The following is a 57671-nucleotide window of genomic DNA, read 5'->3' as shown; positions in this document are numbered from 1 at the left end:
AGGGAAATATACTTCCCAGCCATAGATGTGGTGAGCAGGACCACGTATATGTGAAAGGACTAAGGCCACTAGCCTTTAGCACTATTACAAGAAGTGTAAAAGCTTGTAAGGAAGCTTCATCTTTTACAGAAAATACTGTGGAAACGCCTTACTACATTGTGTCCTGGGATGATAAAGGAAGACTGGTAAGACTCTATGATAAGAGCGCAGACAGAGAAGTTATACCGGAGGGAAAGTTTGCCAATGTCATCCAGATATTTGAAGATAAGCCTCGCTGCTTCGATGCCTGGGAGCTTGAATCTACCATCGACCTTAAAAAAGAGGAGATTCATTGTGACGGCAATATCATAAAGACTAAGAATGAACTTGGTTACTTCATTCATTTTACCTATAATTACAATAACTCTAAGATTATGCAGACCCTCTGCCTCTACAACAACAAGAGGAGAATAGACTTTAAGACAATTGTAGATTGGAAAGAGAGCCAGAAGATTCTAAAAACTGCATTCTCTGTAGACATAAGAGGAGTATTTGCAAGATATGATGTGCAGGAAGGAAATATAGTAAGACCTATTACAAGAAACACTTCCTGGGAGGCTGCTAAGTTTGAAGTGGTAGCTCATAAGTGGGCTGACCTTTCTGAGACAGGCTATGGTGTGGCTCTTCTAAATGACTGCAAATACGGCTATGACATCAAGGAAGACACTATGAGACTCTCCCTCTTAAAGTCTGCAACAGACCCTGACTATAGTGCAGACTACGGCACACACGAGTTTACCTACAGCCTCTATACTCATAAGGAAGAGTGGTATAATGCTAGGCTTGAAGAGGAAGCTTTTGACCTCAACTCACCTGTGGTTGTACTTGAGGGTGCATCCGCACTTGGCAAGGAGAGCTTAATTAGCTTTGATGTAGAAAACGTTGTGCTTGATGCCTTTAAGAAGGCTGAAAATGAAGAGGCTTATGTGCTCCGTTTCCACGAATTCACAGGCAGAAGAGGCAGGCTGACTATATCAACAGGGCTTAAGTTTGATAGCTGGTGTGAGGCTGACCTTATGGAAAACCCTCTGGGAGAGTGGAAGCAGACAGCTATAGAAGTGGAAGTAAAGCCTTATGAAATTAAGACAATAATGCTAAAATAATATGATAAACACCGTAAAACATTCAAAAACAATATTTAGGCAGGTTCTTATATTTTCGCTCCTAATCAGTCTTGTACCGATTATTCTGGTCAGTATAATACTGTTTAGAAATCTTGAAAGTACAGCTGAGAAGGAGCTTACTGCCTCATATAAACAGATTGGACTGCAGTACATCAACAATATAAAAGACAGGCTTAACAGACTTGAAACAGGTGTACTTGTAGTATCAAAGAATACAACCATACAGGAGCAGCTCTTAAATCCTCTGGATTCCCCATATATAAAGGGGGAGTTAATTAGTGAGGAGATTTTTAAGAGTCTGCTCCTTGAAGGCAGAAATGAGATAAATAACTGTATGGTCTACACCAAGCTGCAAGGCAGGGAAATATTTGGACGAAGTGCCTCTACCTGGGAGGTTGCGAGGAAAGAGAGCTGGTATAATTACTATAATGGCAGAGAGGGAAAGTGGTTCACCTACCCTTATGCGAGTGGGAAAAATACTAAAACGAGCATAGCGTCTTTGGTGTATAATATCTATATACTGGATACCGGATCCCTTGCCCAAAAGGATATAGGAGCTGTTAAGCTGGATGTGAACTTAAACAGGATGTTCTCTTCTGTCTCAGGTGAGGGAGAAGATGGCAGCTTTGACATCATTCTTTCTGATAAAGAGGGGAAGGTACTTTTTGCTGAAACTGCTATGGGAGAAGAGGCAAGAAAAGAAATACTTGAGTACGCAGCCTCAAATGATGAGGAAGGAATTAAGACTCATGGCTATGTGGTGTATAGATTTAACTTTGACAACCTTGGATTACAAGCAGACCTTGCCTTTGACAACAAAGAGCTTGTAAGTAAAAGGAATAATATAATTAATCTGTTCTTCCCTGTACTTTTTGCCCTTATAGGAGTTATCGCCTTGGCAGCGGGCTTATTTGCAAAGCGTTTCTCAAAAAGGGTGAATCTGCTTGTGGACAAGTTTAAGACGGCGGAAACAGGAGATTTGAGTGTGAAAGAGCCTATCACAGGCGGTGATGAGATAACGAGCCTTGATGAGCATTTCAGCCAGATGCTTATTAAGCTTGACAGGCTGATAAGGACCAACTATGTACAGGAGCTTGATAGAAAAAAACTGGAACTAAAAAATCTCCAGCTGCAGATTAATCCTCATTTTCTATACAATACACTCGAGACTATAAGCAGCATCGCTGCGGTAAACAAGGTATTTATTATAGGCGACATAGCTGGAAAGCTTGGAGAAATCTTCAGATACAGCCTTGGCAAAAACTATGGTGACTTTGTTTCGCTAAAGGATGAGTTAACTCACATAGAGAACTATATTTTCATACAGAAAATGAGGTACGGAGATAAACTTGAGGTATTCTATGATGTTGAGAACGATACTAAGTCCTGCCTCGTTCCAAGGTTTATCCTGCAGCCTATAATCGAGAACTCTATCCTACACGGAATCGCTCCAAGGACTAATGGAGGTATAATAGAAATCCGTACCGAGATTTGTGAGGGCAACCTTGTTATAAGAATTGAAGATGACGGAGTAGGTATGGATGCAGAGAAGGTAGACTATATAAATCATGTTATTAACTCTAAGAGAACTGAAAGTGATGAGAACTCAGGAGTTGGAGTTAAAAATGTGAACCAAAGAATCAAATTTGTGTACGGTGATGAATACGGTGTAAGGCTTTCAAGCTCACCTAATCAGGGCAGCAGCTGTATCATCACGATTCCTGCAAAGAATCCGGAATGGGACTGATATGTATAAAATTTTAGTTGTAGATGATGAAAACCTCATAAGACAGGGAATAATAGCACAGCTGGAATTCCTTAATTATGGGTTTGATGAAATACTTGAGGCGGATACAGGGAATTCTGCACTTAGAGTACTTAGAGAATCTAATCCCGACATTGTAATCACTGATATATCCATGCCTGAAATGGACGGACTCAGCTTTGTGGAAGAGGCAAAGAAGGAAAGGGAAGGTACTAAGTTCATACTTCTAAGCGGATATGCAGAGTTTTCCTATGCCCAAAAGGCTATATCTCTTGGTATATCAGAATACTTGCTTAAGCCTGTATCTAAGGACAAACTGAAGGAGTGCATTGACAAGGTTATCTATGAGCTTAAGAGCGAGAAAATGATTAAGGAGGCATCCATTCACAAGGGGATACTTACAAGGGAAAAGGCTGAATACCTTTTTGAGAAGGACTTTAATCTTCTTGTAAATAGTGTAGACAGTGGGAGCTATCCTTTTATTGAGGAAAACTATCCCTATCTTCTAGGCGAAAAGGAAGAAGCCTGTCCATACTTTATGCTTGGCATAATAAGCATACACCAAAGCAGCTTTGAAAACGGGAGTTTCACTCAGGGAGAAATAGACCTTTTGAGATTTTCCATCAAAAATGTCTTTGCTGAGATTACTACCAAGTCGGACAAGCTGATTGCAAATAACTTGACCAATAAAAGTGAACTCTTTATATTGCTTTATTCTCCAAATGAGAAGAGATTAAGAAAAGACTCTGAGAAGATATTTTTGGGTATCCAGGCTGTGCTTGAAAAATATATGAATATAATATTATCCTTCGGTATGAGTAAGCCTGCTAAAAAAATAAATGAAAAGAGTCTCAAACAGGCAGAAAAAGCCCTCAATCAGGTTATGCTTTTTGGTAAGGCAAATATTTACTTTTATGAAGATATGAAGGATGTGCCTATTGAGAGTTTTCCTATATCGGAGCTTAACAATCTCGAAAACTATATCAAGAGAAAAGAGATACAAAAGGCTAAAAATGCTGCTCTTGATATATTTTCAAAGGATACGCTTAGAAGATACGGAATTAACTATCTGAGGGTTATGTGGGTGAGGGTGTTAAATCTCCTGTTAAGAAATTCTGCTGATTATGAGGAAAATGATGTTGAGACCATACTTTCAGCCTTTTCAAGGTCGGGGAGGTTTGAAGACATAGAAGAGGTCAGGGAGGAGTTGACTTCAATCATAGAGGTTTCTCTTAAGAAGAGTGGAGACAAGGAAAAGACTGCGGATGAAAAAATCCTCTCTGCAATAGAGTTTATGAAGAATAATTTTAACAAGGATATAAGCATAAATGACATTGCGGAAAGATATGACCTAAATATCAATTATTTTTCCGCCCTCTTTAAGAAAAAGACGAACAGTTCACCCATCAATTTTCTTACAGAGCTTAGGATAAAGGCTGCAAAGGATTATCTGAAAAACACAGACGAGAGTGTTACAGACATATCTAAAAAGGTGGGTTATGAAGACAGCCAGTATTTTTTCAGGGTATTTAAGAAGTCGGAGGGGATAACCCCTCTTATGTACAGAAAGCAGGACAGAGACTATGGGATTCATAGTCAGTTATAGTAACTTACTTTTAAGTAAATGACAGGAAGCTTGTGTATATTAACACAGTAGAGGAATTTCACCTATTAGGAGGCTTTATGGAAGAATTGTACAGGGTAAAGGGAGAGCTTAATTCGGGCTTTGTAGGTCAGATAACCTATACTATCTGCCTGCCTTATAAGTGCAGTGAGTTAGACATTTGCCTGAAGTTTTCAAAACAGCATTTTCCGTCAGCGGATATGGTTCCTTTGGAGGAAATGAAAGAATTCTGCAAAAAAGAGTATGGCATCAGCCTTGGAGAAAATGATGAGGAAGCACTTGATAACTGCCTACACAATATGAAAACAGAGATTCATCTTATGGCAACCCTTAATGACGAATTCATCGGCTGTATTCATAAGCAAAGGCTTGAAAGGCATATGGTATTTTCGTCTTCTAAGCTATCGGAGGGCTGTATAATGCCAGAAAGCCTTGAGGGCGTGCTAAAGGTCACTGTACTTGTGTTCAATGTGCTGATGGATGAAACCCCTTATGAGGTAAGCGTTAAAGCGCAGAGAGGAGAGAGCGATGTATAAGAGGCTTGAACTTCACAATCATACTACAGAATCCGACAGCTCTCTTAGCTGTAAGGAATTGCTTGAAATCATGGAGGCTGACAGGGTGGATGCCTTTGCAATCACTGACCACAACACCATATCGGGACATTCTATTATTAAAAAACTCTTAGATAATGGGGATTATAAGACAAAATGTATCTATGGAATGGAATATACGACTTATTACGGACATATTCTCTGCCTGAACCTCCCTGTCTATGTGCCTTGGGACTCAATCGACTTTTTTAAGCCTGAGCTTTTGTTTAATGCTGCCAGAGCTAAGGGAGCCTTAGTTGGGATTGCCCATCCGTTCTCGTTTGGTGCACCTTTTGCAAAGGGATGCAGGTTTGAAATGAAGGTGAAGGACTTTTCTGCTGTTGATTTTATTGAGGTATTTAACAACCCTGAACCCTTACACGAAGTAAATGAAAAGGGACTCATCTGGTGGGAGGAGCTAATCTTAGATGGCAAGAGGCTTGCAGCGACCTGTGGCATGGACTTGCACGGTCACTGGGACATGGGGAACCAGTATGCTACCTTCATAGAGGGAGAAGAAGCGGGAGATGTTGAAGCAGAGCTATCTCACGCTATAAAGGATGGTAAGACTTGGGTGTCCAAGGGAACGCTTCTTATATGCGAGTATTCCAAGGAAGAAAACTACATTAAATTAAGACTTTTTGATGCTAAAAAGCCCGGCTTTATTTATTCCGAAGACGGCAGATATATAATTAGTTTAAGAGGCAAGAATGGGCTTATTACAAAGGAAATATCTGAGAATGAAGAAGTAATTCTTTCCCTTGATGACCTACAGGGTGAAGATATAATCATACCTAAGTTATATATTAAAGATACTGACATAGAGAACTTGGTTTGCGTCTCGCCAGTGGTAAGGCTTTAAGAGAATTAAAGGGTTGAAAAATGTAAGTGTCTTGTGAATAAGACAAAAATGATGGGAAAAAGAATCCGTGAAGTTAAAAATCTAACTTTCACGAAAATGCCTACGATACCGTGGCTTATTAAAAGTTTTAAGAAAACTAGCCAATAGTTCTTTGTTTGATTTGATTAGACGATAAAGAGAGTGAAATAATTTGGAATACGAAGGATTTTATTAAAAGAATATTCAACACATAGGAGGAGGTGTCTTGATGGATAATACACTATGTAGAATCAGCAAAATGTCTAGTCAACTGGCTGCCCCATTAGTAGACAATTATATACAAACTCTGAACCGAAATTCTTCCATAGTAAATGAAAATACCATAAAGATTATAAAAGAACTGTTTGCAGAGTTGAAATTAATTAAATCCTGTGGTGATGATGAACGCAGGGAACTTTGGCTTGAAGTACCCAAAGGAACAATAGCTGACTTTGGAGATTATGAGACAGCGAAAGAATATGGTGATGTTGAAAATTATGAGGAGTTTGAAAGGTGGTGGAAAGAGGAGTACCCCGATGATGTGTACTGGTATCATCTTGTTACATTAGAAAACGATGGATATATGGCGGTATTTCTTAAAAACCGAATGGTGCTTGAGGTGAATCCGCATTTAAATGAAGAACAATATGACCGATTTGGGGATGCAGTCAATCCGTTTGTAGAATGGCTGACAGTATCAGTAAAGTGTTGCATTAATCAGATGCAGGAAGGCACATACAATGAGTATGTAAAGACCCATTTAACACCAGAAAACCGAACTGGTACAATTATCAGAAATGATTACTGGAGGGCGTTTCCGGAGGTTAAAGAAAATTATCTGAAAAACTTTTCAAAATCTGATTATGATGAATTTATCAGACTTATGGATGGAGTGAAAGATAAGCCTTCGCCAAATGGTAGGATGGAAACAATGACATCAGGATTGTTCTTTCATTGTTGTGCATTGGGATATGAAGCAAACCACTTTCAGGGATGCGAGTTGCCTCCAAAGGAGCAGTATTTGAAACATGCCGATGGGCGGGATGAAGGTTTGTGTGGCATTGATGAAAACAGCCCGAGTGCATTTGAAACATGGTACAATGATCGTATGCGTTACGGAGGGCATCCGTGGGAAGTATGCCGGGGTGGAAATTCTACTCATGTTGATCTCTATGTGATGAGGGATGAAAAAGGGTATTATTTTTATACAGCAGGTAACGCATGGAACAGGTCGGTTGAGGCTGCTTATTTTTATTTGTCAATATATCGGGCTGGTTATCCGGTTACAATTCGTGATGGAAGAGCAATGGCGGATAGGTTTCTTGGTGTTGACCGTATCGGAATTGTACCTGCTGGTGTAATCCCGAATTACTGTGAGTCATATTTTCCGGGGGAGAAAATTCTTGACTTTATGAATCTGGATAAAGAGGATGAAGAAAAAATACTTGAATATATAATTTGGCAGGACATACCGGAGCAAAATCTGGGATAATAGCAGGTAGGAAATGAAAACTTTGGAGTATTTGCTAAACTTAGAAACCTCCTCACTAGTGCGAATTGCATTGTGATTACAAACAGCTAAAAGCTAAACTTAGGGAGAACGGAATAGAAGTAAAGGTACTTCCCGCATGGAAGTGGATGTTAGAATAGAGAGGTCGAAAAAGCGAACGTAAATTTTGCGTTCGCTTTTTTGGCCTTTTAAAGAACGTAAAAATTTTTGAATTTAAAATTATAATACTTTTCAATCACTATATCGTATCATACAAAATTTACCATAGATAATAATAATAAATGATAGTATTTATAATAAATTTAGATAAAATACTGAAAGTAACGAAATTATCACGCAATTTACTTGACAATATATACAGATTGGAATATCATATATATGCTGATTTTATACAAAAATTACAGAGATTACAGCTGTAATATAACAAGGAGGAGATATGAAGAAATCACTGGCAATTTTATTGGCTTCTGCATTGGTTCTTACTTCCTGTGGGGGAAATACAGGAAATAGCGAAGCTAAGAAGTCATCCGCAACAACAGCAACTGTAGCAAGTTCAACAGCTGACGCTAAGTCATCAGGTTCAAAAACTGCAGAGACTAGCAACACATCGGGGTACAAAAGCAAGAATGGTGACATTATGGTACTAACCCTGTTTCAGAATCCTAAGACATTGGATATACAAAATACCAATGCAGACTATTTTATTCCACTTCAGATTTATGACAGGCTTGTTGAAGTAGGAAAGGATGATAAAGGAAATCTGACTATAGTACCTAGCCTTGCAGAAAGCTGGGATGTATCAAAAGATGGACTTAAGTTTACTTTTCATCTAAGAAAAGGAGTTAAGTTCCACAATGGTGAGGAACTAAAGGCTGATGATGTACTTTTTACCATAAATAAAATGATGGATAAGAAGGCTGCCAATATTAATAGTTATCAGTTTGAAATGATAAAAGGCGCAAAAGAAGTACTTGCGGGTAAAGCGGATAAGGTTTCAGGGGTGAAGGTGATTGATGATTATACAGTGGAACTTACTCTGGCTTATCCTTATGCACCTTTCCTTGCAAGTTTAACCTCTGCACCAGCGTCCATTTTTAACAGAAAAGCAGTAGAAGAGGGCGGTGATAAATTTGGCTTTGATCCCGAATATACTGTGGGTACAGGCTATATGAAATTTAAGGACTGGACACAGGATAAGGAAATCAATCTGGTTAGAAATGATGACTATTTTAATGACCCTGCCAAAATTAGCGGTGTAAGATATCTTATGAATATAGATAAGTCAACCAGAAGAATGATGTTTGAAAATGGTGAGCTTGACTATATGCCAATTGATAAAACTATTTACGATACCTATGTAAATGATCCTCTTTGGAAGGACAATCTTATCAAATTCCTTGCACCTAGTATGGATTATCTTATTTTCAACCAGAATGACCCTAATATGGCAAAGGTTGATATAAGACAGGCTGTCACAAAAGCTATAAATAGAGAGGTGTTTAATCAGACCTTTTACAGTGGCGAAGGCATACTTATAAATGGGATAGTACCTCCGGGAATGCCAGGCTACAATGAGAATCTCCCTAAGATTGAATATAATCCTGAGGAGGCTAAAAAGTTACTTGCTAAAGGTGGCTTTGATTCAAGTAAACCATTTGTAATATTACAGAACGAAAGTCAGGACTACACACATCCTATGAATGAAATGCTTCAAGCCATGCTTGCTGAAGTAGGTATTAAGGCTGAAATTAAGAACATGGATATGACCAGCTACTGGGATACTGTTGCCAAGGGTGAAGGATTTGCTATTACCTTAGGCCCTGTTACTGCAGATGTTCCCGATCCTGATGATTTCTTTTCTACCTTCCAGGTTGATACATCTAAGACAAATGGTTTTAATATTAAAGATAAAGACTTGTCTGATAGGATTGCAAAGGCAAGAAGTATCGTTGATACCAAGGAAAGATTTGCTGCATTTGCAAAGCTTGAAGAGGAGCTTATGACTAAGCAGGCTGTTTACCTTCCTATAGCTGCAGAGGTTAATTTATCGGTTAAGAGTCCTAGACTTAATAACTTTGAATTTACCTGGCAGGGATGGGTATGTGGTGCTACACATAGAGTTACCATAGATCATAGTTATGATGAATAAGATATGCTTTAAATAAAAAATGTTAGGGAGTCCGGATACTCGTATAGATTTCCGGACTTCTAATTCTGTAAGGTGGTTTAGATGTTAAAATTTTTTGCTAAACGAATTTTAGAATCGGTTGTTATATTATTTGGAGTTATACTGATTACCTTTTTGTTAATGAATATAATACCGGGGAATGCGGCTACAGTATTGATGGGACAAAAGCCAAATGAACAGGCTTACGACAGAATAGTAAAAAAGTTAGAACTAGATAAACCTGTTGGAGAAAGGTTTGTTAAGTATATCTCGGACTTGTCAAGAGGAGATTTGGGAACATCTATCATTATGAATAGAAAGGTTGCAGATATTATAAAGAACTCATTTCCTGCGACTATGATACTAACCTTATCTTCGCTCACGTTCGCTTGGATATTTGGTATTATTTTGGGAATTCTTTCTGCACTTCACAACGGGAAATTTGTAGACAGACTTATCATGGGAACTGCCATACTGGGAATATCAATGCCTTCTTTTTGGATTGCCATCATTTTTCAGTATGTTTTTGCGTATAAACTAAAATTAGTACCGATATCAGGCTTTGGTAAGCCTATTCAGTTAATACTTCCATCTATTGTTCTTGGAATAGCGATGGCAGGCTCTATAGCAAGGCTTCTTAGAGCTAACCTTCTTGAAGTACTAGGGATGGATTTTTTAGATTTGGCAAAAACTAAGGGAGCTAAAAAATACCGCTTATTATTTTTGCATGCACTAAAATCAAGCCTGTTACCAGTTATAACAATTATGATAATGCAGTTAACCTCTCTTTTTGGTGGAGCCATGATTACAGAGAGCATATTTGGAATTCCGGGACTAGGAACTCTTTCTATATCTGCGCTAACCAATAGAGACTTACCGGTACTTCAGGGAATTATTCTCTTTGGAACAGTAATTACCATTCTTGGCAATCTTTTGGCAGATATAATATATACTATTTTAGATCCAAGAATAAGGCTTAAGTAGGTGATATTATGAACAGTAAATTTATTCGTTTAGTAAAAAGCAGACCTTTGCTTATAATGTGCTCTATTGTGATACTAATATTTATTATAATGGCGGTGTTTGCAGACTTTATTGCTCCATATTCCCCAACTGCCACAGATTTTTCAAACCCAATGTCGGCGCCTTCAGCAGAGCATATTTTTGGAACAGACAGACTGAGCAGGGATATATTTAGCAGAATGATACACGGACTTAGAATGTCGCTTTTTATAGGCTTGATACCCCCATCTATTAATTTAGTTTTAGGTGCCCTGCTTGGAATGCTTGCAGGATTATCTAATAAGTGGATAGATATGATTATAATGAGACTTGTAGACATAGCACTTTCGTATCCGTTCATGATACTGGCAATGGCTATAATATATAATCTTGGTCCGGGAATGATGACTATGATGTTTGCCCTTGTTGTACTTGGTTGGGCTAGCTCTGCAAGAATAATAAGGGCACAGACAAAGATGATTGCCAATGAAACCTATGTAGATGCAGCAAAGTCAATGGGCTTATCTAGGTTTAGTGTAATGAAGGCACATATACTGCCTAATATTCGTTCTACTCTTATTGTAATATATACTATGGAAATCCCTGAATCCATTCTCGCGGAGGCAGGACTTAGCTTTTTGGGCTTTGGAGCACAGGCGCCTATGACCAGCCTAGGTGTGATGGTTTCAGATGGACGCTCCTATGTGTTTGATGCACCCTGGATGTCTATCGCACCAGGCATTTTCATCCTTTTGTTGTCACTAAGTTTTAACTTTTTAGGGGATGAGCTTAGAGATTATTTTGGCCTTAAAGGAGGTTCTAAGCTATGATGGATAATTTGCTTGAAGTAAAAGACTTAAAGATAAGTGAATATAAAAGAAGAGCATATAACGACATTGTAGGAGAAATATCGCTTTACGTAAAGCATGGAGAGATAGTTGGGTTGGCGGGAGAATCCGGTTGTGGGAAAAGTCTTACCTGCAGGGCTATAATGAATATTTTGCCATCAAACCTTAAGATTACAAATGGAGAAATAAGATATTTAGGAAAACCTATAGATTATAGAGATAAGAACCTATATGGGAAAGAAATTAGCATGATATTTCAGGAACCAACTAAAGCATTACATCCTCTAAAAACAGTAGGTAACCAGATATCTGAAGTGCTTAAGCTTCATAGTGATATTAGAGGAGCTAAACTTAAGAAAAAGGTAATTGAAGCCTTGGAAGTGGTAGGAATAGACGAGCCTGAAACAAGATATAAACAATATCCTCACCAGCTGTCGGGTGGACTTTGTCAGAGAGTTATAATAGCAATAGCTACTATAATGAAACCCTCACTCATAATTGCAGATGAACCAACAACTTCTCTTGACGTAACAGTACAAAAGAAAATACTTGATCTCTTACTTGAACTTAATAAAAAAATGGGAACTTCAATCATCTTTATTTCACACGACTTAGCAGTCCTAAGTCATATATGCAATAGAGTATATGTAATGTATTGTGGTGAGATAGTAGAAGAAGGGACGGTTCCCAGTATATTTGCAAGTCCATATCATCCTTACAATAAGGCTCTGATATCTTCAATTCCATCTATGTATGGAGCTGTAACTAAGCTAAAGTCAATAAAAGGGATGGTGCCAAGTCCAAGAAATTACTCAAAATACTGTAGATTTTATGATAGATGTGATGAAAGATGTGAAGCTTGTAAGAATACTAAACCTGAACTGATTGACGTAGAGGGTAGAGGTGTGAGGTGTGTCAAATTTGAATAATAACGAAATATTGAAAATAAAGTCTTTGAGCTTAGCTTTTAGAACAGGTAGGAATAAAGAAAAAGTTGTATTAAATGATTTTTCTTTTACCTTAAAAGAGGGGGAGGTACTCGGTCTGGTAGGAGAATCAGGCTGTGGTAAAACTACCTTGAGCCGTATCCTTATGGGACTGCAACAGGCAGATAGAGGAGAGCTATTTTTATACGGCAGGAAACAAGAATTTAACAACCCAAAAGATATAAGGGATAGACGTCAGATTATGCAGATGATATTCCAAGACCCTTATTCTTCTATCAACCCATATATGACTATGAAACAGGTACTTGAAGAGCCTATGAAAAGCTTAAAACCAGAGTGGAATAGTGCTAAAAGAGAGGAAAGATGCAGAGAACTTCTAAGGCTGGTTTCACTCGAAGAAAGCTACTTGTATAAAAATGGCAGGGAAATGTCTGGTGGACAGAGACAGCGTATAGGAATTGCAAGAGCAATTAGCTGTGAGCCAAGAATTCTTATCTGTGACGAACCTGTATCTGCACTTGACCTATCTGTTCAGGCACAGATACTAAATCTTCTTAAGAGCTTGAAAAAAAACCTTAGGCTTAATATGATATTTATTTCACATGACCTTGGAGTTGTAAGATATATTGCCGATAAAGTTGCAATCATGAAGGATGGAGCAATCCTTGAGGAGGGTGAAACAGACAGAGTGTTGCAGAATCCTTGTCAGGAGTATACTAGGTATCTTCTAGAATCTGTTCTAAGTCTTAATACTGGTAAAGAGTAAGTTAGCTGCGAAATTAAGATCAATTTAAAGCGAACGTAAATTTTACGTTCGCTTTTTCGTTCCTTTTGTGCTATAATGCGAGTGATTAATGGAGACAGATTGAAGACAATAGTGTTGGAAAAGTTAAGTAGTAAACCAATATATGGATTTCACAAATAATATATAGGGAGGAACTTATGAGAGAAACAAAAAACTTGGAATTTAAGGAAACAGTATCAAATACATTCCTAAAGACAGTGAGTGCTTTTGCTAATTATGGTACAGGAAAGATAGAATTTGGAAGAAAAGATGATGGGAGTGTTGTGGGGATAAAAGATGTAAAAAGTACCTGCCTTAACATTGAAAATATGATAAATGATTCTATCAAACCTGCTCCTGACTATAGTTTAACAATTAGTGATAAAAACATAATTACACTGACAGTGAAAGAAGGAAGTTATAAACCGTATTTTTATAAATCAAAGGCGTATAAAAGGAATGATAGCGCTACTGTTGAAGTAGATGCTTTAGAGCTGACAAGGCTTATACTTGAAGGGCAAAATCAATCATATGACAGCCTTACTTCTTCAAAAAACAAACTTGAGTTTAAGATTTTGGGAGAAAAATTAAAGAGTGTAATGGGGGTAGAAAAACTCACAAAAGATTTACTGATAACTCTCGAATTGTATAACAAGAAGGAAGGATATACTATTGCAGGAGAACTTCTGGCTGATAATAATGACTTTCCGGGAATAGACATGGTTAGATTTGGTAAAGATATTAATACTTTTTTGGATAGAGCGGAATATGCCGGTGTTTCTATACTTGGACAGTATGATAAGGCTTTAGAAAAATATAGGCAGTACTATCAATATGAAGTTATTGAAGGCTCATTGAGAAAAAGGATTGAAAAAATACCAGAGAGAGCTTTTAGAGAGGCCGTTGCTAATGCGCTTGTGCATAGAACATGGGATATTAAATCAAATATAAACATATCTATGTTTGATGATAAAATAGAAATTATTTCTCCAGGTAGTCTTCCGAAAGGATTGTCTAAAGAAGAATATATTGACGGTCAAATATCAGTATTAAGAAATCCAATAATTGGAAATGTGTTCTTTAGACTTGGAATTATTGAGCGATTTGGAACGGGAATACATCGTATTTTTGCATCCTATAAAGACAGCAAGATTAAACCGGTTATTACTGTATATGAAAATTCTATAAAACTGTCACTCCCTGTATTGGAGAGTGAACTGCCTAAACTAAATGATGATGAATACAGCATTTATAGTAATCTGGTACAAAGATCACTTACATCATCTGAAGTCATGGAACTAACAGGATTTGGGAAAACTAAGACATTAAAGATACTTAATAGTTTATTGAAAGGAGGCTATATAGAAAAGCTTGGTAATGGCAGAGGAACAAGATACAGTGTAAATGGTTTCTAGGAATCTTTTAGCGAACGCTGGGATTTGCGTTCGCTTTTTCGGACTTTATGTGAACACTGAATCCGTGAAGTGTTCCGTCAAACCTTTTATTCCGCCTCATAAGGGATAATTTCGATATTCTATATCTGCGACAAACAAAGTTTACCGTGTTTGCGTTTTTATAAAGAAGAACAGCGTGGTATCTTGTAACAATTTGATGTGGTAAATATCTGTAAGTATATGCTATAATAGAAATTTAGTAACTACAACGATTAGAGCATAAATATTAGAGGGGTTTATGGATAATATTTGCAGAGAGTTATTTAGAGCCATTCACGAGGGAAAATGGTTGAAAATAGAGTATAAGAACAAAAATGAGGAAACTACCAGATATTGGATTAGTATTGTGGACTTAGAGCCATATACCAGGGTACTAAAGGTGGATAGTCTTCATTTGGGCTATTACACGGTTATGAGACTGGATAAGATATTTTTAGATTCAATAATATCAGCTGAAGTAGTGGGTGGGAGTTTTTGCGAGCGAAATGAAAAACTAATAGAAGATATAGCTATGAATCCAGAAAAATACGTGAATGTATTTACGGAAAGTGCCAATTTAAAAATCCTAAACTACCTTGAAATGTGCAATAAGTTAGATGGAACAGTTTATGAGACTGATTTTGAACTGATAGAATATTTAGACAGAGAAACTATAGACAGTGAGATATATAATCTTTCAGACGAACAATTTAAGCAAATAGTTAAATACTTTCAATATGACAAGGACAGAAAAAAATGTGGAAGTGGGAGGCTGCAAATTAAAAATCTTGCTATGAATGTTCTCAGTGTGCACACCAATAAGGGACTTTACATACTGGCATACAGGAAGCTTGGCTTGGATGTGAAAGCAAAGGCGTTGAAGCCGGCTAAAGAAATAACAATATGTACACAGTTTACAATGGGAGGAGAAGTTCAGAATATAAGACGGTTTTTAGAGGCAGATGAGTATGAGCTTCTAAATGACTTTGAGACCAAGATAGAAGTCATTAAGGATGTGATAACAAGCCATTTAAATGGTGCGGAAATGGTGGATGACATACCTTATATCATTGGACTTGGCATTGATGTTGCCCTTGACTTAAACAATGAATACAAGGCTATCCTCGATATGTATGCAGCAGGCAATGTAAGCACTCCCATAAAGGCATTTTTTGGAGAATTGCTTACAAAACCAAGAAGAAGAAATAAGGCATATCCTATTGCTCTCATAAATGAAAATATAAATCTGGACCAACTGCTTGCTATAAATAATGCTATGAAGTTTCCCTGTGCTTACATACAGGGACCTCCCGGTACAGGAAAAACAAATACAATTAAGAATACTATAATTACGGCATTTTTTAATGAGACAACTGTCCTTTTTGCCTCGTACAACAATATGCCTATAGACAGTGTAACAAATGCTTTAACCAACTTGAAATACAAAGATAAAACCATACCTTTTCCTATACTGCGTCTTGGCAATACTGAAAAGCTAAGACAGGCAATCAATTATATTAACTTGCTTAGGAAGCAGGTTGCAGCCATTAATATTTATGAGGATACCCTAAATAAAAGAAAAGAAGATAGGAAAACAAGGGCAGAACAACTTTCAGATCTCCTAAAAAACTATGAGGAGGTGGTTGAATTAAAAGAGAGAAAAGAGAGCATGGAGCATCTGATCAAATACCAGAAAGGAATGGAGAATGTTGGCTCAATTTCAGCCTTTCAGATGGATTTGCAGATGAACCAGATGAACAATCTTAATCAGAAGATTGAAAGTTTAGGAGAAATATCCAATGACAAGGTTATGGAGCTTTTGGATAGAAATGAGAAGGAGTTTTATCAATATCTTTATTTCACCTCTGCTAAATACATAAAAAAGCTCGAAACTAAGCCTTTTAGCGAACTTAGAAACATACTTGACGCTGATATAAAAGAGGATGAAAAAATACAAAAATTTGCTAAATACCTTAAGGAGTCCGCAAATGTAAAGTTGTTACAAAGAGCATTTCCGGTTATGGTGACTACCTGCATATCAGCTCACAGGCTTGGTTCTCCCGAAATATTATTTGACAGGGTTATTATAGATGAAGCAAGTCAATGTAATGTCGCCATCTCCCTTGTACCTATAATAAGAGGAAATAATTTGATGTTGGTGGGAGATCCCCAACAGCTTAGACCGGTTGTTCTCCTAGATGATATAAGCAATGTTAAACTAAAGAAAAAGTATGACATAAGTGACGAATATGATTATAAGGAAAATTCGATTTACAAGACATATTTAGCTTGTGATGCAGTAAGTGATGAGGTCCTGCTTCGCTGCCATTATCGTTCCAATAAGAAGATAATAGACTTTAACAATAAAAAATATTATAACTCAAAACTTGAAATACTTACAAATAGTGGAGAAAATGAACCCTTACTCTTTGTAGATGTAGAAAACAGCAGAAGTGAGCATAAAAATACCTCTCCTGCAGAAGTGAATGAGATTCTTGATTATGCCACACTTAACAAGGACAAGAGCATAGCAGTTATTACTCCTTTTGTTAATCAAAAGAACCTGATAGAAAGGGGGATTGCCGAAAGAAAGTTAGGGAATGTTGTCTGCGGAACTGTTCATGCCTTTCAAGGAGATGAAAAGGACGTGGTATTATTCTCCACAGCACTTTCTGACAGGACAACAGATGGTACCTATAACTGGCTTAAAAACAACAAGGAGCTAATCAATGTAGCTACTTCAAGGGCAAAGGACAAGTTGATTCTGCTTGCCAGTAAGAAAGAGCTTGACAGACTACACGGAACTAACACTGATGATGACCTTTATGAACTTGTCGACTATGTAAGAACCAATGGCAAGTCCGTAGTTACTAAAAAACAGGTTAGTTCCAGAGCGTTGGGAGTACAGCCTTTTTCAACTGCAACTGAAAATGCCTTTCTTGACAATTTAACGCATGCCTTAGGGAATATCTGGATAACTCAAAGCAGATATACTATTCATAAGGAAGTAGCTATTTCTCAGGTATTTCAGGAGAATTTGACACATAATGCCTTATTCTATATGGGAAGATTTGATTTTGTGGTATATGAAAAGCAGGGTAAGGCTGAAATACCTATACTTGCCATAGAACTTGACGGTAAGGAACACTATACGAAAGAAGCCGTTATTGAAAGAGACAGGAAGAAAAATGAGATATGTAAGGCTCACAACCTGCAGATTATAAGGGTAGAAAATTCTTATGCAAGACGGTATAACTACATTAAGGATATTTTGATGGATTATTTTAAAAGAACGCATTAAACGGACTTACATAGGGGCAGTGATTTTATAACAACTCTTGTAATTTCAAAGCCCCTATGCTATAATGATAAACTGTCATAGCATATATTTAGCTATAGTTTAAGGAGGATATTATTTAATATGAGCGCAAAGATCGAGAATTTAGAGCAGAAGAATATGGTAAAGCTTACCATTGAAAGAGAAGCAAAAGAATTAGAGGAAGCAATCAACAAAGTATATCATAAGCAGAAGAACAGAATTGCTGTTCCGGGCTTCCGTAAGGGAAAAGCACCTCTTGCTATGATTGAGAAAATGTACGGTGCAGAAGTATTTTTTGAGGACGCTGCTAACGAGATTATCGGTGCAGCTTACGAAGAAGCTGTTAAAGATAGCGACTTAGAGATAGTTTCACAGCCTGAGATAGAAGTAACACAGATTGAGAAGGGCAAGCCTTTCATCTTTACTGCAACAGTAGCAGTTAAGCCTGAGGTTGAGCTTGGCGAGTATAAGGGAGTTTCAGTTCCAAAGGCTGATACAAGCGTTTCAGAAGAAGAACTTAACAATGAGATTGACCAGGATAGAAATAAAAACGCAAGAACAATCAAGGTTGAGGACGGCGCAGCTGAAAATGGCGATGAGACCGTTATTGACTTTGACGGATATGTAGACGGAAAGCAGTTTGATGGTGGTAAGAGCGAGAATTATCCTCTTACTCTTGGTTCACATGCTTTCATTGAAGGCTTTGAGGACCAGATCGTTGGACACAAGGCAGGAGATGAGTTCGATGTAAATGTAACCTTCCCTGAGGAGTATCACGCAAAGGCTCTTGCAGGAAAGCCTGCTACTTTCAAGGTAGTTCTTAAGGAGATTAAGCGTAAGGAGCTTCCTGAGCTTGATGATGAATTTGTACAGGATATCAGCGAGTATGATACTGTAGATCAGTACAAAGAAGCACTTAAGAAGAGAATAGCTGAGCGCAAAGAGAATACTGCTAAGAGTGCAAAGGAAGAGGCTGTTATTGACAAAGTTATCGAGGCAGCTAAGATGGATATTCCTGAGGCTATGATTGAATCACAGACACGCCAGATGGCGCAGGATTTTGCAAACAGGATCCGTCAGCAGGGACTTAGCCCAGAGCAGTATTTCCAGTTCACAGGAATGACTCCTGATGCATTTATGGAGAACCTCAGACCACAGGCGCTTAAGAGAATCCAGAGCAGACTTGTGCTTGAGGCTATTGTAAAGGCTGAGAAGATTGAGGCTTCTGAGGAAGATTTCAACAAAGAGCTTGAAGAGATGTCAAAGTCATACAATATGGAGATAGAGAAGCTAAGAGAGGCTATCGGTGAAGAAGAGAAGAAGAGCATGATGGCTGACCTTGCAGTATCTAAGGCAGTTGACTTCATCAGAGATGCAGCGTTAGAAGCTGATGCCGAAGAGGCTCCAAAGAAGGCTGCAAGAAAGCCAAGAAAGAAAAAAGAAGAAACAACAGAAGAATAATTAGAATAGTACCGGAGGGAAAATATGAGTTTAGTGCCTTATGTCATTGAACAGACCAGCCGAGGAGAAAGATCATACGATATTTACTCCAGACTTCTGGAAGACAGAATTATCTTCTTGGGCGAAGAGGTAACAGATGTATCGGCAAGTGTTATTATTGCTCAGCTACTCTTCCTTGAGGCAGAAGATCCTTCCAAAGACATACATCTTTACATAAACAGCCCGGGCGGTTCAGTAACTGCGGGAATGGCTATTTATGACACTATGAATTATATCAAGTGTGATGTATCTACCATTTGTATGGGACTTGCAGCGAGCATGGGAGCTTTCCTGCTGGCGGGTGGTGCAAAGGGCAAGAGACTTGCACTTCCTAACTCTGAGATAATGATACACCAGCCATCTGGCGGTGCAAGAGGTCAGGCTTCTGATATCAAGATTGTAGCGGACAACATCATAAAGACTCGTAAGAGGCTTAATGAGATGCTTGCGGCTAATACAGGAAGACCTTTAGAGGATATTGAAAGAGATACAGAGCGTGACAACTTCATGACTGCAGAAGAAGCCAAGGCTTATGGTCTTATTGATGAAATAGTTACCAAGAGAGCATAGAATAGAGGAATGATATAGATGGCAAAAAGTAACGATCAGGGCAAATTGAAGTGTTCTTTTTGTGGTAAGCCACAGGATCAGGTTAGAAAGCTCATCGCAGGTCATGGTGTATACATCTGTGATGAGTGTGTAAGCCTTTGTTCTGAAATCATCGAAGAAGAGTTTGAACTTGATGAGGCTGTAGATGGCTTCAACCTCTACAAACCTGAGCAGATTAAGGATTTTCTTGACCAGTATGTAATAGGCCAGGATGATGCCAAGAAGGCTCTTGCTGTAGCGGTTTATAACCATTATAAGAGAGTGTCAATGGGAAAGAGTCTGGAGGTTGAGCTGCAGAAGAGTAACATCGTTATGGTTGGGCCAACAGGTTCAGGTAAGACTTATCTTGCCCAGACCTTAGCCAAGCTTCTCAATGTGCCTTTTGCAATAGCTGATGCTACAACTCTTACTGAAGCAGGCTACGTGGGCGAAGATGTTGAAAATGTACTTCTTAAGCTCATCCAGTCAGCTGACTACGACATAGATAGAGCAGAACATGGCATTATCTACATCGATGAGATAGACAAGATAACCAGAAAGTCTGAGAATACCTCCATAACCAGAGATGTATCGGGTGAGGGTGTTCAGCAGGCGCTTCTCAAGATGCTAGAAGGAACGGTTGCTTCCGTACCGCCTCAGGGTGGAAGAAAGCATCCTCATCAGGAGTTTTTACAGATAGATACAAAGGATATCCTTTTCATCTGTGGTGGAGCTTTTGATGGAATAGAGAAGATCATCGGCGCAAGAATTGATAAGAAATCCATCGGTTTTGGTGGTGAGATAGAGGATAAATCTAAGAAAGATGTATCTGAACTGCTTAAGCAGATTGCTCCACAGGATTTTGTTAAATTCGGTATGATACCTGAGTTTATCGGGCGAGTACCTATAGTAGTCACCCTTGATTTGCTTGATGAAGAAGCACTTATGCGTATAATCACAGAGCCTAAGAATGCTATGGTTAAGCAGTATAAGAAGCTTCTGGAGTTTGACGGCGTTGAACTGGTATTCGAGGAAGACGCCATAAGGGAAATAGCCAAGCAGTCAGCTGAGAGAAAGACCGGTGCAAGAGGCCTTAGAGCCATAATGGAGAAGACCATGCTTGACACCATGTTTACACTTCCTTCTGAAGAGAAGGCAGTGAAGTGTATAGTGACTGTTGCAGCTGTAAAAGGGGAGGAAAAGCCTCAGATTATATATTCTGATGACAAGCCTCCTAAAAAAGGAATAACACTTAAGAAAAAAACAACTAATAAAGGCGAAATAGCATAATGGAACAGATGTCTTTTTTTGACACAGGCCGTAATGTTACTCCTCTGGCTGACAGGTTAAGGCCGGAGGAGTTTTCTGCATTTGCAGGACAGGAACATTTGATAGGCGAAGGCAAGATACTTAGAAAGCTGATAGAAAACGATAATATTACATCTATGATATTCTGGGGGCCTCCGGGAGTAGGTAAGACCACGCTTGCTGGAATAATAGCAGCCAAGACTCATTCGCAGTTTATCAACTTCAGTGCGGTTACAAGCGGAATTAAAGAGATTAAGGATGTGATGGCGAAGGCTGAGGAAACCAGAAAAATGGGAATGAAGACTGTCTTGTTTGTAGACGAGATTCACCGTTTCAATAAGGCACAGCAGGATGCCTTTTTGCCATTTGTAGAAAGAGGAAGTATAGTACTTATTGGTGCGACCACTGAGAATCCCTCGTTTGAGATAAATGCCGCTTTGCTTTCAAGGTGTAAGGTATTTGTATTAAAACAGCTTACAACTGATGATATATTTAAGCTTCTGACAAGGGCGCTTAAGGATAAAAAAGGCTTTGGTATGTTAAATGTTGAGATAGAGGATGAACTCGTTCGTGCTATAGCTTTATTCTCAAACGGTGATGCAAGAACTGCTCTAAATACCCTTGAAATGGCGATAAACAACGGAGAACTTACCAAGGAAAAAACTATAGTAACAAGGGAAATAGTAGAGCAGTGTACAGGTAAGAAGGCTTTACTCTATGATAAAAACGGTGAGGAGCATTATAACCTAATCTCTGCCCTACATAAGTCAATGAGGAATTCAGACCCTGATGCGGCTATGTACTGGCTTGCCCGTATGTTAGAAGCAGGCGAAGAACCGCTTTACATAGCAAGAAGGGTAATAAGGTTTGCAAGCGAAGATGTGGGACTAGCTGATATTCAGGCTCTTCCTCTGGCTGTTGCTGCTTATCAGGCCTGCCATTTTCTTGGAATGCCTGAGTGCAATGTAAACCTTGCTGAAGCTGTGACCTATATGGCATTGGCGCCTAAGTCCAATGCCATGGAAGTAGGGTATTACAAGGCTAGGGATGATGCGGCGAAGACATTTTCAGAGCCTGTGCCTCTACACATAAGAAATGCGCCGACTTCTCTTATGGCTGAACTTGATTATGGCAAGGGCTATCAGTATGCACATAATTATGAGGATAAGATTACTAAGATGAAATGCCTGCCCGAATCTTTGGCAGACAGGCATTATTATGAACCTGATGGCATGGGAGCAGAGAAGGAATTTAAGAAAAGACTTGAAGAAATAAGAAGATATAGGGAGGATTAGAATGATATACTTAGATAATGCAGCAACAACGAGAGTAAAGCCTAAGGAGGTTGTAGAGGCTGTGTCTGAGGCACTTACAACCTTAGGTAATGCAGAGAGAGGTACACATTCAGCCTCGCTTGGAGCCTCCAGAACCGTATTTTCAACAAGGATGAAGTTAGCCAAGTTTTTTAATGCAGAAGGACCTTCTAATATAGTGTTTACCATGAATGCAACTGAAGGCCTAAACATTGTAATTAAGGGGTTGTTTGAAAAGGGTGATGCGGTTATATCTACCTGTCTCGAGCATAACTCTGTGCTTCGCCCTCTTTATCAGATTCGTGATGAAGGTGTAGGGCTTTCCTTTGTGTCTGCTGATAAGCTTGGCAGGCCAAACTATGAAGATTTTGAGAGACTTATTAATCCTAATACCAAGGCTATTATTACAACTGCAGGCTCCAATCTCACAGGCAATCTTGTGGATATAAAAAGGGTTGGAGAAATTGCAAAGAAGCATGACCTTCTCTTTATAGTGGATGCATCTCAGACTGCGGGAGTATTTCCTATAGATGTGAAAGAACTGGGTATAGATATCCTTTGCTTTACAGGGCATAAGGGACTGCTTGGACCTCAGGGTACAGGTGGTATCTATGTAAGGACAGGAGTCGATGTCCGCCCTTATCTCTCGGGGGGAACCGGGGTACAGACATATAGTGAGCATCAACCGCCTGAAATGCCTACAAGGCTTGAAGCGGGTACTCTTAACGGCCACGGAATAGCAGGGCTTGATGCAGCCATTGATTATATCAATGAATACGGAATGAGTACAATCCACGATAGAGAACTCTCGCTTATGTGGAGATTTTATAATGGTGTAAAGGATATCAAGGGAATCAAAATCTACGGAGACTTTGAGACTAGCGACAGATGCCCTATAGTTTCATTAAACCTTGCTGATTATGAATCAGGTGCTGTAAGTGATGAGCTATTTGAGCGCTTTGATATAGCCACAAGACCGGGAGGACATTGTGCGCCTCTTATGCATAAGGCACTCGGAACTGTGGAGCAGGGAGCGGTGAGATTTAGTTTTTCTCATTTCAATACAGAAGAGGAGATTGATACAGCCATAAGTGCCGTAAGGACTCTTGCAGAGGAATAAATTTTACCTGCTAATGAAGTTTAGTCGTATTTAGAGTGGCAAAAGATAATAGTCCTGTTAAAGCTTCAAGCGAATTTTAGTTTTTGGTACGATAACATAAAATATTCATTAGCGAGATTTCATAGTCTTGATAGGAATAGAACTTTCTTATAGATTATTCATATAATAGACAATATTTATAGGTATTGTCTATTAGACTATTAGAAGTAAAAATGGTAGACTTTAATAGTTAAAAGAACTCTTGAACACATATCGTATGAAAGAGTATAGGCTATTTACCCATTTTTGGCACTTTTATCATATATTTGAAAGATATGCGGGTTAAGAGAAACTATAATATATGTGGAGGTTAGTATGGAAAAGAAACTTGATTGTAAAGGAATGGCTTGTCCATTGCCTGTAGTTACAGCAAAAAAAGCTATGGAAGAATTTACTGAGGAAGGTATTGTTGAGGTTGTGGTTGATAACGATACAGCAGTTCAGAATCTCTTAAAGCTCGCAGCTAAAAGCAATTTTGCAGCGGCAAGTGAAAAGAAGTCGGATGAGGAGTTTGTTGTACGTATAGAGGTTAAGCCTGATGCTGGTGCAGAAAAGAATGAAAATGAGAAGAAGTCAGGACCTACAACTGTAGTTATCTCAAGTGCAACCATGGGAAGCGGAGATGATGAACTTGGTAAGAACCTTATGAAGGCATTTATCTTTGCGCTTACCAATGTAACTCCAACCCCTGATAATATCATCTTCTACAATGGTGGAGCTCATCTTACGGTAGAAGGCTCTGCATCACTTGAGGACCTTAAGAACCTTGAGAAGGCGGGAGTAAATATTATGACCTGTGGAACCTGTCTCAATTTCTACGGAATAGCTGAGAAGCTTCAGGTAGGACAGGTATCCAACATGTATGATATTGCGCAGACTATGGCTGATTCAGGTCTTGTAATCCGTCCATAAGAGGTATAAATGAGAGCAAAAGAAGCAAAAATTGTAGTGACCTTTAGCAATACCACAGATGCCATGAAGATGGAGAACCTCTGTGAAGAAAAGAACGTTCCCGGCAGGATGATTCCCGTACCTAAGGTGATTTCAGCCGGTTGTGGACTTGCCTGGTGTTCTGCTCCTGAAAATGAGGATAGAATAAGAGAAGTTCTAAAGGAGGCAGGACTTAAAGAACAGGCTATACATAGTTGCCTAATCTGATTGACAGACCGCAAAAAATGCGATATAATATTCCCGTTGTCTTTTTGGGGGCGGTTAGGTAACTGGTGTGCCTCCTGGTCTTCAAAACCAGTGTAGGGCGCGTTTGCGTCCCGGGTGAGTTCGATTCTCACACGCCTTCGCCAGAATATATCGGAGTATATCCGTTTTGGGTGCTGTTTATGCAGCGCCCATTTTTTATTTAATGGGAAGTTTTCAACAATTTCCAATCGAATAAAAAATTCTATGAGAAACCGCATGCAGATAGGAGATATAAATGAGAATATTAAATATAATTGCTCAAAAGCCTATGTCTACGGGTAGTGGTATATATCTGACCGAATTGGTGAGAGTAATGGCTGAACAGGGACATACTCAGGGGGTGGTTGCAGGAGTGTATAAGGAGGATGTTGTGAACCTGCCTGATTCTGCGAAGTTTTACCCTGTATACTACAATTCACCTGAGCTGCCCTTTAATATATTCGGAATGTCGGATGAGATGCCTTACGAGAGTAGCCGTTATTGTGACATGACTCGCGATATGGAAGAGAAGTTTAAGAAGGCATTTTTAACAGTGATTGAAAGAGCTGTGGAGGAGATTAAGCCTGATATTATCTTATGCCACCATCTCTACCTCCTTACAAGTCTTGTGAGGGAGAGATATCCTCGCACAAAGGTATATGGTTTCTGCCACAATACTGATATCAGGCAGATGGGCAAGCATAATCTTGAAAGAGATTATATTATAGAAAATGTAAGAAAGCTTGACAGGATATTTGCGCCACAAAAGGCTCAGGCAGATGAGGTTGTAAAAGCCTATGGTGTAGAGGAAGATAAGATTACACTGGTTGGGATTGGCTACAATCAGAGTATATTTAATGCTGTAGGACGCACAGAAGAAAAGTCTGTTAAACGCCTGCTTTTTACAGGAAAGGTGGCAGAGAAAAAAGGAGTTATGAGCCTTTTGAGATGTCTTAATAAACTTGATATTCCTGAAGATAAACTGGAGCTTACTTTGGTAGGTGGAGCAGGGAATGAAGAAGAGTATGGGATTATAAAAGAATTAGCAAAGAACTGTAAATATAAGGTGGAGTTCACAGGAAGGCTAACCCCTCTTCAAGTTGCAGACCGATATAGAAGCAGTGATATCTTTGTTCTGCCATCATTTTTTGATGCCATACCTCTTGTTGTGATAGAGGCTCTTGCCTGCGGTATGAAGGTTGTAGTGACAACCCTTCCGGGAGTGCCTGAATTCTTTGCGAATAACGCACCTGAAGCTAATATAAGATATGTCAAGCTGCCCACCCTTGTAAATATGGATGAGCCAGTAAAAGAAGAACTGCCAGAGTTTGAAGCAAGGCTTGCAAAGGCTATTGCTGAAAGCATTAATGATGAAAGCAAGGCTAATGCTGACTGTGTATCAAAGCTTTCTTGGGAGAATATATTAAAAAAGGTACTGGAATAAAATAGAAATGGTACAAGAAAGAATGTTTAGTTACAGGATTCTTTCTTGTATTTTTTTGCAAAAAAAAAGAAAGCAGGTTCCCAGATTCCTGCTTTCTCCTATTCACATATGATGGTATTGTGTGAACCAAAGATGATATTATAATATAATATATCATGCAATTTGTAAAATTGTTTTATATGATATTAATACAATATTTATAGATAAAATACTATAAATAAATCATGATTATCCCATTGCAGATGGGATAAAGCTTGGGAAAAGCCTCAACTAGACTTTTTATAAGAAATTCAGTTGATGTTTTTCTAGTCTGTTTTAATTATAAATTCAAGGGTGGTCATGAACTGAGTTGTTAATTCATCGGTGTCTACTTCCTTGTTATCTTTTCTGTATACAAGCACCTGCTCCAAAAGAGCCTTAAAATAAGCTATAATCAAACTATTGGCAATAGTAACATTTTCCTCGCTCAATCTGTTGCCATCTAAGCCTATAAGTGGTTTTAGTATATCAAGACATCTGATGTTTATATTTTTCCCTACATACATGCTGTGCGTCTTCGAGGAGTGTTTATACTCTTCGTCTGGAAAGATGGTGTAATACTCTTTGAATATAGATGTCAGGTCATCGCTATGTCTTCCAAAAAAAAAGTTGTGATATATCTCAGGATACTTAAATGCGTTCAGACAGAAGAAACGCCATATTTCAAAAAAGTTTTCCTTGTCGGATAAGTTACGGTCGCTTAATTCCGCCGGTGAATGGATATACTGTTCAAAGAACTTGACGGAAGCTAACGATATTAGGTATTCAGCATCCTTAAAGTATGTGTATATTGTAGAATTGTGAAACCCCGCATTTTTAGCGATACTTCTGATGTGAATGCTATTAAAGTTATCCTCTTCAATAAATTTGTAGGTTGCTATAACGAAGGAACGAAGATTTTTGTTTCTCTGTTCTTTAGTTGCTTTATGTGCCAATTTATCTAACCTCTTTCAATAATATTAAAAAGATGACTCATTGTCGTTATTTAGGGCTTACGCGCATGGATATAATATACTATAATGGTGCGGATGTCAAAAATATAATAATCAGCTCTTATATACTTACCTTCAATGCTATATCTAGTTGAAAGTAAATTAAAATAGAGGTAATGACGGCAATTTCTACAATAAAAGCACTTAAAAATGATGAAAAAGTACAAAAGTAGAGAATGCGTTTAAAAAGTATTTTACAAATATGGTAGATGTGTTGTATAATAGAATGTGCATGATGTTGTAAATCAAATTATTGAATAAAATTTGTGAGATTTTGCAATTAAATGCAAGATCTTGCAAATTTTTGCAAATCATTTGGCTATATCCATATAACTTGGATTGAAAATGAAAAAAAGGAGTGTGAACTATGAGTAAGCTGTATGATGTAATTATTCTTGGGGCAGGACCTGGCGGCCTTGCAGCAGGCCTTTACGGTGGAAGAGCCAGACTTTCTACTCTTATCATTGAAAAGGGAAGTGATGGCGGACAGATAGCAATCACAGATGAGATTGAGAACTATCCTGGACAGGTTCTTGAAGGAGAGAGCGGTCCAAGTCTTATTGCCAGAATGACAAAACAGTGTGAGCATTTTGGATGTGAACGTGTAAGCGACACAGTTGTTTCTGTTGAGCTTAAGGGTGATGTAAAGAAGGTTACCTGTAATAATGGTACTTATGAAGGAAAGACAGTTATTATTGCAACAGGAGCTTATCCAAGACCAATTGGCTGTGAAGGAGAGAAAGAGTTCGCAAGTAAGGGTGTATCTTACTGCGCTACCTGTGATGCTAACTTCTTCGAAGGCTTTGACGTATATGTAGTTGGCGGTGGAGACTCAGCTGTTGAGGAAGCTATGTATCTTACAAAGTTTGCAAGAAATGTTACTATCATTCATAGAAGAGATGAGCTTAGAGCTGCTAAGTCCATTCAGGAGAAGGCTTTCAAGATTGAGAATCTTCACTTTATGTGGGACAGTGCTGTTACAAAGCTTTATGGAGACGGCATCCTTTCAGAGATGGATGTTAAGAATGTAAAGACAGGTGAGGTTACTCACATTGTAGCAAATGAAGATGACGGTATGTTCGGTCTCTTCGGTTTCATCGGAAGAATCCCTAACTCAGACCTTTTCAAAGATACAGGTCTTGAGCTTGATGAGAGAGGCTACTTCATTACTGATGATAACATGCGTACCAACATCCCTGGTGTATTTGTAGTTGGTGATGTTAGAGTAAAAGAGCTTCGTCAGGTTGTAACTGCTGCAGCAGATGGTGCTATCGCAGCAACAATGTGTGATAAGTATGTAAACGGACTTATCTAATTATACAAGTATTACAATCTAATCTTTTGTAGTACTGTATCAATGAAATTAGATAATTTAATAAAATACAATTTATAGGAGGACATAGATATGTTAGAAGTAAATAAGGAAACATTTGGACCAGAGGTACTTGAGGCTGACGGATATGTATTCGTTGATTTTTACGGTGATGGCTGTGTACCTTGTCAGGCTCTTATGCCATTTGTACACGGACTTGCTGATGAGTTTGAAGGAAAGCTCAAATTCTGTGCACTCAACACAACTCAGGCTCGTCGTCTTGCAATCGGACAGAAGATTTTAGGACTTCCTGTTATGGCTATCTACAAGGGTGGCGAGAAGGTTGAAGAGCTTGCTAAGGAAGATTGTACAGAGCCAGCTATCAGAGCTATGGTTGAGAAGTACGCAAAGTAATTAAACCAAAAGTAATTTAACCTATTGTAAAAAAATCTAAAATTACTGTGGTTTTTACATGAATTTTTACAATAATTATAGTGTATTCCCAGAGTATTGAAATTTTATTGCAACTGTGATAAACTATGAGTTGTATTAAAATGCGTTTAAAGCATAAGCTTTAACGATATATTGAAACACTTTTGAAAGGAGAATATGATGGCTATCTTAAAAGACAAAAAGGTAGTAATCATCGGCGATCGTGACGGTGTACCGGGCCCAGCTATTAGTGCCTGTGTAGAGTCAGCCGGTGGTGAAGTAATTTTTGCATCTACTGAGTGCTTCGTTTGAACGAGCGCAGGTGCAATGGATCTTGAAAACCAGAAAAGAGTAAAGGAATTTTCAGAGAAGTACGGTCCTGAGAACGTAGTAGTAGTTCTTGGTGCAGCAGAGGGTGAGGCAGCAGGCCTTGCAGCTGAGACTGTTACAGCTGGAGATCCTACTTTTGCAGGTCCATTGACAGGAGTTCAGCTTGGACTCACAGTATACCATATTTGCGAACCAGAGATAAAAGCAGAAGTTGATGCAAGCGTTTATGATGACCAGGTTAGTATGATGGAGATGGTTCTTGATGTTGACGGAATCATTGAAGAGATGACTAACATCAGAAACGAGTATTGCAAATATCTATAAATAAGCTTTGCAATTTAAGAGTTAAGAGGTGGCGATGAGGTTTAACTGCCTCATCGCCATTTTTGTGATTGTAGTTTTTAATGATTCAATTATCATCCATTGAGTGTCAAAAATTACTTCAAAAATATTCTTACAAGAAAAAGAAATCAACATTTGGGGGATATTTATTATATAACCAAGTGCTTAGAAGGTAAAAAACTAATAAAACGAGGTGGAAAGTATGAACAGTATTATTAAAGGAACAGGTTATGCACTTGCGCATACACCAAGCATGATAATTCACAATGGTTCTACAGCTGTAACTGAGAAGATTGTTAACCCTGATTCAGAATTCTTAAAGGGTGTACCAAGTCATCTCAGAAGCTATCAGGATGTTGTTGATTACTGGCCAAATCAGGTTTACATTGGCAATGCTACACCTGCTCAGTTCAGAGAGGTAGAATTCCCTTACTTTGACAAGAAGATGGCAGGTGCTGAGAGATACGGTAAGTTTGGTGAGATTATGCCTGAGGCAGAGTTCCTTCTTTTAGTTCAGGCTAGTGATGTATTTGAAGTAGTTATGCTTGAGAAAGGCTTTGTAGCAGCTCACAAGGCTGAGCTTGCAGCAGATCCTGTAATCACAGAAGATATAATGGCAAGAGTTCACGAAGGTTTTGAGCTTTCAGAAATCGAGCAGTTCGTTAATAATGACGGTGCAGAAGGTCTTTATTATGGGGAGACACTTGTAGGCTGCGTTAAGCGTGCTCACGATATCGACGTAAACCTTTCAGCTGAGGTTATGCACGAGAACCTTGTAAATAAGGCTTCAAGCGTACTTGCAGTACTTCACTCACTTAAGAGCACAGGCGTAGCTAAAGAAGATGTTGAATACGTTATCGATTGTTCAGAAGAGGCTTGTGGTGACGTTAACCAGCGTGGTGGCGGTAACTTTGCAAAGGCTGTTGCTGAGATAGCTGGTCTTGTAAACGCTACCGGTTCAGATGCAAGAGGCTTCTGTGCAGGTCCTGCACACGCTCTTATCGAGGCTGCTTCACTTGTTAAGGCAGGTGCTTATAAGACAGTTGCTGTAATCGGTGGTGGCTGCGTACCTAAGCTTGGTATGAACGGTAAGGATCATGTAAAGAAGGATGTTCCACTTCTTGAGGATTGTATTGCTTCTTTTTGTATTCTCATTGCTGAGAATGACGGTGTAAGCCCTGAGATTAACCTTGAGATCATTGGACGTCATACAGTTGGTACAGGTTCAGCTCCTCAGAACGTAATCGGAAGCCTTGTTGCTGATCCACTTGAGAAAGTAGGACTTAAGATTACTGATATAGATAAATTTGCCACAGAGATGCAGAATCCTGATATTACTAAGCCAGCAGGAGCAGGAGACGTTCCTGAGGCTAACTATAAGATGATAGCTGCTCTTGCTGTAAAGAAGGGTCAGATTGAGAGAACTGAGATTCCTGCTTTCATCGAGAAGCATGGTCTTGTAGGCTTTGCTCCTACTCAGGGACACATCCCATCAGGTGCTCCATATATCGGATTTGCTAGAGAAGATATCTTAGCCGGCAACATCAAGAAGGCTATGATAGTTGGTAAGGGTTCACTCTTCCTTGGAAGAATGACAAACCTTTTTGACGGTGTTTCCTTTGTAATTCAGGCTAATACTTCTGCTGACAGCAAGGAAAGCGGAGTATCAGAGGAAGAGGTAAAGGGACTTATAGCTAAGGCTATGAAAGAGTTTGCAGCATCTTTGGTAACAGAATAATCTGAGGAAGGTGGAAATGTAATGGGAAAAGGAATTGAAAAGATAATTGCCGATACCTTCCTTGAAATGGCTGAAGGCCTTGAAACAGGAAGCTTCGGTAAGAGACCTAAGATTGCGCTTACAGGTATGGGTTCTGAGCATGGCGAAGAGACTACCATGAAGGCTGCGATTGAGGCTGCAAGAGATGGGATTGATGTATATTACATCGGTACTCTTGAGGCAGAAGGAGTTACTACTGTTAAGGTTAGTAACGATGAAGAAGGACATGATAAAATGGACGAAATGCTTGCATCAGGCGAGATTGACGGCGCGGTTACAATGCATTATCCATTCCCAATCGGTGTATCTACAGTAGGACGTGCAATTACACCTGGTGTTGGTAAGGAACTATTCATTGCCAATACTACAGGTACTTCAAGCACTGACCGTATTGAAGGTATGATAAAGAATGCTATCTATGGTATCATCACAGCTAAGGCTTGTGGAGTTAAAGAGCCAACAGTAGGTATTCTTAACGTAGATGGTGCAAGACAGACAGAGAAAGAACTTAAGAGACTTCAGGAAGGCGGCTATGACATCCGTTTCACAGAGTCAAGCAGATCTGATGGCGGCTGTGTAATGAGAGGTAACGATGTATTAAGGGCTACTCCTGATATCATGGTTATGGATTCACTTACAGGTAATGTAATGAGCAAGATGCTTTCTTCCTTCACTACAGGTGGAAGCTACGAAGCAAGCGGATTTGGATACGGTCCTGGTATTGGCGAGGGATATAAGAACTTAGTTATGATTATTTCCCGTGCTTCAGGTACTCCTGTTATAGCAAATGCTATCCGCTATGCAGCGCAGCTTGTAAGAGGAAAAGTATTTGATGTGGCTGATGCTGAGTTTAAGGCTGCCAAGAAGGCCGGCCTTGATAAGATACTTTCTGAGCTTAAGGCTGCTCGTGAGAAGAGCGCAGCTCCAAGTGAAGACGTAAAAGAGCCTCCAAAGGAAATAGTTACAGCTCAGATTCCTGGCGTAGAAGTTATGGATCTTGAAGATGCTGTTAAGGTACTTTGGAAAGAAAATATCTATGCTGAAAGTGGTATGGGTTGTACAGGTCCTATCATCAGAGTATCTGATGCAAATAAGGCAAAGTCAGTTGAAATACTTCAGAAGGCAGGATATGTAAGCTAAGACTAGTTTTACATAGTAAGACAATATACCGGCTGCAGTTTCTTTACCATTTAGATAAAGATGGCTGCAGCCGTAAGTTTTTTGTATAAAGGTGAAATTAAATGAAAAAGCAAGAAGTTTTGATAGTTACTAACAATCCGTTGGTTAAAGAAAAAATAGAAGGTAATTATAACATTGACTTTGTAGAGGGTGACATTCTAAATGTTATGGAAAAGTTAAGAGACATGATACATAAAGGTTCAGTACTCCTTACTCACCCGCTCTCTGGCAGTATCAAACCGGGACAGACACCTTATAAGTCAGTTATGGTTCATATAGTTGAGGGAGATGTAGACGCAGACTCCCTGCTTATGATAGAAGATGCGATTGATAACTGCAAAAAGTTTGTTAAGAGAGCAGACGAATTTAGAGAAGGAACTGACGAGGATAAACAGTTCATAGATTTTACTTTGATTTCAAGTGGAATTGAATCCTTCGAAGCACTCAAATAGTTATATATTAAGAACCTTAGTTTTGTAAGCAGGGTATACCTGCTTGTGAAAGGGTTCTTTTTTATTGATATTTTACTATAAATAATGAAAAATTATGACTTAAGATTTAAAATGAAATTCTAGCAGAAAAAATTGTAAAATATAAAAAGTTACAATCATAGTTATATTTTGTGCAAAAAAATACAATTATCAGAAAATAGTATAAATAACGGGCATATCTATGGTAAAAATATACAATGACCCTTTTTGTGCAATATTTAAAATAAGCACGCTTATGAACGCGATTACATTCTTAAAACTATCGAAAACATAGAAAATACAGAAAATGTGCATTTTTTGGATTACAATATTAGTGAAATATGATATAATATAGGAGGTTTCAAGTAGGAAAGTATTATTTAATTTTCCTATAAATGATTTAAGTGTTGGAACATGATTTTAGTAATAAGGATAATAATTATGAGTGGTTGAATCATAATACAACATCCCTATGATTAAAACGATTTCAGACATTTGAATTGTTTGAAAATAATACACATTATGATTAGGAGGTATGAGTTGTGAAACTGGAACTTGGAAAGATTTTCATCAAAGACATCCAATTTGCAACAACGTCAAAGATCGAAGGCGGAGTTCTCTATGTGAACAAAGAAGAGCTTATTAAGATAGTTCTTGAGCAGGAGAAGCTTAAATGTGCTGACTTTGACATTGCTAAACCAGGCGAGTCCGTAAGAATTACACCTGTTAAGGACGTAATCGAGCCTAGAGTAAAGGTAGAAGGAAACGGAGGCATCTTCCCTGGTGTTGTAGCCCCTGTTGACACAGTTGGTTCAGGAAAGACCTATTGCCTTAAGGATATGGCGGTAGTTACTTGTGGACCTATTGTTGGTTTCCAGGAAGGTATCATCGATATGACCGGTCTTGGAGCACAGTATACACCATATTCAAAGTTACTTAACCTTTGCCTTATCTGCGAAGGCGTTGATGGAGTTGCTCCTCACGACTATGAGCATGCAGTTCGTATGGCAGGTCTTAATGTAGCTGCTTATATCGGTGAGCTTGCTAGAAACCTTACACCTGATGAGACAGTAGTATATGAAGCGCCTACACTTAAAGAAGGCTTTGAGAAGTTCCCTGGACTTCCTAGAGTTGGTTATGTACAGATGCTTCAGAGCCAGGGACTTCTTCACGACACCTATGTATATGGTGTTGATGCGAAGAAGATCCTCCCTACAGTACTTTATCCAACAGAGGATATGGACGGAGCTATCATCTCCGGTAACTGTGTTTCTTCTTGTGATAAGAACCAGACTTATGCACATCAGAACAACCCTGTTATTGAAGACTTGTATGCAGAGCATGGAAAGACAATCAACTTTGTAGCACATATCATTACAAACGAGAACGTATACCTTGCTGATAAGCAGCGTTCATCAAACCAGACAGCAAAGCTTTGCGAGATGCTTGGACTTGATGCTGTTATTATATCTGAGGAAGGTTTTGGTAACCCTGATACAGACCTTATTATGAACTGTACAAAGATTGAGGCTAAGGGAATTAAGACTGTTATTATTACTGATGAGTATGCAGGACGTGATGGTAAGTCACAGTCACTTGCAGATGCAAATGCAGCTGCAAATGCTCTTGTAACCGGCGGTAATGCTAACCAGGTTGTTATTCTTCCTAAGCTTGACAAGGTTATCGGTACTCTTGCTTATGTTGACAAGATTGCCGGAGCTAACGAGCATACACTTAGAGAAGATGGTACACTTGAAGTTGAGCTTCAGGTAATTACCGGAGCTACAAACGAAATGGGATTTAATACACTTAGTGCGAGATAAGGAGAAAATCATGGCAAAACTTAGAGTTGTTCATTATATCAACCAGTTCTTTGCACAGATTGGTGGCGAGGAAAAGGCTGATTATGCAGCTGAGCTCCGCGTAGGAGAAAAGGTAGGTCCTGGTGTGGCACTTGCTGCAGAGTTTGGAGAAGAAGCAGAGATAGTAGCTACTATCATCTGTGGAGATAGTTATTTCAATGAGAATCTTGATAAGGCTAAGGCTGAGATTATCGAGATGGTTAAGTCACAGAAACCTGATTTATTTATTGCAGGACCTGCATTTAACGCAGGACGTTATGGCGTTGCCTGCGCTACTATAGCAGCAGCAGTTAAAGAAGAGTTAAATATTCCTGTTGTTACAGGTATGTACGAAGAGAACCCTGGTGTAGACATGTTCAAGAACGAGGTATATATCGTATCTACTAAGAACAATGCAGCAGGTATGAGAGATGCAGTTAAGAAGATGGCTCCACTTGCTCTTAAGCTTGCAAAGGGAGAGCCAATCGGTGCATCTGTAGAAGAAGGATATTTCAACCAGAATCAGCGTGTTAACTTCTTCGAGTCTAAGAGAGGCTCAAAGAGAGCAGTAGAGATGCTCCTTAAGAAGATAGCTGACAAGCCATTCGTTACTGAGTATCCAATGCCTGTATTCGATAGAGTAGAGCCAGGTAAGGCTATCAAGGATATGAGCAAGGCTACAATAGCTGTAGTTACATCAGGTGGTATTGTTCCAAAGGGCAATCCGGACCACATTGAGAGCTCAAATGCTTCAAAGTACGGCACTTACAGCATGGCTGGTCTTGATACTCTTGACAGTACAAATTCAGAGACAGCACACGGTGGTTACGATCCTGTATATGCTAACGAGTTAGCTGACAGAGTAGTACCTCTTGATGTACTCCGTGATATGGAGAAAGAAGGAGTTATCGGCAAGCTTCACGAGTTCTACTATTCAACAGTTGGTAACGGTACTGCCGTTGCATCAGCTAAGAAGTTCGGTGAAGAGATTGGACAGAAACTTCTTGCAGCAGGAGTAGATGCTGTTATTTTAACCAGCACGTGAGGCACCTGTACACGTTGCGGTGCAACGATGGTTAAAGCAATTGAAGCAACAGGTATCCCTGTAGTTCATATCTGTACAGTAACACCTATTTCACTTACTGTTGGTGCTAACAGAATCGTACCAGCTATTGCTATCCCTCACCCACTTGGTAATCCTGCATTACCAGCAGATGAGGAAAAAGAACTTCGTCGTAAGATAGTTCAGAAGGCACTTGATGCACTCTGCACAGAAGTTGATAAGCAGACAGTATTTGATAAATAATGTCTAGTCTTGTATCCCTCCGCAAGGCTAGACTTGCGGGGGGATACTCTTTTAGAAAAATACCCAACAAAAGTCTCAGATTTGGTTGAGGTCTGAGGCTACTGATATTAGGAGGAGGGAAAGGGTATGATAGATTTAACGAAATTTTTTGTAATGGCTTTAGATGCTACAGCAGAGCCTAGCGCAATGGACAAGGCTGCAAAAGTGGTTGACCAAATGAGCGGCTTTGTGTGGAACAACATTCTTTTATTTGTTCTCCTTGGTGCAGGCCTGTACTTCACGGTTAGAACCGGATTTGTTCAGATTCGCCATTTTGGCAGAGCCTGGAACAGAGTATTCGGTGATTTCTCTCTCAGTGGTTCTAAGGCAGGTAAAGATGGTATGAGTTCATTCCAGGCACTTGCAACTGCAATTGCAGCACAGGTTGGAACCGGTAATATCGCCGGTTGTGCTACAGCTATAGTTGGTGGTGGCCCGGGAGCAATCTTCTGGATGTGGCTTGCAGCCTTCTTTGGTATGGCTACAATCTACGGTGAGGCTTGTATGGCTCAGGCAACCAAGATAGTTGATAAGAACGGAGAAGTAACAGGTGGTCCTGTTTACTATATTACTAAGGCCTTTAAGGGTGGATTCGGTAAGTTCCTTGCTGCTTTCTTCTCTGTAGCTATTATCCTTGCACTTGGCTTCATGGGTAACATGGTTCAGTCTAACTCTATAAGTGATGCATTTAAGACAGCATTTGGTATTCCTGCTTGGATTATAGGTATTGCAGTAGCGGTTATAGCAGCATTTATCTTCCTTGGTGGTATCGGCCGTATTGCTTCCTTTACAGAGAAATGTGTACCTATAATGGCTGCACTTTATCTCATCGGAGGCTTTATTATTCTTATAATTAATTATAAGAATGTACCAGGCGCATTTGCTTCTATCTTTACCTGTGCATTTAATCCTGCTGCAATTGCAGGTGGTGCCGGTGGTATCGTAGTTAGAGAAGCAATAAGAAGAGGTGTATCAAGAGGTCTCTTCTCTAATGAAGCAGGTATGGGTTCTACACCACACGCACACGCTATCGCTAAGGTTGATAAGCCACAGGATCAGGGTGAAGTTGCCATGATAGGTGTATTTATAGATACCTTCGTAGTACTTACAATGACAGCTCTTGTTATTCTTTCAACTGGCGTACTTGATGGAAGATATGGCAGCAATAATGAACAGATTGTAGACGGAGTTAAGAAAGCATTTACAGGTACAGCAGTGGCACAGGCAGCGTTTGCTGATGGATTCTCAAGTATAGGTCCTAAGTTTGTAGCGCTCTGCTTATTGTTCTTTGCCTTCTCAACAATTATCGGATGGTACTTCTTCGCGAGACAGAACATCAAGTACCTCTTTGGTGACAAGGCAATAGTTCCTTTCACTATAATCGTTGTTATATGTATCTTCTGCGGTTCACTTCTTAAGGTAGACCTTGTTTGGAATCTTTCAGACCTTTTCAACGCTCTGATGGTACTTCCAAACATCCTTGCACTCCTCTTCCTTGGAGGCAAGATAGCTAAGTTTGCTAAGGGTGACAAAGTAGAGATGTAAGCATAAAATAGGTGTTACAGTACAGACTTATATCCAAATTGTTGTAATATTAGGCCTACGGCTTGATTGCAATATATTAAAAATGCATTGCAAATAATTTGGATTGGACTTAGATTAAAGTTGATTACAGGGGCTGAGAAATTTGGCCTCTGTTTTTTGAGTCTATTCGTTAAAAAAATAACAATAAAACTGTGGTTTAATTGCAAATTTTTTGCAAAATTGTAGACCACTTGAAAATTTGTAACTGTGTATAGTATAATGATTCAGTGTATATATAGATAATTTTTATCACTAAGAATAAATTTAGGAGGTTACATGAGTAAAGAAAATGTAAAACTGACATCTCTTACCAAGGCATCGGGCTGAGCCGCTAAAATAGGTCCTGAAACCCTTGCTCAGGTTATGAGCAAGTTGCCTAAGTTAAGATATGATGAGAACCTTTTAGTAGGTCTTGATACTTCAGATGATGCGGCTGTATATAAAGTCAGCGACGATGTGGCTATTATTCAGACACTCGATTTCTTCACGCCTGTAGTAGATGATCCATACCTCTTTGGACAGATTGCTGCGGCCAATGCCCTTAGCGACATCTATGCTATGGGTGGAACAGCAAAGGTTGCCATGAACATAGTTGCTTTCCCTAACTGCCTGTCTCCGAGCGTACTTGGAGATATAATGAAGGGTGGTGCAGACAAGGTAGCTGAGTCAGGGGCACTTCTTATAGGTGGACATTCAATACAAAATGATGTTCCTCTCTATGGACTAAGCGTAACCGGATTTGTGCATCCGGAAAAAATACAGAAAAACTACGGCGCAAAAGAAGGAGACATCCTTATTATAACCAAGCAGGTTGGTACCGGTATAGTAAGTACCGCAGCCAAAGTAGACATGGCTTCCAAGGAAGCTGGGGAAGAGGCAATCAAAGTTATGACTACACTTAACCGCCTGCCAAAAGAGATAATGGATAATTACCCTGTTCATGCCTGCACAGATGTAACAGGCTTTGGACTCTTGGGACATGGAGTAGAGATGGCTGAGCCAAGTGAGGTTTCTTTTGAATTATATGCAGATGAGATTCCTTATGTAACGGAGTCAATGAGCCTTGCGGAAATGGGAATGATTCCTGAAGGAGCGTATAAGAATAAAAAATACTTCGATTCAAAGGTTGACCTTAGTGGAGTAAAGGAAGTGTATGGAGACTTACTCTTTGATCCACAGACCTCAGGCGGACTCTTATATGCAGTAGAAGCTAAGTATGGAGAAGAGATTATTAAGGCACTTAAGGGTTCTTCACTTGCAACCGAGGTAGCTATTATCGGTAAGGTTGTACCAAAGAAGGAAAAACTAATATATGTGAGATAAATCCTCGGGTTCTGGCAGAAAATGTCGGACTCGACCGGATTTTCTGCGCGGAAAGAAGGGGAAATGGATAAGAATGTATTGTATAGGAGTATACCCAAGGTGGATATACTCCTTGAGAAGGATGAAATTAAGGCAGTAATATCAGAATACGGACACGAGATAGTGATGGATATCATAAGGGAGGAGACAGACAGACTCCGCCTTTTAATTGCAGAAGCAGACAGTGAAACAGGGCTTAAATCTAAGATAGACAATCTTACGGACACAATCGTAAATGAAGTAAAGAATCTTTTTAAACCAAAAGTAAGAAAAGTAATCAACGGTACAGGAACTATATTGCATACCAACCTTGGCCGTGCGCCTATTACAAGGACTCAGGCAGAATTGCTTAAGGACATAGTCTGTGGTTATTCAAACCTTGAGTACAATCTTGAATTAGGTAAGAGGGGAGAGCGTTATTCGCATTTTGAAAAACTCTTATGTAGAATAACAGGAGCCGAGGCTGCCATGGTGGTTAACAACAATGCAGCCGCAGTTATGCTCATCCTCAGCACTATGGCAAAAGGCGGAGAAGTAGTTGTATCCCGTGGCGAGCTCATAGAGATAGGCGGTAAGTTTAGAATACCTGATGTTATGGAGCAAAGCGGTGCGAAGCTTGTAGAAATAGGTACCACCAACAAGACACATCTTTCTGACTATGAAGAGGCTGTCACTGAGGATACTAAGGCTTTCTTAAAGGTACATACCAGTAACTACAGCATAGTAGGCTTTACCCAGAGTGTTACGGCAAGTGAGCTCAAGCCTCTTGCTGAAGATAAAGGACTTCCTATCATTGAGGACCTTGGAAGCGGTGTGCTTATTGACCTTGCTAAGTTTGGTCTCACACACGAGCCTACAGTACAGGAAGCAATAGAAGCAGGAGTGGACGTAGTCTGCTTTAGTGGAGACAAGCTTCTTGGCGGGCCACAGGCGGGTATCATTATCGGTAAGAAGAAATATATCAATATGATGAAGAAGAATCAGCTTACCAGAGCGCTTAGAGTTGATAAATTCACTGTTACCGCACTTGAACTTGTATTACTTTCATACTTAAATGAAGAAAAAGCTATATCTGAGATACCTGTTCTTAAGATGATTAGCGAGACCTATGACTCGGTTAAGGAAAGAGCAGGAAGGCTTGCAGATATTATTAGAGATAAGTGTAAACATGCAGAGATAACCATAGAAGACTGTGAATCGCAGGTGGGAGGAGGCTCCCTGCCTCTTGAAAGAATCAAAAGTGTGTCTGTAGTTATTAAGCCAAAAAATATAAGCGTAACTTCCCTTGAGGAGATTATGCACCACTCCAGACCTGCCATAGTTGCAAGGACAGCAGAGGATGCCATTTGGATGGATGTACGTACCCTGCTTGACGAAGACTTTGAGACTATTGGCAGCCTGTTTGGAGGTGTGCTTTAATGAAACATATTATTATAGGAACCGCAGGACATATAGACCATGGCAAGACCACCCTCATACATGCACTTACAGGGCGTAATACAGACAGGCTTAAGGAAGAGCAAAAGCGTGGTATTACCATTGAGCTTGGTTTTACCTGGTTTGACCTTAAAGACCATACCAGATGCGGTATCATAGATGTGCCGGGGCATGAGAAATTTATAAATAACATGGTTGCCGGAGTAGTTGGTATGGACCTTGTGCTCATGGTTGTGGCGGCAGATGAGGGAATCATGCCTCAGACTAAGGAACATCTTGATATACTTGGGCTTCTTGGCATAGAAAAGACAATTCTGGTGCTTAATAAATGCGACACTGTGGATGAAGAGTGGCTTAGCATGATGGAGGAAGATGTCAAAGAAGAGCTTAAGGGAACGATAATGGAGGGTGCTCCTGTGGCTAGGGTATCTGCCATGACGGGAGATGGTATAGAAGAACTTAAAGAACTTATACTCCATATGGTTAAGGACGATGTAAAGGAAAAGGATGTAAACAGCATTCCTCGTCTTCCTGTAGACCGTGTATTTTCTATGCCGGGCTTTGGAACTGTTGTTACCGGAACCCTGCTTTCAGGCTCCATAAGTAAAAATGATACCCTTGAGGTATTTCCTATAGGTAAAGAGTGTAAGATAAGAAATATCCAGGTACACGAAACCAATCAGGATAAGTGCGAAGCCGGACAGAGGGTGGCTCTCAACATATCTAACATACATAAGGATGAACTTCACAGGGGCTGTGTAATTGCGCCTGTGGGAAGTATGGAGAATTCGCGCCTTATGGATGTAAAACTCACAGTACTAAAGGATTCCAATAGAAATATTAAAAATAGAGACAGACTCCACCTTTTTACGGGAACCAGCGAAATCCTCTGCAGGGCTATTCTTCTTGACAAGGATGAGCTTGTTCCGGGAGAGACTGGGCTTGCGCAGCTTCTACTTGAAGAGGAACTTGCAACCAAAAGAGGCGACAGATTCATAGTCCGCTTCTACAGTCCACTTGAGACTATCGGTGGAGGTATAGTCCTAGAGCCAAATCCAAGAAAGAAAAAGCGTTTTAATGAGGATGCCATAGAGGAACTGCTTAAGAAGGAGTCAGGTTCTCTTGCAGATGTCTGCGAGCTTAATATAAGGGCTGAGACTGAGGATTTGATTACTCTAAAAGACCTTGCCAAAAATATGTCACATTCCGCAGAGGAGCTCCGCCCTTATCTGGATGAGCTAATTGCTGATGGCATTATTTATGAATTTCCTAAGAACAAGGATATTTTCTTCTGGCACAGGGACAATGCTTTTATTCTGTCTCAGGAAATTGTCAGGGATTTGAAGAAATTCTATGAAAAATATCCTTACAGGGCAGGAATAAAGAAGGCTGAGATACATTCATCCTATATGAAAAAGGTAAAATTAAATGTATTTGAAGAATGTATCAATAAGCTCGTTTCCGAGAACCTCATAGAAGTAAGAAATGAGTATGTATGCCTGCCGGGTTATGAGATAAATAAGGATGAAACCTACCTTTCTATAGAAAAGCTGCTTACGGATACTTTTGAGACTGCAGGCTATGCTTTCCTTAGATTTTCAGAAATCGACAAGAAAAAGTATAGTGATGAAGTGGTGATGGATGTACTTAGAGTGATGATGGACGAGGAAAAGGCTGTAAAAGTCGGCATCGAGCTTGAAATGTACACAATGAAGCACTTTATGGATGTAGCCGAGCAAAAGGTGAGGGAACATTTTAAGACAAATGAAATTATTACTATTTCAGAAGTAAGGGAAATGTTTGAAACAAGTAGAAAATGTGCTAAGCCAATAATAGAATATATGGATGTGATAAAGGTAACAAAGAAGGTTGGCGGCGAGACGGAAAGGGTGGCGTATTAATGACATTAAAACAATTGGAAGCATTCGTAAAGATTGCCAATAATAGAAGCTTTACACTTGCTGCAAAGGAGCTGTTCATTACCCAGCCTACGGTAAGTGCCTATATCAACAACCTGGAAGAAGAGCTGGGAGTCAGGCTGTTTGACAGGACAACCAAAGAGGTCCAGTTATCGGATGAGGGAGACAGAATCTACCTCTATGCCAAAGAGATACTTGAGCTTGCTGACAAGATACAGAATTCATTTTCAATGGATGAAGACAACAAGGTAAGACAGGTGGTTATATCTACCTCTTCTATACCGGGACAGTTCCTTGTACCTGAGATTCTTTCAGCATTTAAGAAAAAATTCCCTGATGTGGACTTTAGGGTAAGAGAAACTGACAGTGCAGGGGTGGTAGAGGACATTACCAACCATATGGCAGACATCGGCATAGCCGGTACTGAAATCAACAGCAACAAGTGTAACTTTATTCCATTTTATGATGACGAGCTAATCCTCGTAACTGAGAATTCTGAGAAATACAGGAAGATAAAGGAGAGAGAGACCAACCTTAACTGGATAAAAAATGAAGATTTCATTATGAGAGAGAGTGGCTCAGGTACAAGAAAGGAGGCTATCAAGCTTCTTGAAAGCCAGGGCATATCTCAGGATGAATTAAAGGTAAGTGCAACCTTTGGCAAGACAGTGACTGTAATTAATTCTGTTATCAACGGTCTTGGAATAGCCATGATGTCAAGGCTTGCGGTATCCGGAGAGCTTGAAAGAGGAGAACTCCTTGAATTCAAGATAAGTAAGGAGGGCGGTTACAGAAAGCTTTATCTGGTAACAGAGAAGAAGAACAGGCTTTCAGACGGCTGTAGAGACCTTATGGGAGTAATTGCTAAGCTGTACAAGATTAGTATCAAAGAAATTTAATTAAATATAGCTGCTTGCTTAAGCCACATACAGGTGTTACACTTGTTATGTGGCTTATTTGAATGGATAAATTAGGCTAAGAGGATAGCAGGTAAGAGATTAAATAAACGAAAGTTTATACAGTAAGTGTGAGAAATGGAGGAGAAGTATGAAGAAGTGTTTATTTTACGGCGATTCCAATACCTATGGAGTAGATGTAAGGGGCGGACATAGTGGGGCGAGATATCCTGAGAATCAAAGATTTACGGGTATCTTGGCTAATGAATTAAAGGGTGAATGGGAATTCATCGTAGAAGCTAAGGTGGGCAGATGTATACCATCTATGGACTTTGAACTTGAAGAATTTGAAGAGGTTATAGAGAAGGCGGGGCGTATTGACCTTTTGGCTATTATGCTTGGAACCAATGATTATCTAAGCTATAGCAAGCCTGATGCAGATAGGGTGGCAGGGAGGATGAAGGCTCTGATAGACAAGCTATTTGAAAATGAAGCCTACAGCAGTAGAAAGACAGATATACTGCTTATAGCTCCTCCTAAACTTGATTTTACAGGTGACAGATACTATGAAAAGTTTAGTACCTTGGATGGTGGCTTATCTAAGGCTCTTCACAATGTGGCAGAGGAAGAGGGAGTGCATTTTGCTGATGTGGGCAGCCTTCGCTTGCCGCTTGAAAAGGATGGGATACATCTAACTATAGAGGCCGAGGAGCCTGTAGCTAAGTATTTGTTAGATGTATTTAGAGAATTGAAAGTGCATAAAGATTAGCTTACAGGAAGATGGTATACAGGCACTTTTACATTTTTATGATACTGCTGACAGCAGGCTGTTAAAAGAATGCCTTATGGGATGTATAAAAGGAAGGGATATGTAGTGAAGCTGTTTATGAAAGATTATGACTTTTTCTGAAGAAAAATAGGCTAAAATTTTTCAGAAAATATCATGGTAATGTTAGTGGGTGTATGGTATGATGATTTAGTATACTCAATTAGAAAGAAGGTATGATTAGTTGAAAAAAATAAACATTATTAAAATTTCCATAATTACCATAATGGCAATAGTTTTACTACTAAGTATAGGAAAAAACTTAAACTTAGCTACAAACAATAATTTATTAGTTAAGTTTATTAATAATGTTTTTGGAAGTGAAGAAAATAATGAAAAAAAAATTTCCGAACCTTCTACTAAAGTAGAAAATAAAAATGCAGATAATTTAGTGTCTTCGAGAAATGAAGAAGATAAAAACAGAGCATCCTATTCACAAAATTCCAATAACGAAGAAAAACGCATGTTCGAAGAGATTAGTAGGGGATGGTATGGCACAAAGGTCATAACACAGAATGATAATATTGTAAGTAAATATTATAAGTTTACAATACACAACACTACAACATCTAAAAAATTAGGAGACTTTAACTATTGTGATGATTTGGGGCATGTTGATAAGGACGGAAACACAGTAGATGGTTATTCGTATTTTATTATAAGTGCAACAATAGAATGTTTAGAGGTAGATAGATATTTTGGTGTCCTAAGCTTAGGAAACCTATACATATTAGCTTATAATGATACTAATCGGAAAATGGGGCAAGAACTTCTTACAGCAAATAATGATGTCCCAATGAACAGTAAAAGTGCTATGATGGTAAAAATGAAAAAGGGAGAAAAAAGAGATTTTAATTTAGTATTTTTAGTAGAGGACAAATTCATAAATGACAAGGCAGTTGATTTTTACCTTTATATTAATGAAAATGGTTCCGCTCAGGGAACCAATGATAAATATAAGTCTTTAGTAAAATTAGATTATAGGAATACATCTTCTGCAACAGATACAAACAAAGATGAAAAACATATTTTTAATGAGATTAGTAAACAACAATATGGTATAAAAGTTGTAACACAAAATGATGTTATTGAAACTGCCTATAACAGATATACCATTAATAAAATATCAACATCTAAAAAACTGGGAGACTTCAACTATTCTGATGATTTGGGGCATGTTGATAAAGATGGAAATGCAATAGATGGTTATTCTTATTTTATTGTTAATACATCTTTGGAATGTTTAGATGTAGATGAGGTAATTGGAGGTTTTTATTTAAATACTATAGATATATTAGTGTATAAGGATACTATACAGCAGACAGGCTATGAGATGCTGAGTTCCAATAATGATGTTCCAATGAGCAACAAAAGTGCATTTAAGGTAAAGATGAAAAAGGGAGAAAAAAGAGATTTTAATTTAGTATTTTTAGTAGAAGATAAATTTATAAATGATAAGAGTGTGGACTTTTACCTGGATATTAATGATAGAGGTGTTTCACCGGGAAGTGATGATGAAAATAAACGTATAGTAAAATTAGATTATGTAAGGTAGGCAATTAATGAAAACAATTTATACTAATGAAGTAAAGAGAGCCTTTAATACTATAGGTATGAAACTGGCTTTGCTTATAGGCTGCGGTTTATCTATATGGCATGTTGTGTCCGTAATAATACCTCAAAGCAGCCAGATTGGTTATGAATTATCTGTTGAAGCTATAGATCCATTATATGTGCCAACAGGCTTATTTAATAACTGGATGGGGAATGAGCTATACCCGATTCAATGCTATATATTTTACCTTATATTGCCGCTTCTTGCAGTACTTCCCTTTGGAAGCTCATTTTTTGAGGACAGGAAAAGTGGATATATTATAAATGTATGTACTAGAGTGGATAAAAAGACTTATTATAAGGCTAAATATCTGGCTGTATTTTTGTCAGGTGGAGTAGCAGTGGCCACACCTTTGCTGCTAAACCTGATAATGTCATCTATGTTCTTACCTGCACTTTTGCCGGATAATGGCTCCAATGGGACAATATCACCTGTAACCATGTTATATGAACTCTTCTTTACACATCCACTGATATATATACTTATGTTTATAGTTATTGATTTTCTATTTGCAGGGGTAATAGCTACACTTTCACTTAGTTATACATATTTTACGGAGCATAAATTTGGTGTACTTATAGTGCCTTTTGTATTTTATTTTTTTATTTACTCTCTGACAAATTTAATCAATAGAACGGAATATTCCCTGTTCTTTATGCTAAATGGCGGAGCAAACAATAATTACTTGTTGGTATATATACTTTATTTTCTGCTGTTTTTTGTATTATCCTATATAGTTTTTATGTGGAAAGGGAAGAAACAGGATGTTAAAGCGTAATTTAAACTTAATCATTATATCCATGTTTTTATTTTGTGCCTTATTCCTATACTATACTGCAAGTCCGTATAATGGAATTTATTACTACAGGGCACTTTATACCTTGGCTGATGCTTATGTTTATTTTTTGGATCCGAGAGTATATGGTATGCTTATCCTACCTTTTGTCATCATATTATTTACCAATTTAATAAAGTATGATGATGAAGTAAACTGTTTAATTCGACTCGGAAGTGTGAAGAGATTAGTAAGCAGAAGGATGAAGAAAGGAATAATATTTTCTGCCATATGTACTGCTTTTGTGATGATAGTGGTGACCTTTATTAGCAGTTTACAGACCGGAACTCTTATCAACTGGGGGAGTGAGAGCAGTATTTACTTACTTAAAACTGAACATTCTTCTAATATAGGTTTTATAATAGTTTTTATTATCGCTGCTGTTACACTGCTTATAAGAAACTTTTTTGTATGCCTTTGGATTATATTTTTGGATTTGAGGCTTCATAACAGCATCATAACATTTATAATTTTGCTTTCAGTTGTAGCTTTTGAAATGTTTCAGAGGATAATTCCGTTATTTTGTAATTTTTTAACTATTGATTACAGAATGTGGGATAGCATGGGATTTAAGATGGGTTATTTGTTATACATTATTTTAACCTGCATTATTTATTATGTATTGATGAAACAGTGTATTAAGAAGAAGGAGTGGATTTAGTGGCTGATAATATCCTTTTATTAAAAAGGCAGATAAAGCATGATGTTAAAAATGGAATTTGCAGAAGATATAAAGTATATTTGCTTTTCATCATACTGCTTTCTGTCATTTTAGCATTTTGGAATAAGAAAATTAGCTTGAATATGGATAATAAAGCAGGGCTTATCGACTATCTTATGTATATTTTTTCTGGTAAAGAAGAGGTTGGGACGCTAACAAATCAGGATATTTTTGATATACCGATAGCCTGGCTGTTTGTACATATATATGTACTATTTGGAATAGGTACATATCCGAAAGCAGAGTACACTGAAAGGGGATACCAGTTTTTAATTAGAGCAGGAAATAAATGGTGCTGGTGGATTGGAAAGTGTGTGTATATTTTCTTTAGTGTAATTCTTTATTATTTATGTATAGTATTTACAGGCTCCATATTTTCAGCATTACATGGTGGCAATAATACTGTAATTAATAAAGAAATTTGTGAAAGAATGTTGAGAGTTGATATTAGCAATATATCTGGTATTAAGATGTATTTATGCCTTGTAATAATGCCGGTATTGCTGTTTTTAGTTATTAGTTTTGCCTGTATGTCCATATCATTTCTTTCTAACAATATTTTAGCTATAATAATGCTAATGGGTTATTTATCGGTATCAGCATACTGGTGTAATGCTCTTTTGTTAGGAAATTATACGATGCTATTAAGAGTTCACAAAATGCCATTTACCATAGGAATTATTATTTCTATAATTGTTTTATTCTTATGTGGAGTCTTGGGGTACAGATATTTTAATAAACTGGATATTTATGGCAAAGAACAGGAGGGAATCTAAGATGTATGTAGAAATAGAAGCTTTAACAAAGATAATTGATAAAAACAAAGTATTGGATGATGTTTCCTTGGAAATGGATAAAGGGAAAATTTATGGAATAAAAGGTAAGAACGGCAGTGGAAAGACTATGCTGCTTCGTGCTGTCTGTGGTTTAATAAAGCCTACTGAGGGACTGGTAAGGGTTAGCGGGAAGCAGATAGGAAAAGATGTGACATTTCCTGACAGTGTAGGAGTTCTGATTGAAAATCCAGGCTTTATTCCATCATTATCTGGATACGATAATTTAAAAATGCTAGCGGATATAAAGGGGTTAATAGGAAAAGAAGAAATAGAAGCGGCAATGGAAAAGGTCGGACTTGAGAAAGCCTGCTTTAAGAAGAAATATAAAACATATTCTTTGGGAATGAAACAAAAGCTTGGAATTGCAGCAGCTATAATGGAAAGTCCTGAATTAATCCTGCTTGATGAGCCGACTAATGCCTTAGATGAGGAAAGTGTAAGAAAATTACTTGATATTTTAAAAGAGGAAAAGGAAAGAGGAGCCTGCATAATACTGGCTTCGCATGATATGGAGGAGTTAACTTTGTTATCTGACATTATTTTCATACTGGAAGAAGGAAGAGTGAGGAAGGCAGAGTGAAAAAAAGGGTTATTTTAGGCGCAGTTATTTTGCTTGTTGTATTGTATGCTTTTAGAGTGTATAAAGTAAATAGTGAAATCCGTGCGGTTAAGGAAGATATGATACCATTTGGGACTGAGAGAGAAGTAACTAACGGTGTAACTATGAAGGTAAATGGATACACAGTTCTTTCTAAAGAGGAAGCAAAGGAAAAATATGATTATGATTTGGAAATGGATGAAGAAGTGAAAATATTCTTGGTTAATGTAACATATTTCAACAAGACTAATAAAAGCGAAACTGTGGATACCAGACCTAATTCTATTGAAAAAACAGGATATTCAACAGCAACTGAAATGATGCTTTACTCTTTATGCAATCAATTTGATTTAGATGTCACGTTGAAGTCCGGAGAAAAGAAAGAAGTAATATTGCCTTATATTTTATATAAGTTTCAATTTGAGCAAGGTGAATGGGAAAAATTAGAAGATGAAGTGTTTTATATCTCCAATTCCAGATATCCCGTAAAGACAAAGTGGATGTTAAAATAAAGAATCGCATAAGCTTACTGATATTTAGGGATATATCTATCTTTTTTCTAAGTCTGGTTTTACAAAGGGATGTTTGGAGAAGGCTGAGATTATTGACAAGGTTAAACTGGTTAGTTATGATATTGTTAAAGCAATTAAGCATTGAGAAAATACCGAAAAAGTTGTGGGCATCGGATAAAGAATAAAGAAAAATAGGAGTTGAATATGGATAAAAAGGCTAATATTTTTTTAGCAAAAAAGCTATTTGCTGAGCTGGTTTTTAATACCGCCTACATAGAGGGCGTAAATGTTACATTTCCACAGACACAGGCCATTATTGACGGTGCAATAGTAAATAATGTACCGGTATCGGACATACAGACAGTACTAAACTTAAGGGATGCCTGGAAATCTATGTTAGATACCCTGGATGAACCACTTACATTTGAATATATATGTAAGATAAACAGCCTGGTATCCAGGAATGAAAGCTTAGAATGGGGAGTGCTAAGAAGCGGTACTGTAGGAGTAGGAGGAACAGATTATCTACCGCCTATTCCCGTTAAAGCCGATGTAGAAAAGAGAATAGAAGAAATAAATAATATTCCTGATATCTATGAAAGAGCGATAGAATATTTTTGTTATTCAGTAAGAGGACAGCTTTTTTGGGACGGAAATAAGAGGACTTCAACGATAGTAGCAAGTAAAATACTGATAAGTGAGGGTAAAGGAGTACTGACCATAGGAAAGAAGGAAGCTTTGAGCTTTAATGAGGCACTTTTACATTTTTATGATACTGCTGACAGCAGGCTGTTAAAAGAATGCCTTATGGGATGTATAAAAGGAAGGGATATGTAGTGAAGCTGTTTATGAAAGATTATGATTTTTTTTGAAGAAAACATAGAGCGGCTATGTTTATAGGGCGTGAAAGCAAATTAACTTTGTTAAATAAATTATATGAATGATTAAGCCATGACTTTTTCCGAAATTAATGCAACTAAAAATGTGCGGAAAATGTCATGGGCTTTTTTGAATATATATGCTATCATATAAGCATATTATTAAATTTAATTGGAGGTTTTGTATGAATAAGTCTATCTTTTGCATTTGTGCTTCTTCACTTTCCGGTGCATTGCTACAGGTGAAAAATGATGTGGCTAATTACATTGGCTTTGCAATGGCTGCGGTATCAATTATAAGCGGTGTGATGGTGATAAGAGAAGATATTAAGAAAAAACGCAGCAGCAAGAAGGATGCGTGAGTAGAATATTATGTTAGATAAATTAATATCGGCAGGTGTTTTTGGACTTGTATTTGTGGTTGTTTTAAATGCTATGTATAGAAACAGAAAATTTTTGGAGAACAACTATGTTAACAGGTTTAATAAAACGACAAAAATAATCATCTACATAATATCGCTAGTTGCAATTATGATAATTTTAGTTTCTACTCATATTACAGGTATTCCTGCGGCACTTTACGCAGCATTAAAAGCTGTTTGCTGGGCTATAAATGCGGGTTTACTATTTTCTATATTGCGGGAAAAGGAAGATTAGTGTTCCTGCCTGTAATTGATAAGCGTTAAAGGGGAAAATATGGAGACAATGGAATTGATGAATAGCATAAAAATATATTGTAAGTATATTATAGCCTTTATTCTATATATAGGACTGCTGCTGATAGGTGCCATTGGTGGCGGAACAAGACCTGGTAAAGATATATGGGATGACTTAGTAAGGTGGGTAAAGAAAAACTAATCAAAAATTATGGTGATTGAATCAAAAAGGCTTTCTTTGTTTTATTAATATAGAAGGTCTTTTAATTTTGTATATTTTGTATATTTAAATCCAAAAACTTTGTGCATTTTAGCTGATTACAAATCGGAGAAAATAATATATAATGGTTCTTGTAGATTTTACTTGGCGCCAATCTAAGATGTATTTATTAATTCAAAAAGAAATATTCAGGCTGTTAAATCCAAAGATTTGACTTTAATTTTCTGTTGTTTTTAGAAAGGGGGACAATTGGGAGAGAAGGATATTTTAGAGAAGAAGCTCCTTATGTTTAATGACGTATTTGCAGACTTTGTGAATGGAATTATGTTTGATGGGAAGGATGTAGTTAAAGAGGATGAACTTGTTGATCTTTCCGGCTGGAGCCACTATAAGGGTGACGACAGTAAACATAGGTTTCAGGACAGAGATGTCGTAAAGCTATGGAAGAAAGAAAATGTAGTTATTTCACTAATAGGCATTGAAAATCAGGTTATACCTGATGAGGATATGGTATTTAGGGTGATTTCGTATGATGGTGCTTCTTATAGAACCCAGCTTGTAGAAAAGGAACGAAGGAAGAGGACAAAGAAAACCAATAAGACCAATGAGACAGACCTGCGGATAGATATTTATCCTGTAATAACCTTTGTTATCTACTATGGCGAAGAAGAATGGAAGCACGAGACAACCCTGCACAAAAGGCTTAACCTAGATTCTGAACTCAAACACTATGTAAGCGACTATAGTATCAATCTGATAGACTTGAAAAAGCTAAGTGAAGATGATATAAATAAGTTTAAGAAGGATTTTAAGCTAATAGCGGATTACATGGTAAAAGGAAGCAAACATAAGGCAGACCGCATAGATCTAAACCATCCTGAGGAAGTGAGTGAACTCATCCTAAGGCTAACAGGTGAGGAGCTGCCTTTCGAGGTAGAATGTGAAGAAGGAGGAAAGAACATGGAGAAATTTTTTGAACCGATGTTTGAGAGGGCAGAAGCAAGAGGAGAAGCAAGAGGAGAAGCAAGAGGAAAAGCAGAAGGCGAGAGCTGCCTTGCAAGACTAATCAGTCTCTTAATGAGCGAAGGTAAGAACGACAAAATCAAGGATGTAGTAGAAAATGAGGAAATTAGGCATGGGCTGTATAAGGAGTATGGTATACAATAACTGTATATGATTGATAGATTTCCATGATGCATTTGAACGCATATTAAACTCAAGTAATAGAATGATTAAGCCATATACGGTGAAGGTATGTATATGGCTTATTTCTTTATGTCAAATTATTAATATTGTGATGTTGAGATCAAAAGTATATGCCGAATTAAACTTTATATAAAGACATGACATTTTAAGGAAAAAAAAGTAATAATAATTCCCATAAAATGCCATGGTGTTTATTTATGTTTAGTGGTAATATATTGTTACTTGATCAAGTATTAGGAGAGCATTACATAGAAAGTTGTGGAGTTCTCTGATTGTAACTAATAAGAAACTTATTACACGAGGAGTAAATTATGGATGCAATTAAGCCAATTATGAGAATTGTAGATAACAAAAACAGTAAGATTATCACGGTACCTGTGGTAATATCAACATTGTATTTTTGGCTTTCATCTAGCATCCAATCTGTAAATATTTTTGGATACACATTAGCAGCAGTTTATTTTGTAAAATGTTTAATATGTATTCGAGAGGAGTTAAAGAATGGGAATTCTGCTCGTGATGAAGGAATGCTAGTAAAATTTGACGCTTTTGAAACTGGTTATAAGATTGGGATTTTACAGATAATGGTATTGATTGCATTATTTATTTCCATAAAACTGACAGTTAAGTTTGAAAATAGTGTTCTCTCTATGATTTTCTTGTACACCTGTCTAGGAGGCAACTTTTTAATAGTGATTATTGATATGTCATTAACATTTGCAAACTATTTCAAGTTTAAGAAAACCAGATGAAGTCAAAGTTGCTATAACTAGGGAAATACTGTTGTGATTAAGGCAATTGTAACGCTTAAAGCAGAATTGCAATTGCATTAGTCAATGATAAAAATAGGAGGAAAAGTATGGATAATACAATATTAGAAGTAAGTATGTTAAAGGATAAAAGCAAATATAAACCTGCTCTTATCATAAGTATATTATCAATTATAAGTGCGTTATTAATTGCACTTGTAGGAGATATATTGGCAGTAGTTGGGATAATATTCTCAATATTAAAAAGAAATGATTATGACACAAAATTATCACTTGTTTTGAGCGTGATAGGTCTTATCTTGGCTATTGTCAATCATGTTTTGGGAGTAATGATATTAAATGGAACGATTCAATTATAAATCTAAGAACTAACTAAATATCTGTTTAAAAGTCATATACTGAGAAAGCTTGGTGTATGACTTTTCTATCATGCATTAAGAGGATTTACTATTACTTTTAAATGAGACATATCCGATGTATACTTCAAGAACTGAATTTTGACGATAATTAAGATATACATTGAGAGGTAAAGATGAACAATAGTAATTGCAAATATACGGATAATCCAAGCTATATACTTAAGAATATAAGGGAAGCCCTTGGAATGTCTGCAAAAGAAATATATGAAGGCTTATGTTGCAGAAGTACATACGACAGGTATGAAAGTGGAGAAAATGAGATTAGCCTTACCAGGTTGTTCTTTTTATTAGAAAGAATGGGTGTGTCAAATGAAAGATTTGAAGTAATGATACCTGACTATGTATACGAGTTTTATCAATGGTATGAAAACTGTATGAAGCTTGTCGAAAAGAGAGACTGGGAAGGACTTGTCTGTGAGAGTAAGCGGTTTGATGAGTTAGTGCTTGAAGATGAGGATATCCAGATTGCTTACAGGGATTATATTGAATATATCATAGCGAGGTATGGTGAAAAAGATAATAATAAGGCATATAGCATGATTATGAAGGCTCTAAACCATACTGTAAAGGATGTGGAGGCTATAGTAGAAGAAAAGAAGAGACTTAGTGTATTTGAATGGAATCTGTTTATCAATCTATATGACCTCAAATACGAGATGAATCCTGATAAGAATGCTGACATCACGGACATTTTATATGATGTCTATAACTATTACAGAGTAAATGTGACAGATAAATTCATTATATATAAGACACTGCCACGGCTTGCACTGACAATGTTGCTGAATGACAGGGGCAGCCTTACATTACATAAGAGGATTGAATTAGAAGAAGAAAGCCTGAAAGTCTTAACCAAGTACTATTGCTGGGTGGGATTGCCGGAGGTGCTTAGGCTTTTGAGTAAAGATGCTAAAACCCTGCACGCTAGGACTGTATATGCTAAGCATAGGGAGGCGCTTGTAAGCATATTGAATAAATATGGTTTTTCAGAAGACTTCAGAACTGAGGTATTTAGGGAATCTTATCCTCTGTCTATGCTGCTAAGTGATAACTTAAAGGCATATAGGCAAAAGATGGGACTTACAATGGAAGAGGTAAGTGATGATATATGTGCTTTTGAGTCGTATTCAAGGTATGAAAGGGGAGTCAAATATCCTAAAAGAAAGAAACTGGAAAAACTAGCTGAAAGACTGGGTATGGAGTGGTTCTTAATACGGGCAGAAATAGATGTAGATGATTATGAAAGCTTACTGCTTGCCACAGAATGTAGACAGCTAATTGCAACACAGGAGATGGATGCTTTTAGAGAAAAGATAGAACTATTAAGAGATAAAATCGATATGGATATTATAAAAAATCAGATTTTGGTGGGCTTTTTTGAATTACTTACTAAGAAGGACAGCGGTGTGTCAAAGGAAGAGTTGGATCATTTGTTTTCCATAATAGAATGTAAGCTTGAAGAAGATTTATTTCATTCACGAGTAGAAATTGATGCTCTGAATTATATAGCTGGTTTTGAAGCGGAGAAGAACCTGGAAACAGGGATAAAAATAGTTAAAGGTATAATAGACAACGAAAAAAGAAAGAGAATGTTAGATTGGCGCTATACTTCACTTTCAAAGGGAAACCTTACATGTATGTATAATGATAGTAGGAGATATGACGAAAGTTATACAATCTGTAGAGAACTTATGGATGAAATGATAATTAAAGATTATACTTTTCCGCTTATGAATGTATTATCTTGCCTGATAGAAGCTAAAGAAGAGAAAGGAAATATAGAACAGGCAATGGAGATGTGCAAGATACTGTTCTATATCTCCGAACTATATCAAAGACATGATAGCGAAATGATAAGAGAATTTTATGAAAGACACTTTGATAAAGAGGCAATATGGTATTAGATTTTCCTGCTTCTAAACTCTGCTATTTCGCATTGCTTAGGTCTTTCACAAACAAGAGTTGAATTAGAATGAATGTCTGCTAAACTTGAACAGACTGGCGCAAGACTTGATAAAAGTATAGCTATAAAGCAAGAAGACAGTATAAGTTTTTTGATAAGTGTTGTGTTAACTAAATATGATTTCATAATGAAAACCTCTCTTTCTTTGACAAAATTAATTGTTTGTACTACCGTTGTGTGTAATGATAACATACTTTTACGTATATGCCCATGACATTTTCCGAAATTAATGCGACTAAAAATGTGCGGAAAATGTCATGGGATTTTTTTGAATATAAATGCTATCATATAGCATGAACAGAGGGCTGTTTTTTACATTTGTACTTCTTTACTTTCCGGTGCATTTCTACAGGTGAAGAATGATGTGGTTAATTACATTGGCATTGCATTGGTTGTGGTAACAGTTATAAGCGGTGCGATAGTGATAAGAGAAGAGATTAAGAAAAAACGTAGCAGCAAGAATCCCCACTTGCCAATTTCTGTAAAATAATATATAATAATTACAGAAATGTTACGAAATTATTAAAACACCTAGGGGGGACAATGAGAACCAAGATAATAACATTCGGTTGTATCCTGCTTGCAGGAATGATGATTAGCAGTGGTACAAGGTCAGTGAAGGCAGAAGAAGTAGTGGCAACAGACGCTGCAATAGAGACTAAGATTGAAGAAATAAAGAGCGAAAAGGTGGAGACCTTACCTGAAGAAAAGGTCGAGGAAGAGGTAAAGGCTGAAGAAGCTGAGGATGAAATCGAAGCAGAGGAAGATGAGACTCCTCTTGGAAGCGCTGATGATAAAAAGCCTCAGTCAAAGAAAAAGACTACAAAGAATATCTCTAAGAAGACAGTAAAAAAGGCTGAAAAGGCTGAGAAGGCTTCAGAAGTCAAGAAACAGTCTAAGGATGTAATCAAGTATACGGACGAAGAGTTTAAGATTCTTGTTTGTGTTACCTTCCTTGAGGCAGGCAATCAGTCCTACAAGGGAAAGCTTGCTACAGCGAATGCTGTTATAAACAGAGTACTTAACAAGAGGTTTCCAAATACAATCAAGGGTGTAATCTACCAGAAGTATGCAGGACGCTACCAGTTCGCACTCTGCGCTCCAGGAGGAAAGCTTGAACAGGCGATGAAGAACTACGGAAAGAATACAGGCTGGAGAGCAGCTTATGAAAAAGCCTGCATCAAAGTGGTTAAGGATGCACTGGCTGGCAAGACTGCTACTGACAGGAGATATCATTTCTTTAGACTTCACTACAAGGGCATTGAGAACTGGAAGTCTGATGGAGTAAAGATTGACGATACTTATTATTACAATTACTAAGACATAATATAGCATTATTGCTAAGTTTAAGCATTTTATAATCTTCAGAATGACCTAACGGGGAACCGTAAGTGTATATTCTGAAGATTTTTTTAACAGAAAACTTTTCTATAGCAGTGATTAAAATTACAAAAAACGCATCTTCTCTGTAGAAGAAAAGTTAAAATTGAGGTATCTTGTGTAATTTTTTATGAAAAAAAGACAGAATTATTGCGGTAAACCCATTTTTATGGTAGTATAGTTAGGATATGTATATTGAATGGAGGCTTCTTTATGGAAGAGAATACAGAGAGAGTATCAAAGAATTTTATTGAGGATATTATTGATAAGGACATAGCTGAGGGCAGGACCAAGAAGGTAATAACCAGATTTCCGCCTGAACCCAACGGATATTTACATATAGGACATGCTAAGTCAATTCTTCTTAACTACGGTCTTGCTAAGGAGTATGGCGGACAGTTTAATCTTAGATTTGACGACACCAATCCTACCAAGGAAAAGACTGAGTTTGTTGAG

At 38.0% G+C, this 57671-nt stretch carries 53 protein-coding genes, 1 tRNA gene and 1 pseudogene (2 of these 55 cut by a window edge); 52 read left to right on the top strand and 3 right to left on the bottom strand.

Annotated elements, in window-relative coordinates; genetic code table 11:
• From JJN12_RS08115 to JJN12_RS08060, 12 genes are all read left to right on the top strand, one after another.
• A protein-coding gene (locus JJN12_RS08115) for an alpha-mannosidase (protein ID WP_208429205.1) crosses the window boundary here: on the top strand, positions 1–1142 show its final stretch. The gene continues 1951 nt to the left of window position 1, outside the view; the window shows 1142 of its 3093 coding nt (coding positions 1952–3093); its start codon lies beyond the left edge, outside the window; it ends in the stop codon at positions 1140–1142.
• 1 nt (position 1143) lies between these two features.
• Positions 1144–2910: a sensor histidine kinase gene (locus JJN12_RS08110; protein WP_208429204.1), complete on the top strand. Its 1767-nt coding sequence runs from the start codon at positions 1144–1146 to the stop codon at positions 2908–2910.
• Position 2911: 1 nt separating this feature from the next.
• The gene (locus JJN12_RS08105; RefSeq protein WP_208429203.1) at positions 2912–4534 is read left to right on the top strand and encodes a response regulator transcription factor; all 1623 of its coding nucleotides are present in this window, start codon (positions 2912–2914) and stop codon (positions 4532–4534) included.
• A gap of 77 nt (positions 4535–4611) precedes the next feature.
• Positions 4612–5088 (top strand): DUF6669 family protein, encoded by a 477-nt coding sequence (locus JJN12_RS08100; protein WP_208429202.1) that lies wholly within the window; start codon positions 4612–4614, stop codon positions 5086–5088.
• Positions 5081–6007, top strand: a complete 927-nt coding sequence (locus JJN12_RS08095; RefSeq protein WP_208429201.1) for a CehA/McbA family metallohydrolase — start codon at positions 5081–5083, stop codon at positions 6005–6007. Before JJN12_RS08100 ends, JJN12_RS08095 begins: the two co-directional genes overlap by 8 nt.
• Positions 6008–6254: 247 nt before the next feature.
• Positions 6255–7517: a hypothetical protein gene (locus tag JJN12_RS08090; protein ID WP_208429200.1), complete on the top strand. Its 1263-nt coding sequence runs from the start codon at positions 6255–6257 to the stop codon at positions 7515–7517.
• Positions 7518–7971: 454 nt separating this feature from the next.
• On the top strand, positions 7972–9684 hold the full coding sequence (locus JJN12_RS08085; protein WP_208429199.1) for an ABC transporter substrate-binding protein: 1713 nt from the start codon (positions 7972–7974) through the stop codon (positions 9682–9684).
• A gap of 81 nt (positions 9685–9765) precedes the next feature.
• Entirely contained in the window at positions 9766–10686 is a 921-nt protein-coding gene (locus JJN12_RS08080) for an ABC transporter permease (protein ID WP_208429198.1), read from the top strand.
• A gap of 8 nt (positions 10687–10694) precedes the next feature.
• Positions 10695–11534 carry an ABC transporter permease gene (locus tag JJN12_RS08075; RefSeq protein WP_208429197.1) on the top strand — a complete coding sequence of 280 codons (840 nt, stop codon included), beginning with the start codon at positions 10695–10697 and terminating at the stop codon, positions 11532–11534.
• Entirely contained in the window at positions 11531–12481 is a 951-nt protein-coding gene (locus JJN12_RS08070; RefSeq protein ID WP_208429196.1) for an ABC transporter ATP-binding protein, read from the top strand. Before JJN12_RS08075 ends, JJN12_RS08070 begins: the two co-directional genes overlap by 4 nt.
• Entirely contained in the window at positions 12474–13265 is a 792-nt protein-coding gene (locus JJN12_RS08065; protein ID WP_208429195.1) for an ABC transporter ATP-binding protein, read from the top strand. Before JJN12_RS08070 ends, JJN12_RS08065 begins: the two co-directional genes overlap by 8 nt.
• 176 nt (positions 13266–13441) lie before the next feature.
• Positions 13442–14698: an ATP-binding protein gene (locus tag JJN12_RS08060; RefSeq protein WP_208429194.1), complete on the top strand. Its 1257-nt coding sequence runs from the start codon at positions 13442–13444 to the stop codon at positions 14696–14698.
• Positions 14699–14768: 70 nt separating this feature from the next.
• Here the strand turns inward: JJN12_RS08060 and JJN12_RS14185 are convergent.
• Positions 14769–14933: pseudogene (locus JJN12_RS14185) on the bottom strand (IS481 family transposase); the annotation flags it as partial.
• A 42-nt stretch (positions 14934–14975) separates the two neighbouring features.
• Between JJN12_RS14185 and JJN12_RS08055 the strand changes: the two are divergent.
• From JJN12_RS08055 to JJN12_RS08010, 10 genes are all read left to right on the top strand, one after another.
• Positions 14976–18017 (top strand): AAA domain-containing protein, encoded by a 3042-nt coding sequence (locus tag JJN12_RS08055; RefSeq protein ID WP_208429193.1) that lies wholly within the window; start codon positions 14976–14978, stop codon positions 18015–18017.
• A 120-nt stretch (positions 18018–18137) separates the two neighbouring features.
• Positions 18138–19496: a trigger factor gene (gene tig, locus JJN12_RS08050; RefSeq protein WP_208429192.1), complete on the top strand. Its 1359-nt coding sequence runs from the start codon at positions 18138–18140 to the stop codon at positions 19494–19496.
• A gap of 24 nt (positions 19497–19520) precedes the next feature.
• Complete coding sequence (clpP, locus tag JJN12_RS08045) at positions 19521–20105, top strand: ATP-dependent Clp endopeptidase proteolytic subunit ClpP (RefSeq protein WP_208429191.1); 585 nt, start codon at positions 19521–19523, stop codon at positions 20103–20105.
• A gap of 18 nt (positions 20106–20123) precedes the next feature.
• Positions 20124–21413 (top strand): ATP-dependent Clp protease ATP-binding subunit ClpX, encoded by a 1290-nt coding sequence (clpX, locus tag JJN12_RS08040; protein ID WP_208429190.1) that lies wholly within the window; start codon positions 20124–20126, stop codon positions 21411–21413.
• Positions 21413–22726, top strand: coding sequence for a replication-associated recombination protein A (locus tag JJN12_RS08035; protein WP_208429189.1), 1314 nt, complete (start codon positions 21413–21415; stop codon positions 22724–22726). The genes clpX and JJN12_RS08035 overlap by 1 nt, the downstream gene beginning before the upstream one ends.
• Before the next feature lies 1 nt (position 22727).
• Positions 22728–23864, top strand: coding sequence for an aminotransferase class V-fold PLP-dependent enzyme (locus JJN12_RS08030; RefSeq protein ID WP_208429188.1), 1137 nt, complete (start codon positions 22728–22730; stop codon positions 23862–23864).
• 354 nt (positions 23865–24218) lie between these two features.
• A complete protein-coding gene (gene yedF, locus JJN12_RS08025; protein WP_208429187.1) occupies positions 24219–24815 on the top strand; it encodes a sulfurtransferase-like selenium metabolism protein YedF in 597 nt (198 codons plus the stop codon).
• Between the two features lie 9 nt (positions 24816–24824).
• Complete coding sequence (locus JJN12_RS08020) at positions 24825–25061, top strand: DUF3343 domain-containing protein (RefSeq protein WP_208429186.1); 237 nt, start codon at positions 24825–24827, stop codon at positions 25059–25061.
• Positions 25062–25107: 46 nt separating this feature from the next.
• Positions 25108–25204: transfer RNA gene (locus JJN12_RS08015), tRNA-Sec, on the top strand.
• Between the two features lie 131 nt (positions 25205–25335).
• Positions 25336–26523 (top strand): glycosyltransferase family 4 protein, encoded by a 1188-nt coding sequence (locus JJN12_RS08010; RefSeq protein WP_208429185.1) that lies wholly within the window; start codon positions 25336–25338, stop codon positions 26521–26523.
• 305 nt (positions 26524–26828) lie between these two features.
• Here JJN12_RS08010 and JJN12_RS08005 read toward each other — a convergent pair whose 3' ends face one another.
• Positions 26829–27497 carry a TetR/AcrR family transcriptional regulator gene (locus JJN12_RS08005; protein ID WP_208429184.1) on the bottom strand — a complete coding sequence of 223 codons (669 nt, stop codon included), beginning with the start codon at positions 27495–27497 and terminating at the stop codon, positions 26829–26831.
• A gap of 424 nt (positions 27498–27921) precedes the next feature.
• Here JJN12_RS08005 and trxB point away from each other — a divergent pair, with 424 nt between their 5' ends.
• From trxB to JJN12_RS07865, 28 genes are all read left to right on the top strand, one after another.
• Positions 27922–28869, top strand: a complete 948-nt coding sequence (gene trxB, locus JJN12_RS08000) for a thioredoxin-disulfide reductase (RefSeq protein ID WP_208429183.1) — start codon at positions 27922–27924, stop codon at positions 28867–28869.
• A 90-nt stretch (positions 28870–28959) separates the two neighbouring features.
• The gene (trxA, locus tag JJN12_RS07995; RefSeq protein WP_208429182.1) at positions 28960–29280 is read left to right on the top strand and encodes a thioredoxin TrxA; all 321 of its coding nucleotides are present in this window, start codon (positions 28960–28962) and stop codon (positions 29278–29280) included.
• Positions 29281–29478: 198 nt separating this feature from the next.
• The gene (grdA, locus tag JJN12_RS07990) at positions 29479–29952 is read left to right on the top strand and encodes a glycine/sarcosine/betaine reductase complex selenoprotein A (protein WP_208429181.1); all 474 of its coding nucleotides are present in this window, start codon (positions 29479–29481) and stop codon (positions 29950–29952) included.
• 220 nt (positions 29953–30172) lie between these two features.
• On the top strand, positions 30173–31708 hold the full coding sequence (gene grdC, locus JJN12_RS07985; protein WP_208429180.1) for a glycine/sarcosine/betaine reductase complex component C subunit beta: 1536 nt from the start codon (positions 30173–30175) through the stop codon (positions 31706–31708).
• A gap of 21 nt (positions 31709–31729) precedes the next feature.
• Positions 31730–32887, top strand: a complete 1158-nt coding sequence (grdD, locus tag JJN12_RS07980; RefSeq protein WP_208429179.1) for a glycine/sarcosine/betaine reductase complex component C subunit alpha — start codon at positions 31730–31732, stop codon at positions 32885–32887.
• A 101-nt stretch (positions 32888–32988) separates the two neighbouring features.
• Positions 32989–33378 carry a GrdX family protein gene (locus tag JJN12_RS07975; protein ID WP_208429178.1) on the top strand — a complete coding sequence of 130 codons (390 nt, stop codon included), beginning with the start codon at positions 32989–32991 and terminating at the stop codon, positions 33376–33378.
• Between the two features lie 560 nt (positions 33379–33938).
• Positions 33939–35219, top strand: coding sequence for a glycine/sarcosine/betaine reductase component B subunit (locus tag JJN12_RS07970; RefSeq protein ID WP_208429177.1), 1281 nt, complete (start codon positions 33939–33941; stop codon positions 35217–35219).
• Between the two features lie 10 nt (positions 35220–35229).
• Positions 35230–36543, top strand: coding sequence for a glycine reductase complex selenoprotein B (gene grdB, locus JJN12_RS07965; RefSeq protein ID WP_208429176.1), 1314 nt, complete (start codon positions 35230–35232; stop codon positions 36541–36543).
• A gap of 186 nt (positions 36544–36729) precedes the next feature.
• On the top strand, positions 36730–38127 hold the full coding sequence (locus JJN12_RS07960; protein ID WP_208430358.1) for an alanine/glycine:cation symporter family protein: 1398 nt from the start codon (positions 36730–36732) through the stop codon (positions 38125–38127).
• A gap of 315 nt (positions 38128–38442) precedes the next feature.
• Complete coding sequence (selD, locus tag JJN12_RS07955; protein WP_208429175.1) at positions 38443–39489, top strand: selenide, water dikinase SelD; 1047 nt, start codon at positions 38443–38445, stop codon at positions 39487–39489.
• Between the two features lie 63 nt (positions 39490–39552).
• On the top strand, positions 39553–40947 hold the full coding sequence (gene selA / locus JJN12_RS07950) for an L-seryl-tRNA(Sec) selenium transferase (protein ID WP_208429174.1): 1395 nt from the start codon (positions 39553–39555) through the stop codon (positions 40945–40947).
• Positions 40947–42866 (top strand): selenocysteine-specific translation elongation factor, encoded by a 1920-nt coding sequence (gene selB, locus JJN12_RS07945; protein ID WP_208429173.1) that lies wholly within the window; start codon positions 40947–40949, stop codon positions 42864–42866. The genes selA and selB overlap by 1 nt, the downstream gene beginning before the upstream one ends.
• Positions 42866–43783 carry a selenium metabolism-associated LysR family transcriptional regulator gene (locus JJN12_RS07940; RefSeq protein WP_208429172.1) on the top strand — a complete coding sequence of 306 codons (918 nt, stop codon included), beginning with the start codon at positions 42866–42868 and terminating at the stop codon, positions 43781–43783. Before selB ends, JJN12_RS07940 begins: the two co-directional genes overlap by 1 nt.
• Positions 43784–43931: 148 nt before the next feature.
• Entirely contained in the window at positions 43932–44549 is a 618-nt protein-coding gene (locus tag JJN12_RS07935; protein ID WP_208429171.1) for a GDSL-type esterase/lipase family protein, read from the top strand.
• Between the two features lie 241 nt (positions 44550–44790).
• On the top strand, positions 44791–46161 hold the full coding sequence (locus JJN12_RS07930) for a hypothetical protein (protein ID WP_208429170.1): 1371 nt from the start codon (positions 44791–44793) through the stop codon (positions 46159–46161).
• Between the two features lie 7 nt (positions 46162–46168).
• A complete protein-coding gene (locus tag JJN12_RS07925) occupies positions 46169–46999 on the top strand; it encodes a hypothetical protein (RefSeq protein WP_208429169.1) in 831 nt (276 codons plus the stop codon).
• A gap of 235 nt (positions 47000–47234) precedes the next feature.
• Positions 47235–47717 carry a hypothetical protein gene (locus JJN12_RS07920; RefSeq protein WP_208429168.1) on the top strand — a complete coding sequence of 161 codons (483 nt, stop codon included), beginning with the start codon at positions 47235–47237 and terminating at the stop codon, positions 47715–47717.
• Complete coding sequence (locus JJN12_RS07915) at positions 47717–48553, top strand: hypothetical protein (RefSeq protein WP_208429167.1); 837 nt, start codon at positions 47717–47719, stop codon at positions 48551–48553. The genes JJN12_RS07920 and JJN12_RS07915 overlap by 1 nt, the downstream gene beginning before the upstream one ends.
• Before the next feature lies 1 nt (position 48554).
• Positions 48555–49193 (top strand): ABC transporter ATP-binding protein, encoded by a 639-nt coding sequence (locus JJN12_RS07910; RefSeq protein WP_208429166.1) that lies wholly within the window; start codon positions 48555–48557, stop codon positions 49191–49193.
• The gene (locus JJN12_RS07905) at positions 49190–49723 is read left to right on the top strand and encodes a hypothetical protein (protein WP_208429165.1); all 534 of its coding nucleotides are present in this window, start codon (positions 49190–49192) and stop codon (positions 49721–49723) included. The genes JJN12_RS07910 and JJN12_RS07905 overlap by 4 nt, the downstream gene beginning before the upstream one ends.
• Before the next feature lie 204 nt (positions 49724–49927).
• Positions 49928–50560 carry a Fic family protein gene (locus JJN12_RS07900; RefSeq protein WP_208429164.1) on the top strand — a complete coding sequence of 211 codons (633 nt, stop codon included), beginning with the start codon at positions 49928–49930 and terminating at the stop codon, positions 50558–50560.
• A 226-nt stretch (positions 50561–50786) separates the two neighbouring features.
• Complete coding sequence (locus tag JJN12_RS07895) at positions 50787–50963, top strand: hypothetical protein (RefSeq protein ID WP_208429163.1); 177 nt, start codon at positions 50787–50789, stop codon at positions 50961–50963.
• A gap of 10 nt (positions 50964–50973) precedes the next feature.
• Positions 50974–51258, top strand: coding sequence for a hypothetical protein (locus JJN12_RS07890; protein ID WP_208429162.1), 285 nt, complete (start codon positions 50974–50976; stop codon positions 51256–51258).
• A 39-nt stretch (positions 51259–51297) separates the two neighbouring features.
• Positions 51298–51459 (top strand): hypothetical protein, encoded by a 162-nt coding sequence (locus JJN12_RS07885; protein WP_208429161.1) that lies wholly within the window; start codon positions 51298–51300, stop codon positions 51457–51459.
• 267 nt (positions 51460–51726) lie between these two features.
• Entirely contained in the window at positions 51727–52644 is a 918-nt protein-coding gene (locus tag JJN12_RS07880) for an Rpn family recombination-promoting nuclease/putative transposase (RefSeq protein WP_208429160.1), read from the top strand.
• A gap of 350 nt (positions 52645–52994) precedes the next feature.
• On the top strand, positions 52995–53435 hold the full coding sequence (locus JJN12_RS07875) for a hypothetical protein (RefSeq protein WP_208429159.1): 441 nt from the start codon (positions 52995–52997) through the stop codon (positions 53433–53435).
• A 107-nt stretch (positions 53436–53542) separates the two neighbouring features.
• A complete protein-coding gene (locus JJN12_RS07870; protein ID WP_208429158.1) occupies positions 53543–53812 on the top strand; it encodes a hypothetical protein in 270 nt (89 codons plus the stop codon).
• Positions 53813–53985: 173 nt separating this feature from the next.
• The gene (locus tag JJN12_RS07865) at positions 53986–55776 is read left to right on the top strand and encodes a helix-turn-helix transcriptional regulator (protein ID WP_208429157.1); all 1791 of its coding nucleotides are present in this window, start codon (positions 53986–53988) and stop codon (positions 55774–55776) included.
• On the opposite strand, the gene JJN12_RS07860 is transcribed toward JJN12_RS07865, so the two are convergent.
• Positions 55773–55961, bottom strand: coding sequence for a hypothetical protein (locus JJN12_RS07860; RefSeq protein WP_208429156.1), 189 nt, complete (start codon positions 55959–55961; stop codon positions 55773–55775). The genes JJN12_RS07865 and JJN12_RS07860 overlap by 4 nt on opposite strands.
• Positions 55962–56378: 417 nt before the next feature.
• On the opposite strand from JJN12_RS07860, the gene JJN12_RS07855 reads away from it, so the two are divergent.
• Positions 56379–57155 carry a cell wall hydrolase gene (locus tag JJN12_RS07855; protein ID WP_208429155.1) on the top strand — a complete coding sequence of 259 codons (777 nt, stop codon included), beginning with the start codon at positions 56379–56381 and terminating at the stop codon, positions 57153–57155.
• Positions 57156–57428: 273 nt separating this feature from the next.
• A protein-coding gene (locus JJN12_RS07850) for a glutamine--tRNA ligase/YqeY domain fusion protein (protein ID WP_208429154.1) crosses the window boundary here: on the top strand, positions 57429–57671 show its beginning. Its footprint extends 1431 nt past the window's final position; only the first 243 of its 1674 coding nucleotides appear in the window; the start codon lies at positions 57429–57431; its stop codon lies beyond the right edge, outside the window.

The sequence above is a fragment of the Catonella massiliensis genome (genome assembly GCF_016651435.1).
Classification (GTDB): Bacteria; Bacillota; Clostridia; order Lachnospirales; family Lachnospiraceae; genus Catonella; species Catonella massiliensis.
Note: the sequence above shows the minus strand (reverse complement) of the source record. Positions and strands in the feature narration are given on the sequence as shown.

Bases quoted from the DNA above. Each gene is read 5' to 3' on its own strand.
- JJN12_RS08110 (WP_208429204.1), top strand. From the start codon at position 1,144: ATGATAAACACCGTAAAACATTCAAAAACAATATTTAGGCAGGTTCTT.
- JJN12_RS08105 (WP_208429203.1), top strand. From the start codon at position 2,912: ATGTATAAAATTTTAGTTGTAGATGATGAAAACCTCATAAGACAGGGA.
- JJN12_RS08100 (WP_208429202.1), top strand. From the start codon at position 4,612: ATGGAAGAATTGTACAGGGTAAAGGGAGAGCTTAATTCGGGCTTTGTA.
- JJN12_RS08095 (WP_208429201.1), top strand. From the start codon at position 5,081: ATGTATAAGAGGCTTGAACTTCACAATCATACTACAGAATCCGACAGC.
- JJN12_RS08090 (WP_208429200.1), top strand. From the start codon at position 6,255: ATGGATAATACACTATGTAGAATCAGCAAAATGTCTAGTCAACTGGCT.
- JJN12_RS08085 (WP_208429199.1), top strand. From the start codon at position 7,972: ATGAAGAAATCACTGGCAATTTTATTGGCTTCTGCATTGGTTCTTACT.
- JJN12_RS08080 (WP_208429198.1), top strand. From the start codon at position 9,766: ATGTTAAAATTTTTTGCTAAACGAATTTTAGAATCGGTTGTTATATTA.
- JJN12_RS08075 (WP_208429197.1), top strand. From the start codon at position 10,695: ATGAACAGTAAATTTATTCGTTTAGTAAAAAGCAGACCTTTGCTTATA.
- JJN12_RS08070 (WP_208429196.1), top strand. From the start codon at position 11,531: ATGATGGATAATTTGCTTGAAGTAAAAGACTTAAAGATAAGTGAATAT.
- JJN12_RS08060 (WP_208429194.1), top strand. From the start codon at position 13,442: ATGAGAGAAACAAAAAACTTGGAATTTAAGGAAACAGTATCAAATACA.
- JJN12_RS08055 (WP_208429193.1), top strand. From the start codon at position 14,976: ATGGATAATATTTGCAGAGAGTTATTTAGAGCCATTCACGAGGGAAAA.
- tig (WP_208429192.1), top strand. From the start codon at position 18,138: ATGAGCGCAAAGATCGAGAATTTAGAGCAGAAGAATATGGTAAAGCTT.
- clpP (WP_208429191.1), top strand. From the start codon at position 19,521: ATGAGTTTAGTGCCTTATGTCATTGAACAGACCAGCCGAGGAGAAAGA.
- clpX (WP_208429190.1), top strand. From the start codon at position 20,124: ATGGCAAAAAGTAACGATCAGGGCAAATTGAAGTGTTCTTTTTGTGGT.
- JJN12_RS08035 (WP_208429189.1), top strand. From the start codon at position 21,413: ATGGAACAGATGTCTTTTTTTGACACAGGCCGTAATGTTACTCCTCTG.
- JJN12_RS08030 (WP_208429188.1), top strand. From the start codon at position 22,728: ATGATATACTTAGATAATGCAGCAACAACGAGAGTAAAGCCTAAGGAG.
- yedF (WP_208429187.1), top strand. From the start codon at position 24,219: ATGGAAAAGAAACTTGATTGTAAAGGAATGGCTTGTCCATTGCCTGTA.
- JJN12_RS08020 (WP_208429186.1), top strand. From the start codon at position 24,825: ATGAGAGCAAAAGAAGCAAAAATTGTAGTGACCTTTAGCAATACCACA.
- JJN12_RS08010 (WP_208429185.1), top strand. From the start codon at position 25,336: ATGAGAATATTAAATATAATTGCTCAAAAGCCTATGTCTACGGGTAGT.
- trxB (WP_208429183.1), top strand. From the start codon at position 27,922: ATGAGTAAGCTGTATGATGTAATTATTCTTGGGGCAGGACCTGGCGGC.
- trxA (WP_208429182.1), top strand. From the start codon at position 28,960: ATGTTAGAAGTAAATAAGGAAACATTTGGACCAGAGGTACTTGAGGCT.
- grdC (WP_208429180.1), top strand. From the start codon at position 30,173: ATGAACAGTATTATTAAAGGAACAGGTTATGCACTTGCGCATACACCA.
- grdD (WP_208429179.1), top strand. From the start codon at position 31,730: ATGGGAAAAGGAATTGAAAAGATAATTGCCGATACCTTCCTTGAAATG.
- JJN12_RS07975 (WP_208429178.1), top strand. From the start codon at position 32,989: ATGAAAAAGCAAGAAGTTTTGATAGTTACTAACAATCCGTTGGTTAAA.
- JJN12_RS07960 (WP_208430358.1), top strand. From the start codon at position 36,730: ATGGACAAGGCTGCAAAAGTGGTTGACCAAATGAGCGGCTTTGTGTGG.
- selA (WP_208429174.1), top strand. From the start codon at position 39,553: ATGGATAAGAATGTATTGTATAGGAGTATACCCAAGGTGGATATACTC.
- selB (WP_208429173.1), top strand. From the start codon at position 40,947: ATGAAACATATTATTATAGGAACCGCAGGACATATAGACCATGGCAAG.
- JJN12_RS07940 (WP_208429172.1), top strand. From the start codon at position 42,866: ATGACATTAAAACAATTGGAAGCATTCGTAAAGATTGCCAATAATAGA.
- JJN12_RS07935 (WP_208429171.1), top strand. From the start codon at position 43,932: ATGAAGAAGTGTTTATTTTACGGCGATTCCAATACCTATGGAGTAGAT.
- JJN12_RS07925 (WP_208429169.1), top strand. From the start codon at position 46,169: ATGAAAACAATTTATACTAATGAAGTAAAGAGAGCCTTTAATACTATA.
- JJN12_RS07910 (WP_208429166.1), top strand. From the start codon at position 48,555: ATGTATGTAGAAATAGAAGCTTTAACAAAGATAATTGATAAAAACAAA.
- JJN12_RS07900 (WP_208429164.1), top strand. From the start codon at position 49,928: ATGGATAAAAAGGCTAATATTTTTTTAGCAAAAAAGCTATTTGCTGAG.
- JJN12_RS07895 (WP_208429163.1), top strand. From the start codon at position 50,787: ATGAATAAGTCTATCTTTTGCATTTGTGCTTCTTCACTTTCCGGTGCA.
- JJN12_RS07890 (WP_208429162.1), top strand. From the start codon at position 50,974: ATGTTAGATAAATTAATATCGGCAGGTGTTTTTGGACTTGTATTTGTG.
- JJN12_RS07885 (WP_208429161.1), top strand. From the start codon at position 51,298: ATGGAGACAATGGAATTGATGAATAGCATAAAAATATATTGTAAGTAT.
- JJN12_RS07875 (WP_208429159.1), top strand. From the start codon at position 52,995: ATGGATGCAATTAAGCCAATTATGAGAATTGTAGATAACAAAAACAGT.
- JJN12_RS07870 (WP_208429158.1), top strand. From the start codon at position 53,543: ATGGATAATACAATATTAGAAGTAAGTATGTTAAAGGATAAAAGCAAA.
- JJN12_RS07865 (WP_208429157.1), top strand. From the start codon at position 53,986: ATGAACAATAGTAATTGCAAATATACGGATAATCCAAGCTATATACTT.
- JJN12_RS07860 (WP_208429156.1), bottom strand. From the start codon at position 55,961: ATGAAATCATATTTAGTTAACACAACACTTATCAAAAAACTTATACTG.
- JJN12_RS07855 (WP_208429155.1), top strand. From the start codon at position 56,379: ATGAGAACCAAGATAATAACATTCGGTTGTATCCTGCTTGCAGGAATG.